Raw genomic sequence first — 57,247 nt, 5'->3', positions numbered from 1 at the left:
GCGGCCGACACGTCGCGGCCGGGGATCACGTCGCCGACGGGCACCTTCACGTCCGCACTCGCGTCCTCGCCTCCCGTCCACCGCCACTTGCGGAGGAAGAGCCGCTTCGGCTGCCACAGGTCCACGCCCGGCTCCTCAAGCTGCTCGGGGTGATAACTCGGGTCGGCCGCGAGGCCCATCGCGTCGTAGGCCGAGATGCCGACGGCCTGGTGCTGCCCGTGCTGCGTGTTGCCGACCGTGAGTGTGTCGTGGTTGGTAAAGATCACGTCCGGCTTCAGCTTCCGGATCACGTAGACGAGCCGCGCCGTCACGCTGTCGCGCCCGCCCCATTCCTCGAACGCCTCGGCGGCGAATTTCGAGTAGCCGAAGTCGTAGAAGTTGAGGAAGCGGACCTGCGTGCCGAGCCGCCGCCCGGCCGCCTCCGTCTCCGCCGTGCGGATCGCGCCGAGCTTCTCGTAGAGCTCCGGCCCGATCTCGTTCTGCCCGCCCTCGCCGCGCGTGTAGATCACCGAGTACGCGACGGCGTCTTCGGCCCAGCGGTAGTGCGCGAGCGTCAGCCCGTCCTCGTCGTCGGGGTGCGCCGCGAGGTTCATCACCACGAGCGGCGCGGGCGCGTCGACCTGCGCGGTGGCGGGCGCGGCGAGGGCGAGGAAGAGGGCGAACAGGGCGGCGGGTCGGACGTTCATAAGCGCGGATTCGTGGGCTGCGCCTTCCACAGCGCGCGCCCCGCCGGGTTCCTCCGCCGCCGCCGACGTAGGGGCGAACCCGTGTGTTCGCCCTGTTCCAGCATAGCATTCACCCGACTCCGGGCAGACACGTGGGTCTGCCTCTACGCTCTCAACTTCGACATGACCGACGCCGACCGCGACTTCCTCTTCGACCTCCTCTCCACCCCCAGCCCGACCGGCTTCGAGACGCCCGGCCAGAAGAAGTGGGCGGGCTACGTCGGCGGCTTCGCCGACCGCGTCGAGGCCGACCCGTACGGGAACGTCTGGGCCACGCTCGACGGCCCCGACAGCGGGCCGACGGTGATGCTCGAAGCGCACGCCGACGAGATCGGGTTCATGGTGAAGTACGTCACCGACGACGGGTTCATCCACGTCGACCGCATCGGCGGGAGCGATTGGGCGATCGCGCGCGGCAAGCGCGTCCGCATCCTCGGGGCGAAGGGCCCGGTCCTCGCCGTCGTCGGCAACACGGCGATCCACCTCCGCGACCGGAAGGACGACGAGAAGGCGCCGAAGCTCGAAGAGCTCTTCCTCGACATCGGCGCGTCGAGCAAGACCGAAGTCGCCGAGCGTGGCATCCGGGTCGGACATCCGGCCGTCTACGCCGAGTCCGTCGAGGCCCTGACCGATAAGCGGCTGATCGGGCGGGCGCTCGACAACCGGCTCGGCGGGTTCGTCGTGGCGCAGGCGCTGAAAGGGCTCGCGGCGTCGAAGGAGAAGCGGCAGCGGACGGTCGTCGGCGTCAACGCGGTGCAGGAGGAGATCGGCGGCAACGGCGCGAAGATGGTCGCCTACCGGCTCGATCCCGACCTCGCCCTCGTGCTCGACGTGACGCACGCCACCGACTCGCCCGGTATCCCGAAGGCGAAGCACGGCGAGGTCACGCTCGGCGGCGGGCCGAGCATCACGCACGGCACCGTCAACCACCCCAAAGTCGTCGAGCGGCTGATCGAAGTGGCCGAGCAGGAAAAGATTCCGCTCCAGCACGAGGCGTCGTCGCGCTACTCGGGGACCGACACCGACGTCATCTTCCACACCAAGTCCGGCATCCCGAGCGCGCTCATCTCGATCCCGATGCGCTACATGCACTCGACCGTCGAGACCGTCGACCTCGGCGACGTCGAGCACGCGATCCGGCTGATGACCGCCTTCGCCCGCTCCATCACCGCCGACGATGCCTTCCGCGCGGACATCCTCTGACTGTCATTGCGAGGAGCGAGACGACGTCGAGCGACGCGGCAAGCTCCTTCGGGTTGCCAAAATCAGGAGATGGGCTACGCCGAGCCCTGCGGGGTTGCCGCGCTCCTTTCAGTCGCTCACAATGACAAGCGGGGGTTTGTTAGGGGTTCTAAAGCTCGACCCCGTAGACCGCGCCGTACTTCTGGCGGACGTAGCGCAGCCACGGTTCGGCGCGGAGCGATTCGCCCGTCGCGTCGTGCAGCACTTTGGCAGCCGTGCGGGCGCGGCCCCAGCGGTGGACGTGCTCGCGCAGCCACCCGAGGAGCGGCCCGAACTCGCCCCGCTCGAAGTGCGCGCCGAGGTCGCCGAGGTCGCGCTCGGCCGCCTCGAACAGCTGGACCGACATCAGCGTGCCGAGGGTGTACGTCGGGAAGTAGCCAAGCGCGCCGAGCGACCAGTGGATGTCCTGCAGGCAGCCGTCGGCGTCGCTCGCCGGGGCGAAGCCGAGGAGGTCCTCCATCGCCGCGTTCCACGCCTCCGGCACGTCGTCCACGGCGAGGGTCCCGTCGATCAGCTTCGTCTCGAGTTCGAAGCGGAGCATGACGTGGAGGTTGTACGTCACCTCGTCAGCCTCGACGCGGATCGGCGACGGCTGCACGCGGTTGATGGCGCGGTAGAAGTCGGCCTCGTCCACGCTGCCGAGCACGTCGGGAAAGGTGGAGCGCAGGCGCGGGTACGCCCAGCGCCAGAACGGCCGGCTGCGCCCGACGAGGTTTTCCCACAGCCGTGACTGCGACTCGTGCATCCCGAGCGAAGTCCCGCTTTCGAGCGGCGTCCGCGCGAATGCCGGGTCGACGCCGAGCTCGTAGAGCGCGTGGCCGCACTCGTGGAGCGTCCCGAAGAAGCCCGTCGGGAAGAAGTCGGGCGTGAGCCGCGTGGTGATCCGGCAGTCGGTGAGCGCGGGCGACGTGGAGAAGGGGTGGGCCGAGCGGTCCTGCCGGCCGCGCTCGAAATCGTACCCGAAGGCGCGGATCGTGTCGAGACCGAAGGTCCACTGCCGGTCCTCGTCGTAGGGTCGGTGGAGGAACGCGTCATCGGGCGGCGCGGCCTCGGCGAGGGCCTGCACGATGGGGACGAGGTCGGCGCGGAGGGCGCGGAACGCGCGGTCGATGTCGGCCCACGTCGTGCCCGGCTCGTACTCGTCGAGGAGCGCGTCGTAACGCCGGTCTTCGTACCCGACGGTCTCGGCCTGTTCCACGCTGAGGTCGACGATCTCCTGCAGGTGCGGGGCGAAGTGGGCGAAGTCGTCGGCGGCGCGCGCGCGTTTCCACGCCTCCATCGCGTGCGCCTTCGCCGTCGCGAAGCGCGCGACGAAATCGGCCGAGAGCCGCTGGGCCCGGTCGAAGTCGCGGCGGGTGACGCGGACGAGCGCGCGGTCGATCTCGCCGTCGAGGTCGCCGTCGAGCGCATCGAGCAGGTGGCCGACGGCGTCATCGGTGAAGTACTCGTGGGACAGCGTCTTCAGCGTGGCGAGTTGCTGCGCGCGCGCCTCGGCCGCGCCCGGCGGCATGTACGTCTCCTGATCCCATTCGAGGAGCGTCGCCGCCGCGTTGAGGTCGGCGATGAGCCCGAGCTTGTCTTTGAGCGCGGCGAGTTGGTCGGGGGGGCTGGGCATAGGATTCGCAGGATAGAGGAGGGGCGGCAAAGCTACAGCTCGAAGCCCGAGCACCCGTAGAGACGCAACATGTTGCGCCTCTGCCGTCGGTCCGAATCAATGCGAGGCTGGGCCGAGGTGTGGCGGCATTCCTCAAGACGCAGCAGGCGGCGTTCCCACGCCGACGTCCGAAAGCGGCCCCAGCAGACACGGCCCCGGCAGACAGCTAGGCCGCCCGTTCCACTCGCAAGCCGCGCAGCACGACAACGCGTTCGGCGAGGTCGAACAGGCCCTGCGCGGCGAGGGCGAGGAGCGTCACGTCGTGGAGGGCTGTCGTGGCACCGAAGGACTTCGAGACGTGGCGGAGTTCGAACGTGCGTGGGAGGCTGCGCCGTAGATCGGGGCGGCCTTCATGGATTATCCCCGGGGGGGCGGGGGAGGGTGCGCTTGACCTCGGCGGGTGGGGAGCCGTAGTTTGGACGCCCCGACCGCCAATGTAGCTCAGTTGGTAGAGCAGCTCACTCGTAATGAGCAGGTCACCGGTTCAAGTCCGGTCATTGGCTCCACACGAACGCCCCGGTCCAGCCGCTGATGCTGGGCCGGGGCGTTCGTCGTTTCGCACACTCCCACGCGTAGCCATCTCCTCGCCGCGCAGCGCGTCACCGGACCATCGACATCTTCAGCGTCTTCGAAAACGAGGGCGTGGTCAGCCGATAGAAGTACGTCCCGCTCGGCAGTGCCGCCGCGTCGAACGTGACGGCGTGGACGCCGGCTTCCCGGATCTCGTCCGTCAGCACCGCGACGCGCTGCCCGACGTAGTTGAACACCTCGACCGTCACGTGCTCGGCACGAGGCAGGGCGTAGTCGAAGCGGGTCGTGGTGGCGAAGGGGTTCGGGTAGTTCGGCTTCAGGTCGAAGTGGTCCGGTACGCCCGCGTCGTCCTCCGCGCTCACGCCGGTAGCCTCGGTGACGGCGATGTAGTTGAGGCTGAAGAGCCAGCCGTTTGGGTCGGAGGGCGAGTCGAACTCGAACCGCATGATGTGGATGCCGGCTTCGAGCGGCACGGCCGGGATCTCGATGGGCTCCCAGAACTGCCAGCCGCCCGTGCCCGGCACGTCGCGCACCCCGCTCACGTCGACGTTGTCGATCAGCATCCGGAACTGACCGAAGCCCGGCACGCTGGCGACGTACGGGGCGAACGTGTACGCGCCCGCCTCGGCGACCTCGAACGTGTATTCCAGCCACTCGCCTGCCGTGATCCAGTAGACGTCGAAACCGTTCGTGGTCGATGCCTCGATGTCGACGCCTTCGCTCGGGCGGTAGGCGAGGCCGATGTTCTGCGGCTCCGCGTCGTGGTAGGCGACGCCTTCGCCGCCGAGGTCGTAGTCCTCGGCCTCGATCACCGCCGGAACGACGGGCGGCGCGCCGGGGAAGGGCATGCCGTTCGGGAGCACCCGGATCAGCACGCTGTCGCTCGCCACCAAGCCCTCGGGGTCCGAGACGGTGAGCCTCACCCAGCGGGGGCCCACACTCGTGAACGTGACCGTCGTATCGGCGACGGAGGCCGTGCTGTCGGCGCCGAACGTCCACGCGAAGGAGAGGGCGCCGCCGTCGGGGTCGAAGCTCTGGCTGCCCTCGAAGGCCACCCTCAGCGGCGACTTGCCGGAGGTCTTGTCGGCGACGAGGAGGACGCGGGGGGCGTTCGGGTTCCCGGCCGCGGTGCTCTCTGAGCGCAGTGACCGGGGTTCGACGAGCATGGAGAAGCCGTCGGAGAACGTCACCTGGCGCGCGTCCGCCCCGGCGTTGTAGGCGACGTACGTGAGGTCATCGTTGGCATCGCGGAAGACGGCGTAGGTCGGGACGTCGGCCGCGATGTCGGGCTCGACGTGGCCCATCGCCTTGAGGTTGTGGAGCCAGTGGAGGGTGTGGGCGCGGGACTCGCCGTCGAAGGGTTCGTACCCGGGGTCGGCGTTGTAGTAGGCCAGCGCCTGCGCCGGGTCGCTCAGGGCGAGGTACTGCCAGAGCACGTCCTTCCACACCACGGGCTGCCCGCCGCGCTCGGCGACGATCTCGGCGTAGTTCGCGCGGACGTAGTCGGGGTGGCGGCCGAGGTAGAGCGAGCCCGCCGTGACCGGGAGGATGTTGATGCCGTGGATGAACTCGGGGTCGGCGCCGAACCACGTGGAATGCACGCCCTTCCCGCCCCACACCATCCCAATCGCGACGCGCGGGTAGGCCTCGGGGAAGACCTCGTCGTCCACGTCGAACCAGTACTCGTCGACGGCGGAGGCCTCGGTAGCGTAGAGGTAGATCCCGAGGTCGCGGATCTCCGTCTGCCCCGTCGCCTCGCCCCACAGCACGACCGACGAGGCGAAGTGCATCGATTCCGAACTGGATTCCTGGTTGTTGCCCTCGGCGAAGTCGCCGTGGCCGGCGGCCCACGAGTGCCCGGCGTAGGCGTCGAAGGTGCGGAGGAAGGGGAAGCGCTCGTCGGCGCGGTCCCAGTTGTTGGCGTCTTTGATGAGGAGGTTGACCATCCCGCCCCAGTGCTCCTGCGCGGCCCACGCGGGGTCGTACTGCGCGATCGTGGCCGCGCTCATCACGGCGTAGCTGGCGTGGAAGTGGTGGTCGTTGATCTGGTTGTCCGCCCCGAAGCCGGAGGGGTAGCCGGTGAGGACGTCCCACGTGGCGTCGTACGAGTACTCCTGCGCGCCGCCCACCGTGAACCAGTCTTCGAGCCGGGTCTTGAGCTGGGCGAGGAAGTGGTCGCGCTCGGCCGTCGCGCCGATCTGGTCGGCGATGTGGACGAGGTGGGCGAAGCGGCCCATCGCCTTGCCGTTGTCGTACGTCGGCCCGGCGGGCAGCGTCTCCTGCGCTGCGTCCTGGACGAGGGCGAGCAGGGTCGCCGGGTTGTAGTCGCCGCGGTCGGGCAGGGCGGGGAGGACGCCGGTGAAGCCGTGCTCCATCGTGAACGCGTTGCCCTCGGAGAGCCGCATCTCGCCGCGCGGCGACCGGTAGGTGTGGCCCGTGAGGGTGGCCGTGCTGTGGAGCCACTGGTGGCGGTAGAGCGCGGTCAGCGTCGCGTTCACGTTCGATGGACCGCTCTCCTTGAGGACGGTGTCGTAGGCGTACGTCGACGTGACGCGCGCGGTCGCCTCATCGTAGGCCCACGCGACCCGACTGTCGGTGACGAAGGCGTAGGCGTGTCGCCGGAACAACTCCAGCGTGGCGGGCTGCGCGTCAGGCAGGACGGCCACCGAGAGGTAGCGCTCGCCGTCGAGGGTGGAGCGGAGCGTGCTCGTGCCCGTCCACGTGGCGGCCGACGGCGCGAACACGCCGTAGTGTTTCCCGCCGATCGTCAGGCCCAGCACACCGCCCTCGCGGTGCCAGATGGTCGGGCTCTGGGCGGGCGTGAGGACGGCCTGCCCGCCCACCACCTCGAAGAAGACGTACGGGAGGCCGTGGCCGAGCGTGGCCTCCATCGTGACGGCGCCGCCGTTCCACCGCGCCGTCGCGGTCCAGTCGCCGTAGTCGTGCGCCGTCGCACGGCTCGCCGAGAGCCCGTCCACCCCGACCGTCAGTTGGGCCGCGAACGGGTAGAGGTAGTCGGCGGCTACGAAGATGGGGTCGGTCGTGTATCCGATCTGGAGGCCCGCCGCGGTCGCCCTCGCGTTGATCGGGTGGGCGTACAGGATGTTGGAGTAGGGGTCGTTGAAGAAGGGGTAGATCAGACTGCTCCAGTAGTCGTTCGACTGGATCGGGAGTGCGAAGTCCGCCGAGACTTTGGGAGCGATCGGCTGGCCCTCGAAGTTCTGGGGCCCCACCGCACCGGAGGGGAGCGAGGTGCTGTAGCTCCCGAGCCCGACCTGCACGGCCTGGGCGAGCGCCGAGTCCCCTACGATCAGAAACTGAAGCGCCCAGAGCAGGCCAAAGAGAAGGGGCAGGCGGGAAGAGCGGGAGGCCGAGGGCGTCGTCATAGAACAGCAGGAAGCAGACACGGAGAGAGCAGGGGCGAACCCCGATTTTCCGTGGAGTCACCTGCCGTGAGGCCAAAGATAACCCGAACCTATCGCAGGGGTTGCGAGCCGCCGCACGCTCCGTGGCGGTGGGCTGCAGGGCTAATTGACGACGAACGATTGGGACACGGGGATCCCGTTCGCCACGAGCGGCGCGTCGACCGAGCCGGCGCCGACGAACTCGAACGCGCCGATCTCGCCGGTGTCGTCGTGGAGCGTGGCGAAGAGCGTGGCGCCCGGCTCCACCGCCACGTCGAGGGCTACGGGCACGCGGGCCGTCGTCCCGTGCATGACGAACGAGCGGCCGAGCATCGTCCCGACGTCGGGCCGGCCCCCGGCGTCGGGGTGGATCACGACCCACGCGTCGGACGCGACCTTCACCTCGTCGAGGATCACGACGTTGCCGCGGAGCGCGGGCTCGGCCACGGTGAGGCTCGGCGCGCCGGCCACATCTTCGGACCCGCCCTCCACGGGAGGGACCGAAGGCGGAAGGGGCTCGCCGCCCTCGTAGTCGGCGCCCTCGAGGTCGGCGATGAGCGCCTCCATCTCGGCGATCTCGGCCCGCTGCGCGAGGATGATGTCGTCGGCGAGGCGGCGGGCGCGGGGATCAGAGATCTCGGCCCGCTCGCTGGTGAGGATCGCGATGGAGTGGTGCGGGATCATCGCCTTCATCCACGCCACGTCGCCGACCGTCTCCTGACTGCGGGCGAAGAAGAGGGCGAGGGCGAAGACGACGGCGCTCCCGACGAAGATGGCGACGTTCTTCCGCTTGTCGTCGTACATCGAGAGCATGAAGCCGAGCATGATGACGGCCATCGCGGCACCCATGTAGAGCGCCATCCAGAACTTCGTCTGGCTCCACCAGACGTGATCGAGCACGTAGACCGTCGAATACATGAGGATGAACATCACCACGGTCGACGTGGCGATCATGGCGAAGAAGCGTGTGTACGACATCGGGGCACGGGGTGGGTGAGGAGGAAGGGCGCGGGCTCGATAGGGGTCTATGACGGCCGGGTGAGCACGACGCGGCGCGCTCACCCGGCTCGCTGGCAGGCGACGGGGTCAGGCGCTGGCCTTCGGAAGCGCGTCGAGGAGCCGCGTGCAGGACTGCTCGCAGCGGCGGCAGCATTCGGCGCAGATCCGGCAGTGCTCGTGCTCGTCGGCGTGCTGCTCGCACTCCTCGGCGCAGACGCGGCAGGCCGTGCGGCATGCCTCGACCTGGGCATGGATGAGCGCCCACGACGGAGCCGTCTGGCGGGAGAGGACGCGGCCGGTGGCGGCGCAGATGTCGGCGCAGTCGAGGTCGGTGCGGATGCAGCGGCGCATGGCCTTCTCGCCGGCGAGGCAGGCGTCGGCGCAGGCAGTGCAGCACTGCTCGCATTCGAAGCAGGCCTCGATGCAGGCGGCGAGCGCGTCGAGGGGGTCGGCGGGAGCGGGGTGGGCGGAGAGGATCTCGTGGGTAACCATGGAAGTGTAGAGAGGAGAGAAGGGAGAGATGACGTGCGGCCCTTTTACCCGACAGCGCGGAGAAAGAGCCGGGGACTCCCCTTAAATGTTACTAAGGGCGGACTGCTCTGTTGAGAAGCTCAGCACAGCGACCCTTCGTGTCATCCCGAGCGCAGCCGAGGGATCTCTGAGGAGCTGCGCGGTGCTCAGGAGAGGTCCTTCGACAAGCTCCGGACGACCAGAACGAGAGCTTCTCAACAGAGCAAGGGCGGATCTGATTCGACGATCTTGCGGGTTACGCGGCGTCGGGTGAGGCTTTCGGCTCGGCACACGCGAGGCAGGGCAGCCGAACCTCGAACGTCGCCCCGATCTCGTCGCACCTCGTCGCGCCCATCGAATGGCGCGTCCATCGACCGCGCCGGGGCGAGGGGGATTCCCGGTGGCGGTTCCCTGCGGCACCTCACGGCGAATTAAGGCGACCGCGGAGCACCTCGGCGCCGTTCGCTCGTATTACGGTTCTATTCTGCAACGCTCCGATCACTCCATCAACTATTCCACGGCCATGAACACCTATCACTACGCACGCACCGTCGATCTCCCGATGGCTGAAGCCGAGGCCCGCGTCCGCGGCACGCTCCAAGAAGAAGGCTTCGGCATCCTCACCGAGATCGACATTCAGGCCACGCTCAAGAAGAAGCTCGACGTCGACATGCGCCCCTACAAAATCCTCGGGGCCTGCAACCCGCCCGCCGCGCATCGCGCGCTCCAGGCCGAGCCGCTCATCGGGACCATGCTCCCGTGCAACGTGATCCTCCACGACATCGGCGACGGGCAGACCGAGATCGCCGCCGTCGACCCCGTCGCCTCGATGTCGGCCGTGGAGAACGACGCGCTCGGCGAGATCGCGGCCGAGATCCGCGACCGCTTGCGCACGGCCGTCGACAACGTGTGACAGGTGTTAGCGTCGGGCCGAGGCCTCTCGCCGCCGTCTTCCGCGCCGTCGCACGGATGTGGCGGATCGGTGGACGGGCTCCAACCTTAACGAGAACTATGGGGCGGGGGTAAACCAAAGGCTTTAGCTTAGGGTATCCCGCCCGCCCTATGCTGAACGGCTCCCGACCATACCGCCTCGCCGCCGCCGTGCTCGTCGCAGCGCTCGTCCTCCTGCTCGGAGCGGGCGGCCCGACGTTGCTGCACCTCTGCGGGGTGGGCCCGCTGCCCGCCACGGCGCAGGCGCCGAGCGAGATGCCGGCGATGCCGCCCTGCCACGGGGGGATGCCCGATGGGGGCGAGGAATCCAGCGATGAAGCGCCCGGCGGCCCGACGATGCAGACGTGCTGCCTCGCCGTCGCCGCCGTCCCGTCGGACCACACGACGGTGGCGGACCCCGCGCAGTCGCTCACGCCCCTCGTCGCCCTGCTCGCCCCGTTCGTCGCCGATGTCGTGGCTCCGACGCCGGCGCCTGCACCGCGCGACACCGGGCCGCCACCGCTGTCCGTCCGCTCCCATCTCGCGCTCTCGGTCCTGCTGATCTGATCCGTCCCGGCCCCCCGGCGACCGGCCCTGCCGCGTCGTCCCGCCGTGTCGTTCCCCCGGATCCATCAGCACCATGACTCTCCCTCGTGCAGCGCGTCGCGCGCTGCTGGCCTGCGCCCTCCCTCTCGGGCTCGCCGTTTCCGGCGGCGCTCGCGCTCAGGCTCCCGACTCCGCGCCGCTCGACCTCTCGGCCCTCCTCGCCGAGGTCGAAGCGGCGAACCCGACGCTCCGCGCCGCTCGGCTCGACGCCGCCGCGCTCGCCACCGTCGGCGGTCAGGTCGGCGTGCTGCCCGATCCGACCGTCGCGGTGACGGCGTTTCCGTATCCGCTCGTGACGGCGCTCGGCGCGCAGCGGACGCAGTGGCGCGTCGAGCAGACGATCCCGTGGCCGGGCACGCTCGCCCTCCGCGAGCGCGCGGCCGACCTCGGGGCCGAAGTCGCGGGCTATGAGGCGGACGTGCTCGCGCTCGACCTCGCGCTCCAGGTCAAACGCGCCTACTACACACTCTACCAGATCCAGCGCACCGAGGCGCTCGTCCGCTCGTTCCGCGCCCGGCTCGACGCGTTCACCGAGGCCGCCGCCGTCCGCTACGAAGTGGGCCGCGGACCGCAGGGCGCCGTGCTCCAGGTCGGGCTCGAAGAAGAGCGGCTCCGCGCCCGCCTCCTCGACCTCGACGCCCGGCGCCATGCCGCGCTCCACACCCTCGCCCACCTGACGAACCGCCCCAGCCTCGCGCTCGCCGACACCGTCGGCCTCACGCCGCCGCCGCTTCCGAGCGCCGACGCCGCGCTCGCCGAGGTCGCCCGCCGGCTCCGGCCCGAGGTGCAGGCGCTCGAAACCGACGCCGAGCGTGCTGAAGCCGAAGTCGCCCTCGCCCGAAAAGCGTTCTACCCCGAGATCGGCGTCGGCGTGACGTACTTCGACGTGACCGACCGCGCCACGCCGCCGACGGCCGATGGCACCGATGCGCTCGCCGTGATGCTCTCGGCCCGCGTCCCGCTCCAGCGCGGGCGGCTCAACGCCCGGCTCGAAGAGGCCCGGCTCCGACAGGCCGAGGTCGAGGCCCGGCAGGACGCGCTCGACACGGCGATCTCGACGGAAATCGCCCACCTCGTCCACATCGTCCATCGTGAGGCCGAGACGCTCGCCCTCTTCCGCGACCGCCTCGTCCCGCAGGCGCAGGCCACAGTCGAGTCCGTGCTCGCCGCCTACACCACGGGCGAGGCCGACTACGCCGCCTTCCTCGACGCCGAGCGCACTCGATTCCAGGTCCAACTCGGGCTCGAAGACGCCCTCGGCCGCTATCTCGACGCCACGGCCCGGCTCGAACGCGCCCTCGGCGGGGCCGCCCTCGCCGACCTCCAGCCCTCCGACTCTAGGCTCCGATGAATCCCACGACCCCGCACCCCGCGCCACCGGCGACGCCGCCCGAGCGCTCGCCCTACGCCGAGTCCGAACGGCCGCGCCCGAAGCGGCGCACGGCCCTGCTCGTCGTGGGCGCGCTCGTTCTCTTCCTCGTTGCCGTCGGGCTCGCGTGGACGTTTCTCCGTGGCGACGACGCTGACGACATAGCTGAGGTGACGCCTGCTGTTTCCGCGCAGTCGGCGGGCGGGCTCGCCACCCGAGACCTCGACGGCGACGGGATCGTCTACCAATCGGGGATGCACCCGTGGATCGTCGAGGACGAACCCGGCCAGTGCCCGGTCTGCGGGATGGACCTCCAGCCCGTGCCCGTCTCCGGCGCGCCCGCAGGGACCGTCGAGATCGACGCCGTGACGATGCAGAACATCGGGGTGCGGACGGCCCCGGTAATGGTGCGCACGCTCAGCCGCGATCTCCGCACGACGGGCGTGTTCGAGGCGAGCGACCGCGCCCGCGAGGTTGTCAGCCTCAAAGTCAGCGGGTGGGTCGAGCGGCTCTACGTCGACGCCGAGGGCGACCGCGTCCGCGCCGGACAGCCGCTCCTCGAACTCTACAGCCCGCAGCTCGTCTCGACGCAGGAGGAATACCTCCTCGCTCTCCGCAACCGCGAACTCCTCGGCGGGGGCGACGGCGACCGGCTCGTCAAAGCGGCCCGCCGCCGCCTCTCTCTCTTCGACATTAGCGCTGGGCAGGTCGAGCGGTTGGAGTCGACGGGCGAGGTGACGCGGACGCTCACGATCTACGCGCCCGCGAGCGGCACCGTCACCGAGAAGCGTGTCGTCGAGGGGATGCAGGCCACGGCGGGGATGACGCTGATGGAGATCGTCGACCTCAGCGGGCTCTGGCTGCAAGTTGACGTGCCAGAGCAAGACCTTGGGTGGGTCGACGCCGGCACGCGCGCCGTGGTCCGGCTGGAGAGCCAGCCCGGCACCGAGTTGACGGGCCGCGTGGAGTACGTCTACGACACGCTCGACCCGGCGACGCGCACGGGAACGGCCCGCGTCGCGGTGCCGAACCCCGGCCGCCGGATTAAGCCGGGGATGTTCGCGACGGCGACCCTCTTCGGCGCGCCGAGCGAGGCGCGCCCGACCGTCCCGAGCGAGGCCGTGATCCGCACGGGCGATGCCGCCGTCGTCGTGCTCGCGCTCGGCGACGGCCGTTTCCGCCCGCAGCCCGTCACGCTCGGTGAGGAAGGCGAGGGCGCGGTCCAGATCCTCGCCGGGCTCGACGGCGGCGAGACCGTCGTCACGAGCGCCCAATTCCTCATCGACTCCGAGGCCCGGCTCGCCGCCGCCGTCGGCGCGATGACGGGGGCCATGCCGGACGCCGCGCCCGACCCGATGGATGAAACCGATCACAGCCAGATGAACCACTGATGCCTCCTGGAACCCTATTGTCATTGCGAGCGACCGAAGGGAGCGCGGCAATCTCCCGACTCCAGCAGGCCTGAGGAGATTGCTTCGTCGCTCCGCTCCTCGCAATGACAAATGAGAAAGGCCTGCCACAGCCAGACGAATCCATGAACCCCAGCCTCATGCGCCTGACCCTCGCCCTCCTCCTGCTCCTCGCTGCGCCCGCCGCGCTCGCGCAGAAGCACGACCACGCCCAACACCGCCGCGCTGATTCGCTCATCGACCGCGCCGACTCGGCACACGTCCCGACCGGCCTCACGCCCGACGAGGTCGCCGGACTGCGCGAAGGCCGCGGGATGGGGCTCGCCAAAGCGGCCGAGTTCCACAGCTACCCCGGCCCGCTCCACGTTCTCGAACTCGCCGACGCCCTCGGCCTCACCGACGCGCAGCGCGCCGAGGCCGAACGACTCCGCATGGAGATGCTCGCCGAGGCCCGCCCGCTCGGCGCGTCGATCATTGAGCGCGAGGAGCACCTCGACCGACTCTTCGCCGATGGCGCGGCCACGCCGGAGATGGTGGACCGTATCACCGCACACATCGCCGAAGCGCAGGGGCAACTCCGTGCGGTGCATCTTCGCGCCCACGTCGCCTTGCGCGCCGCCCTCACCCCGGAGCAGATCGCCGAATACGACCGCCTCCGCGGCTACACCGACTGACGAGTGACCACGGACAACGGACAACGGACCACACCCATGCTCGAACGCCTCATCGACTGGAGCGCCCGCAACCGCCTGCTCGTCGGCATCGTCACCCTCGTGGTGGCGGCGCTCGGCGCGTGGGCGACGCTCAACACGCCGATCGACGCGATCCCCGACCTCTCCGACGTGCAGGTCATCGTGCGGACGGAGTACCCCGGGCAGGGGCCGCAGATCGTCGAGGAGCAGGTGACGTACCCGCTCACGTCGGCGCTGCTCTCGGTGCCGTTCGCCAAGACCGTCCGCGGTTACTCGATGTTCGGGACGAGCTTCGTCTACGTCATCTTCGAGGATGGGACCGACATGTACTGGGCGCGGAGCCGCGTGCTCGAATACCTCTCGCAGATCCAGGACCGGCTGCCCGAGGGCGCGAGCCCCGCGCTCGGGCCGGATGCGACGGGGGTCGGGTGGGTCTACCAGTATTCGCTCCGCGACACGACGGGCACCTACGACCTCGCCCAGCTCCGCAGCGTGCAGGACTTCTACCTCAAGTACGAACTGCAGGCCGTCGACGGCGTGAGCGAAGTCGCCACCGTCGGCGGGTTCCAGAAGCAGTACCAGGTCGTCGTGGACCCGCAGAAGCTCGCCGCGTACGGCGTCCCGATCGGGCGCGTCGGCGAGGCGCTGAAACGGTCGAACCGCGACGTTGGCGGGCGACTGCTTGAACTCGGCGAGCGCGAGTTCATCGTGCGCGGGAAGGGGTATTTGCAGGGCGTCGAGGACATCCGCGAGGTCGTCGTCAAGGCCGAGGGCGGGACGCCCGTCACCGTCGGCGACGTGGCGACGGTCCAGCTCGGGCCGGAGATCCGGCGGGGCATTGCGGACGTGAATGGCGAGGGCGAGGTCGTCGGCGGGATCGTGGTGATGCGCTACGGCGAGAACGCGCAGGCGACGATTGATCGGGTGAAGGCGCGGCTCGTGGAGTTGGAGTCCGGGCTGCCGCCGGGCGTCGAAGTCGTCGCCGAGTACGACCGGAGCGCGCTCATCGGCCGCGCCGTCGACACGCTCACGACGCGGATCTGGGAGGAGCTGCTCGTCGTCGCGCTCATCGTCTTCGTGTTCCTCCTCCACGTTCGCAGCGCGTTCGTCGCCGTCGTGACGGTGCCGGTCGGCATTCTGATCTCGCTCGGGGTGATGTACCTGCTTGGCATCAACGCCAACATCATGAGTCTCGGCGGGATCGCGATCGCGATCGGGGTGATGGTGGACGCGAGCCTCGTGATGGTCGAGAACGCGCACAAACACATCGAGCGGGCGCGCGCGGCGAAGGCGACGGGCGACGGGCCGCCGCCCGAACTCACCGAATCGGAGCGGCTGCACGCCGTGATTGAGGCGGCGAAGGAGGTCGGGCCGTCGCTCTTCTTCTCGCTCCTCATCGTCACCGTCAGCTTCCTGCCGGTCTTCACGCTCGAACAGGTCGAGGGCCGGATGTTCCGTCCGCTCGCGCTGACGAAGACGTTCGCGATGGCAGCGGCGGCCTTCCTCGCCGTGACGCTCGTGCCCGCGCTGATGGCCGTCTTCGTCAAGGGGAAGATCCGCAGCGAGCAGCAGAACCCGGTGGCCCGGTTCTTCCTCCGCGCCTACCGCCCGCTCATCCGGGGCACGCTCCGCCGGCCCGTCGCCGTGCTCGTCGTCGGGTTCAGCCTCCTGTTTCTAACCGTGCTCCCCGTGCAGCGCCTCGTGTTTGGTGACGTCCTCGTCCCGTTCCCGCAGATCGGCAGCGAGTTCATGCCGCCGCTGTGGGAGGGCGACCTCCTCTACATGCCGACGACGCTGCCCGGCATCTCGCCGCAGGGGGCTAAAGAGTTGCTCCAGCGCACCGACCGCATCATCGCGAGCTTCCCCGAGGTCGAGCGCGTCTTCGGCAAGATCGGCCGCGCCGAGACGGCCACCGACCCGGCCCCGCTCTCGATGATCGAGACCACCGTCATCCTCAAGCCCGAGAGCGAGTGGCGCGACGGCGTGACGCGGCAGTCGCTGACCGCAGAGATGGATCGGGCGATCAACTTCCCCGGCCTCACGAACGCATGGACGATGCCGATCAAGACGCGGATCGACATGCTCGCGACGGGGATCAAGACGCCGGTCGGGGTGAAGATCGCCGGGCCGGATCTGGCCGTGCTCGAACGGCTCGGACGCGAGGTCGAGGCGGCCGTCAAAGACCTCCCCGGCACGCGGAGCGCGTATGCCGAGCGCGTGATGGGCGGGAGCTTCCTCGACATCGACGTGGACCGCCGCGCCGCCGCCCGCTACGGCCTCACGAGCGGCGACGTGCAGGACGTGATCTCGGCCGCCGTCGGCGGGATGAACGTGACGACGACCGTCGAGGGGCTGGAGCGCTACCCCGTCAACGTCCGCTACCCCCGCGCTCTCCGCGACGACCTCCCCGCGCTCCGCCAAGTCCTCGTCCCGACGCCGAACGGCGCCAACGTCCCGCTCGGTCAGCTCGCCGACTTCTCGTACGTCGCCGGCCCGCCGATGGTGAAGAGCGAGAACGCCCGCCCGAACGCGTGGGTATTCATCGACCTCACCGACGAGGCCGACGTGGGGAGCTACGTGCAGCGTGCGCGCGAGGTCGTCGCCGAGTCTGTGACGCTTCCACCGGGCTATGCGCTGAAGTGGAGCGGGCAGTTCGAATACCTCGAGCGCGCCAACGAGCGGCTCGCCGTGCTCGTCCCCATCACGCTCGCGATCATCTTCCTCCTCCTCTTCCTCCACTTCCGCAGCGCGACCGAGGCCCTCCTGTTGATGATCCCGCTCCCGTTCGCCGTCGTGGGCGCGATCTGGCTGATGCTCGCGCTCGGGTACAACTTCTCGATCGCCGTCGGCGTCGGGCTGATCGCGGTCGCGGGGCTCGCGGCGGAGACGGGCGTGGTGATGCACGTCTACCTCGACGAAGCCGTGAAGCGCTACCGCCGCGACGGCCGGCTGACGTCGGTGCCGCGGCTGAAGGAAGCGCTCGAAGAGGGCGCCGTCGACCGCGTCCGCCCAAAGCTGATGACCGTCTTTACGACGATCATCGGCCTCGTCCCCATCATGATCGGGACGGGCACGGGGGCCGAGGTAATGCAGCGGATCGCCACGCCGATGGTGGGAGGGCTCGTCACGAGCACGGTCCACACGCTCATCATGATCCCCGCGCTCTACGTCGTCGTGCAGGGCCGCCGGCTCCGCCACGAACTCCGCACGACCCCGCCCGGCGACGGGCAGTCGGCCGACCTCGCATTCGAGCCCCTCGCCCCCGATGCCGCCGCGCACCCTTCGCGCTAACCCTGTACGGGCGACCGGCCGGTCGCTCCTACGCTGCCCCTGACCAACACCAACCCAACGCCACAGACCCATGACCACGCTCAAACTCTTCCCGCTCCTCGCCCTCCTCCTCGCCCTCGCCGCGTGCGGTGACGCCGACGACGGTGCGATGCAGGGCGCGCCGCCTACCGGCGAGAACGCGACGATGCACGATCACGAGATGGCCGACGACGACGGCCCTGCCGAACCCCAGATTGTCGACGGCGTGCAGGTCGTCGAGATCGAAGCCGGGCGGATGGGGTACGTCCCCCGCGAGATCGCTCTCGAAGCGGGCGTTCCCGCCCGGATCGTCTTCACGCGCACGGTCGAGTCCGAGTGCTCGTCGCAGGTGACGATCCCCGCTTTCGACGTGCCGACGACGGACCTCCCGCTCGACGAGCCCGTCGCCGTCGAGTTCACGCCGACCGAGAGCGGCGACTTCGAGTTCGTCTGCGGGATGGACATGCAGCGCGGCTCGCTCATGATCAAGTCCTAACCCGATGCTCCGCGGCTACGCATCGCCCCCGCTGAAGCGCATCGCGCTGTGGGGCTTCGTCCTCGACGGCGTGCTCATCGTGCTCGGTCACACCGTCGGCCTCTCGCTCGTTGTGCAGATGACGACGCTGCCCGTGCTGAGCGTGTGGGGAGCCACGCGGCGGGGGGCGTAGCCGGACTCCGCTCAGTCGAGGGAGCACCCACGCTGCTCTCGCTCAAGCCGGCAAAATCTAATCGGGCATGTCGTATTCGCATCTTTACGTCATGCGGAGCACGCGATCGACGCGGGGAGCAGGCGTGGCGTCGAGGGCCTCGGGGCGCGCTCCCGCGCCGGATTCCTCAGCCTCGCCGAGCGCCGGGCTCCTACGGAGCGCTGGTGCGGCGCGACGTGCGGCGCCACGTCCACAGGTCGCGCCCCATCGCGTAGAGCTTCGCGGGGCCGTAGGTCTCCCCGTTGAGGACGTGCCACTCGTTCGTGGCCGGCTCGTAGAGGTGGAAGGCGTCGTCGTCGGACTCGTAATAGGCTTGGGCAGGGGGCTCGTCCGGCATCCCCTCGAACTCGCACCAATCGGCGGCGATCACCTGAGCCACGTCGAAGGTGAAGAGCGGATGGACGGGGCCGTCGAAGCCCTGATCGCCGAGGGACTGCACGAAGCCGGGGTAGATGCCGAGGTGGTCCACGGAGAAGGAACCGGGGATGAGTTTGGCCATGAAGTCGGGGATGTCGTGGTGGGAGGGTGAGGAGAGGATAAGCTGTGAAGCGTCGGCATGCCAACGCGCAGTCAGGTCGGTGGGGGAAGGCGTTGGGAGGTCGAAAGTATTACCTTTGTGGCCGCCCACGCAGCTCCCCGACGACGAGCGGTCCTGCCTCCGCCCATGCACCCACGACTCCCCGGCCCCCCGGCGCATCGCCTCGCGTCCGATCCCTTGAGGTCCGCGAGGGCCGAACGGCCTCCCATGACTGACCCCCTCGACCTGCTCCTCGTGGACGACAGCAAAGCGGACCGTGCGCTCGTCCGGACCCTGCTGGCTCGGCACTACCACGTCCGGGAGGCGGCCACGGCGCGCGAGGCTCGCGCCCTGCTCGGCGCCGACGAGCCCGACCTCGTCCTCCTCGATTACCGGCTCCCCGACGCCGCCGGCGTCGACCTACTGCCCGCGTTCGTCGAGCGCCACGTGCCCGTCGTGATGCTGACGGGGATGGAGACGCCGGAGATCATCGTGGAGGCGATGCGGGGGGGCGCGCACGACTACCTCACGAAGGGGCGGCTGACGGAGGAGGGGCTGGAGCGCGCGATCGCGAACGCCGTCGAGAAAGCGGCACTCCGGCGGGCCCTCGATGCGCAGCAGCGGGCGCTCGCCGAGCACGCCGCCGCGCTCGAAGCGAAGAACCGCGAGGTCCGCGCCCTCGCCTCGGCCCTCACCCTCGCCGAGCAGGCCGAGCGCCGCCGCGTCGCCGACCTCCTCCACGACAACGTCCAGCAGATGCTCTTCGGCGTGAAGCTCGCGCTGCGGCTGCTGCACGCGCCCGCCGTCAGCCCCGAAGCCACGCACAAACGCCTCACCGACGCCGAGGACATCCTCGACCAGGCCATCGACGTCACGCGCCACCTCGCCGTCGAACTCACGCCGCCCGTGCTCGACCGGGAGGACATGGCCGTCGCGCTCCGCTGGCTCGCCGAGCACATGGGCGGGATGTACGGGATGACGATCGAGGTGACGGCCGCGTGCCCGTGCCGGATCCCGTCGCGGGAGCTGCGGATCCTCGTCGTGCAGATCATCCGCGAGCTCCTGTTCAACGTCGTGAAGCACGCCGGGGTGGACGCGGCGCGGCTCCGGCTGGAGTCGTGCGACGGCGGTGCGGTCTTCGTCGTGGAGGACGACGGCTGTGGGTTCGACCCCGCGGCGGCGGAGTCCAGCGAGGACGAAGGGCCAGCCGGCTTCGGGCTCTACAGCGTGCGGCAACGGCTCGAACTCGTCGGCGGCAGCCTCGCGATTGAGTCCGCGCCGGGCGACGGGTGCCGCATCACGCTCGCCGCACCGGAGGAGTGGATGAGCGACGGGGCGTGACGACGGGCGTGAGCCCTACTTGCCGGGGAGCAGACTGGCGAGGGCGTCCGCGATCCGCTCGCCCGTCGTCGCCGTGAGCGACCACGGGCTGGGCTGCCGGACGACGTGGAGCGGGCCCTCGACATGCTCGACGTGGTAGCTGCTCGATCCATCGTCCTTGCGGAAGAACCGGATCGTCGCTGTCGCCGGGCCGACGCGGAGGCCGCGCACGGTCAGCTCGGGCAGCCACTCCGGGAGGTGTGGGTCGACGACGAGGAGGTGGAGCGGGGCGTAAGGGTAGATCCCGAGGAGGGCTTGCACGAACGTGAACACGGCGCTCGCGCTCCACGCCTGTGGGCTGTTCGCCTGCGGGTAGAACGCGGGGAACGGCTGCGCGTCCGTCCGCGCGTGGCCGCTGAACACTTCCGGGAGGCGGACGTGGTCGAAGAGGGCGGCGGCCTCGAACTGCGCGCGGCAGAGCTGATGGAGCCGATCCCACAGCCCGTAGCGCATGAGCGCGAGCGCGAACGTCCCGTGCTCGACGGGCCACACGCTCCCGCGGTGGTAGCTGTACGGGTTGTACGCCGGGTTCTCCGTCGAGAGCGTGCGGATGCCCCAGCCGCTCCACAGGTCAGGCTGGAAGAGGCGCTCGGCCACGCGCTCGGCGCGCTCGGCGGGGACGATGCCGGTGGCGAGGCAGTGGCCGGGGTTCGACGTGATGGCGCGGATCGGGCGCTTGTCGGCGTCGAGCCCGATCGCGTAGGTCCCCTCGTCCTCCAGCCAGAACGCGTCGTTGAACCGCTCTTTGAGGTCTCGGGCTTCGCCGAAGAGCCGCTCGGCGTCGTCGCGCTTGCCGAGCTGCCAGAGGGTCTCGGCGTAGGCGAACTTGGCCTGGTAGACGAACGCCTGCTCCTCGCACGTCGCGATCGGCGGCTCGATGAGACGGCCGTCGGCGCCGACAATCGCGTCGGGCGAGTCCTTCCAGCCCTGGTGCTTCGTGCCCTGCTCGGAGCGCGTGAGGTACTCGTAGAACCCGTCGCCGTCGCGGTCGCCGTGGGCGTCGAGCCAGGCGAAGGCGTCGAGCGTGGGGCCGAGGTCGCGGAAGGCGAGGTCGCGGTCGCCGGTCCAGTGCCACAGCTCAGCGGCGGCGACGGGGTAGAACGCGCTCGTCGTCATCGAGCCGTAGTAGCGGCCGAAGGGGTTGAAGCGGAGCCGGGCGAGCGGGCCGGTGTGGGCCTCGTGCGGCATCCGGCCGGGCCGCTCGTCGCGCCACGGCACGTCCTCGGTGCCCTGGAAGTGGGCGAGGGCGGGGAGCGTGCCGGTGAGCATCTCGGGCCCGAGGAGGCCGCCCTGCCACGCGGCGGTGAGCGCGTCGCGCCCGAAGAGGGCGAGGTAGATCGGGAGGCCGGCGGCGAGCGTCCACGCCCGCTCGCCCCGGTCGAGGTCGTAGAGGCGGAGCGCGGCGAGGTCGCTCCGCGCTCGGTCGAGTGCGGCGGTGACGACGGGGGCGAGCGTCGCGCTCTCGGCCGTCTCGAACGTCGTCGCTTCGGCGAAGAAAAGCCCGTCGCGCCGGTCCCGCTCGGCGAGGGCCGCGTCGGGGTCGGTGAGGTCGTCGGCGGCGAGGTCCCACTCGGGCATCGCCTCGACGTAGGGGAGCCAGTCGAGCCGGGCGTGCCACGCGGCACCCGGCGCGAGCGTGACGTCGAACGTGAGGCAGCCGTCGGCGAAGACCGGCGGCGTGTCCGCTTCGCTGACGCGGACGACGAAGCGGCGGTGGATCGAGGCCGTGCCGGCGACGCCCTGGTGGTCGTAGGCGTGCTCGGCGCGGTAGTCGAACGTGAGCGCGCGCGCGGCGGCGTCCCACGTCCGCTCGCACGTCCCCTCCTGCTTCCGCTCGCCCGAGGTCTCTTGCAGGTCCGCGAAGTCGGCGTCGACCTCGACCGTGAGCCGGAAAGCGGTCGGCTGCTGGGTGTAGTTCGTGATCGTCGCCCGCTCGACGACACTCGCGCCGAGGCGGCGGTGGAGCTGGAGTTCGAGGGTGTACTCGCTCTCGGGGTCCATCATCCCGCTGCCGTGGTCGCCGCCGCCGCGCTCATTGCCGGGCGCCTCGCGGATGTAGTGGCCGAGCCACGTGTGCTGGTCCACATTCGAGAGCGCGACGGGCGTCAACGCCTCGCCGTCGACGCGGTAGCGGTAGCGCGAGAGCATCCGCGTCTCGTGGGCGAAGAACCCGTGCTCGCTCCCGTCGTCGATGAACCCGTCGCGGTCGGTGGCGAGGGAGAGGAAGCCGCGGCTGGTGTAGAGGGTGTCGGTCCGGGGGCGGAGGCGGACGAGGGATCGGCGCACGAAGGGGAGGGCGAGGGGGAGAGGGGCGGCGTTTCGCGAGAACGCTCGTTTACACGAGGATCTCGGGGCGAGGTTCGCTCGCTGCCCGCCCGATATCGCCCCGCAAACGCGGCAGCGAGCCTAGATCACCGTGCCGTCGGCGATCTCGGCGTTCTTCTCGATCACGACGATGCCGTCGCTGATGTAGAAGCCTGGCCCCTCGCCCTCGCTCGTCCCTTCGCGGTTCGCGATCGTGCAGTCATTCCCCACCGACGCGTTGCGGTCGATGATGGCGTTCTCGATGAACGTGTTCGTCCCGATGCCCGGCCGTTTTGGTCCCTGTACCGGCTCGCGGTTCAGCGTCTCCTGCCACGGGTAGTAGTCCGAGCCCATCACCACGGCCCGCCGGATGGTCGAACCGCGCCCGACGAACGAGCGGAGCCCGATGACGCAGTCGGTGATCTCGGCGCCGACGATCACGCTGCCCTCGCTGATGATCGCGTTCCGCACGGCGGAGTTCTCGACCTTCGCCGGGGCCAGCATCCGCGCGTTCGTGTAGAGCGGCATCACCGGGTCGTAGAGGTTGAAGTCGGGCTTTGGCTGGGCGAGCATGAGGTTGGCGTCGAAGAACGAGCGGATCGTGCCGATGTCGCTCCAGTACGCCTCGAACGGGTACGAGAGCACGCGGCGCTCCCGGATGGCGCGCGGGATGATCCCCTTGCCGAAGTCGTGGTCGTCGGGGTCCGCGTCGAGCATCTCCTTGAGGACGGACGAGTTGAAGATGTAGATGCCCATCGAGGCGAGGTAGACGCGGCCCGCCGCTTCCATCTCGTCGGAGACCGGGCTCTCCTTCCCGTCGAGCTGGTCGAGCGGCGGCTTCTCGTGGAACTCCGTGATGGCGTGGTGCTCGTCCGTCTTCAGGATTCCGAAGCCGGGAGCGTCGTTGGCGTGAACGGGTGTCGTCGCGATCGTGATGTCGGCCCCGTGCTCGCGGTGGTGGGCGAGCATGAGCCGGTAGTCCATGCTGTAGAGCTGGTCGCCCGAGAGGATGGCGACGTACTCGTGCGGGAAGCTATGGATGTGGGGGAGCGACTGGCGGACGGCGTCGGCCGTGCCCTGGTACCAGTGCTTCGACGAGAGCGTCTGCTCGGCGGCGAGCACGGTGACGAACCCGCTGCGGAACCGGTCGAACCGGTAGGCGCGGGCGATGTGGCCGTTGAGGCTGGCCGAGTTGAACTGGGTGAGGACGAAGATGCGGTCGAGCCCGGAGTTGAGGCAGTTCGAGATGGGGACGTCGACGAGGCGGTACTTCCCGGCGAGGGGGACGGCGGGCTTCGCGCGGTAGCTCGTGAGGGGGAACAGCCGCGTCCCGGCGCCACCGCCGAGGATGATGGCGAGCATCTGGTCCATGAGAGGAGGGGTGAAGTGGAGCGGGTGAAGGGGGACGGACCGCGCACGGTCCGGGCCTCAACGTACGAGTTACAACGTTCTACGTCACAGGAAAGTCACGATGGCTTCTCGCAAGAACGTCCTGCTCACGCGCCGCTCACGCCATCTCTGCGAGTTCGGCCCACCGCTCCACGTCGCGGTCGAGTTGCTTCACGAGCGCGTGCAGCTCGGTGGAGAGCGCGGTGACGGCATCGAAGTCACTCGCCGCCTCAGCCATGCGCTGCTCGATGTCTGCCTTCCGCTCCTCGGCCTCCTCGATCCGCACTTCAAGCGACTCCAGCTCGCGCTGCTCTTTGTACGACAGCTTGCGCGCCCCGGTCGATTTCGCTGCGGGCGCGGCGGCGACTGGTTCCGGCGGGGGAGCGGGGGCCGTTGCTCGCTTCGCCGCTGCGCGCTCCGCTTCAGCCTGCTCCGCCTCTTCGCGTTCGTGGATCTCCAAAAACGCGCTGTACGCCCCCGGATACTCCCGCAGCCTTCCCTCGCCCTCGAACCGGAAGAGGTGGTCGACGGTGCGGTCGAGGAAGTAGCGGTCGTGCGAGACGACGATGAGGCAGCCGGCGAACCCGTCGAGGTAGTCTTCGAGCGCGACGAGTGTGGGGATGTCGAGGTCGTTCGTCGGCTCGTCGAGGAGGAGCACGTTCGGCGCGCCCATCAGCACGCGGAGGAGGTAGAGCCTCCGCCGCTCGCCGCCGGAGAGGAGGCCGATCGGGGTGTACTGCATCGCGGGCGGGAAGAGGAACCGCTCCAGCATCTGGCTCGCCGTGATGAGCGCGCCGTCGGCCGTGCGGACGACCTCGGCCACCTCTTTGATGTAGTCGATGAGGCGGAGGTCGTCGTCGAGCGCGCGGCTTTCCTGGTCGTAGTAGCCGATCGTCACGGTCTTCCCAAGCGTGACGGTGCCGGCGTCGGGCGCGAGCCGCCCCGCGATCATCTCGAGGAGGGTCGTCTTGCCCGATCCGTTCGGCCCGATGATGCCGAGCCGGTCGCCGCGCAGCACGTTGTACGTGAAGTCGGCGACGAGCGTCTCGCCGTCGAACCCCTTCGAGACGTCGTCGAGCTCGACGACCTTCGTGCCGAGCCGGGTCGCGGGGGCCGAGAGCTCGATCTCCGCCGCGGCCCGCTCGGTGGGCTCAGAGAGGAGGGCTTCGGCTCGGTTTACGCGCGCCTTCTGCTTCGTCGTCCGCGCCTTCGCTCCGCGCCTCAGCCACGCGAGCTCGCGGCGGGCGAGGTTCTGCCGCTTCTGCTCCTCGGCCTCGTCGCGGAGCGCCTGCTCCTCCTTCTTCTCGAGGTAGTACGTGTAGTTGCCGTCGAAGCGCTGCGCCGTGCCGCCGTCGAGCTCCAACATCCGGTTCGTCACGCGGTCGAGGAAGTAGCGGTCGTGCGTGACGAGGAGGAGCGCGCCGGTGTAGCGGGCGAGGTAGCCTTCGAGCCACGAGATCGTCTCGGCGTCGAGGTGGTTCGTCGGCTCGTCGAGGATGAGGAGGTCGGGCCGGAGGACGAGCGCGCGGGCGAGGGCAACGCGCTTGCGCTGCCCGCCCGAGAGCGTCCCGACAATGGCGTCGGTGTCGACGATGCCGAGCCGATCGAGCACGGCTTTCGCATTCGCTTCGAGGTCCCACCCGCCCGACACGTCGAGTTGGTGTGAGAGGTCAGACAGCCGTTCGAGCAGGCGTTCATCCGACCCGCCGGTGGCGTCGAGCTTGTGCAACGCCGCTTCGTAGTCGTGGAGCAGTCGCGTCCGTTCGTTCCCCTGATCGAAGACGGCGTCGAGCACGGTCTGCGCGTCGTCGAACACGGGGTTCTGCGGGAGATACGCGACGTGGCTCCCGCTCGTCGCCGCCACGCGCCCCCCATCCGGCGGCTCGACGCCCGCAATGATGCGGAGGAGGGTCGTCTTCCCCGACCCGTTCGGTCCGATCACGCCCATCCGCTCGTCGGCCTCGAGGACGAACGTGACGTCTTCGAGGAGCGGCTTCACGCCGTAGTTTTTGCGGACAGCGTCGAGCGAAAGCAGGGGCATCGGAGGCGGGGAGCGTAGGAGGGAAGCGAGGCTGAAAGAGAACACCGCCCGCCGCCGCCGACCGTGGATTCAGGGTGCGTTCTGCTCGCGCTCCATTTGCTGACCGGTAGGGGCTGACGTCGATGCGCGCCGAACGCACGTCTCCCGCACCGATGGGCTTCCACCGGTGCAGGGACGTGCTAGGGCTGGAGCGGGCGGCTTACTTCTTCTTGCCGCGCAGTTCTGCTTCCGCCCGGTGCCAGTCGTCTTCGTGGCTACCGTGGGCACCGCCGCGCTGCTGGTGGAGCTCGTACGCCCGGCGAGCGATGTCCTCCTGCGTCGGCCCGCTGTTCTTCTTCGCGGTCGACTTCTTCGCAGCGGGCTTCTTGGCCGCCGCGTCGTCGGCCTTCGTGCTCTTTGCAGCGGCCTTCTTGGCGGCCGGCTTTTTCGCGGCAGGCTTCTTCGCCGCCGTCGATGTAGCCGCGGCCTTCTTGGCTGCCGGCTTCTTAGCTGCCGTCGACTTCGCGGCGGCGGCCTTCTTGGTCGTGTCCGCCGTCGAGGCGTCGGGCGTCTCGGGGGAGGCGTCTGTGTTTTTCGGGGCTGTAGTCTTAGCCATGGGTCTCGGGTGAGTGGGTGAAGGGTTGTTTTTTGTGGGTAGGTAGGGGGCGAGTGCCCTCAGTCCGTCGCGAACGCCATCGTCGTGAGGAGCGCGTTTCTCGCTTGCCGCGAGTCGAGCCGGGTGTGCTGGACGACGACGGGTACATCGCTCTCGATGAGGCTTGCGTTGTCCGTCCCGCGTGGGTTTGGCTCGGGGTAGGCCAAGTCGTTGAAGCGGACGTGCTTCGTTCGGCGCGCCGGGACGGTCACGCGGTACGGTCCAATGGGCTCGCAGTCGGCGAAGAACACTGTGACCTCGAGGTGCGCGTCTTTACTTCCCGCGTTGAGGACGCAGAACGTCTCGTGGCTGGCAAATTCCGGTTCGGGGCCAGTGCCCCACGCGGGGATGTATCCCTCTGCGATAGCCCAGCGACGTTTGCCGGTTGGGGTAGGCATGAGCGAAGAGGATGGGGAAACGATGGGAATTGGGTACAGCGTAACAGGCGGAGCGGTTTCAGAACGGGCCTCGAAGGAGGACGCCGTCGGCAGGCTGAGGGCGAGACGCATGCGGGTCCCTCCCACTCTGACCTGGGGGAATCCCTGTTTCTGCTTACCCTGCGATCGGAGTCACTGTATATAAAAACGTTGTATACGTGTATTTTTTGAATTATTAAGGCCTTCGCCGAGAATTGACTAGGGCGTGCCTGTCAGCTTGTCAGAAACAGATACGTTGGAGCGGTTGTTGAACGTTGTTAGAACGAATTCCGACACGATCGACCGTCGGGATGCTGACTGCCCTGCCGTTGCACCTACCTGAATCTGAGTGGATACTACCATCGAAACCCGCCGATACGTCAAAACCGCCCCGCACACGCGCGCCCGCCAAGCTCGCCGCGACACCCTCGAAGCTATGAACGACGAGGATCTGATGCGGCAGTTTCAGGCCGGCACGGTCGAGGCGTTTAATATCCTCGTAGACCGCTACTCCGAGCGGCTCTCCCACTACCTCTACCGCTTCAACAAAGACCGCCGCCGCGTCGAAGACCTCCTCCAGGAGACGTTTCTCCGCGTTTACCGCAACCGACACTCGTACCGTCCCGTCGCGAAGTTCTCGACGTGGCTCTACACGATCGCCGGCAACCTCGCGCGCAGCGAGTACCGCAAGCGCAAGCGCCGGCAGACCTACTCCATCCAGTCGCAGAGCCGCGACGGTGAGGAGTACGAGATGCCGCTGCCGGACGAGACGTTCCTCCCCGACAAGAGCGCCGAAGCTGCCATCCAGGATCGCCACATCCAGGACGCGCTCCGGCAGATTCCCGAGGAGTTCCGCGAAGTCGTCGTGCTCCGTGACGTGCAGAACCTCGCTTACGAGGAGATCGCCGAGATCACGGGGCTCCCGATGGGGACGGTGAAGAGCCGGATCAACCGCGGCCGCACCAAGCTCCAGAACCTGCTCGACGACGTGTACTCCGTGCAGGTCAACTGACGTACGCCGTCTGAATCAGTCTAGAGGGGGGACTCCAGTGATGGGGTCTCCCCTCACTACGTTTGACTAGTGCGCGCGTGATCCCTGAGCTCGCTGCCGCCTTGGAACGGGGACAGGTACGGTTAGTGAAAAAGGGGCGAGTCACCCTTCGCAATGCTACGCCACCGCGGAAGCGCTTCGCCGAGCGGACGTATATTCCGCCTTCTCTTTTCCCCGCCCTACACATCCCTATTACTCATGGCTAAAGTCGACGTCGTCATGCCCAAGATGGGCGAGAGCGTGATGGAAGGCACCGTGCTGACGTGGTCGAAGCAGGTCGGCGACGAGGTCGAGCTCGACGAGACCCTCCTCGAGATTTCCACCGACAAGGTCGACTCCGAGGTGCCGTCCCCGGCCGCGGGTCGGATCGCAGAAATCATCGTCCCCGAGGGCGAGACCGTGGAGGTGGGGGCGAAGATCGCCGTCATCGAGACGGACGTGGACGCGCCCGTCGGCGGCGATGGTTCGAGCGCCGGACCCGACGCAGCGGCGGCCGAGCCCGAGGTGTCGGAGGAAGCGAAGCCCGCCGCGCCGAACATCGAACCGGTGGCGGAGGAGGCTGCCGAAGCCACGGGCGCCGGAGCGCAGGCGAACGCCGAAGCCGCTCCGCCCGTCGCAAGCGGAGGGGGCGAGCGCACCGAAGTCGTCATGCCGAAGATGGGCGAGAGCGTGATGGAGGGCACCGTGCTGTCGTGGGCCAAGCAGGTCGGCGACGAGGTCGAGCTTGACGAGACGCTGCTGGAGATCTCCACCGACAAAGTCGATTCTGAGGTGCCGTCGCCGGCGAAGGGTATCCTCGTCGAGATCCTCGTGCAGGAAGGCGAGACGGTTGACGTCGGCGCGCCGATCGCGATCGTTGCGACGGGCGACGGAGCGGCTGCCGGCGCGTCGCCCGCTCCGTCGGCCCCGAAGCAGCAACCGGCAGCGGCCGAGGCGGGGGAGACCCCGTCGGCGCCCGAGAAGAGCTACGGGATGACGGGCCGCGCCCTCGCCGGCGACGGCTCGCCCCTCGCTGAGCCCGCCGAAGCGGAGGTCGCCGCGAGGGGCCCGCTGCAGCGACGTGGCGAGGACGGCCGGTTCTACTCGCCGCTCGTTCGCTCGATCGCGAGCGCCGAGGGCGTTTCCCAGCGAGAGCTGGAGTCGATCAAGGGCACGGGGACGGAAGGGCGTGTCACGAAGCAGGACATCCTCGGCTACGTCAAGCAGCGCACGTCGGCGCCGGCCCAGACGCAGGCAGCGCCGCAGCAACGCCAGGCACCCGCCGCGCAGCCTAAGCAGGGGGCGAAGCCGGCCGCGCCGCCCCCCTCGGGCGACTACGGCGACCGCGTCGAGATCATTGAGATGGACCGGATGCGGCAGCTCATCTCCGAGCACATGCGCCGGTCGAAGGACACGAGCGCGCACGTCACCTCGTTCAACGAGATCGACGTGACGAACCTCGTGAAGGCGCGGGAGAACAACAAGCGCGCGTTCCAGCAGCGTGAGGGCGTCAAGCTCACGTTCACCCCGTTCTTCGTTCGCGCCGCCGTCGAGGCGCTGCGCACGCACCCCACGCTCAACGCCTCCGTCGAGGGCAAGCGGATCATCGTCAAGAAGGACTACCACATCGGGATCGCCGTCGCGATCGGCACGAAAGGCCTGCTCGTCCCCGTCGTCCGCGACGCGGGGCAGAAGAACCTCACCGGGCTCACGCACGCGATTGCCGATCTCGCCGACCGGGCGCGGAACAAGCAGCTCATGCCCGACGAACTGCAGGGCGGCACGTTCACCGTGACGAACGTCGGCAGCCTCGGCTCGCTGATGGGCACGCCGATCATCAACCAGCCGCAGGTGGCGATCCTGTCGCCCGGCGCGATCAAGAAGCGCCCCGTCGTGGTCGAGCACCCCGAACTCGGCGACATCATCGCGATCCGGCAGATGATGTACGTCTCGCTGACCTACGACCACCGCATCATTGACGGCTCGATGGGCGCGAGCTACCTGCAAGCCTACAAAGACGCGCTGGAGAGCATCGACCCGAACGAGGCGATCTGAGGGACGTCGAGTCGTGACGCTTACAACGTACGGGGGCCCGAAGCAAAAATCTCGCTTCGGGCCCCCGTACGTTTTGCGTTTTGAGAGGGCGGAAGCCCGTAGATTGCGGCTTCCAATAGCCGTTATCTCCATGCCCGACGCCGCCGGCCCGCCCCTCGTCCTCTCCGCTGCCGAACTCGAATCGCGCCTCGAGGGGTTCGTGAGCGAGTACCTCAAGGGGAAGAGCAAAGAGACCGTCGGCACGTACCGGCGCTCGCTCAACGAGTTCGAGCGGTGGCACGCCGTCGAGCGGGGCCGTTCCCCCTCTGGAGGGTTCCGCTTCCGCACGGAAGACGTGGAGCGGTACAAGAAATATTTGATGGAGGAGCGTGAACTGAGCCAGGTCTCGGTCTCGACGTACCTCACGGCAATCCGTCGATTCTGCCAGTACCTCGTCGACATCGGGCTGCTGGAGGAGAACCCGGCGCGGCCGGTCAAGGGCAACCGCCGCCCGAGCGAGCACTCGCGCAAGGTGTTCACCGAAGAGGAGGTGGAGCAGCTCAAAGACGTGCTCCGCACCGCGAGCCCCATCGAGAAGCGCGACCGGGCGATCGTCTACCTCATGCTCTACGCCGGGCTGAGCGAGATCGAACTCGTCCGTGCCGATATGCAGGACCTCGACCAGACCCTCCTCGGGTGGTTCCTCCGCGTGCAGGGCAAGGGCCACACCGTCAAAGACCAGCAGGTCCCCATCGACCCGCCGGTGATGGACGCGATCCGGCTCTACCTCGACACGCGCGGGCGCGTCCGGCCCGAGGACCCGCTCTTCGTCTCGCACGGGCACCGCTCGGCGGGGGAGCGGCTCAACACGCGGAGCGTCCGCAGCCGGATCAACGGGCTGCTGAAGGCGGCCGGGCTCAAGCGTCCCGGCGTCTCGCCGCACTCGCTGACGCACACCGCCGCGCTCATCTGGCTCAACGACGGGATGGGCGTCGAGGAGGTCCGCCAACGGATGCGCCACGGCACGCTCGACACGACGATGATCTACTTCAAGAAGCAGGGCCTCCTCAAGCGCAGCATCGAAGACCGCGCGTGAGCGCAAGGCTCAATCCTCGCTACGCCCGAAGGTGAGGACTGCCGTCGGTGGCATCTTGCGTTCGGCTGCGAAGCCGGGGTAGGGCTGGAGGAGGTGGAGGAACACGGGATAGCCTTTCACCATCACGGGCCTCGCTTCTTCCAGATTGGAGACGGCGCGCTGGATGTTCTCGACAGCGTCACCGGGCAGGTGGCCTTCGATGGTGAGGAGGAAGGGCGTCACAGCGTCGGCTCCGCTAGGAGTAGCTCGGCGGAGAGTGAAGTGCGCTGCGGCCTCGCCACGGGAGGCGCACGACGTGTCCTCGGGACAGCGGGTATCCTGCGATATGCTGTCGAAGCGAACAACGGCGTCCGCATCGAGGAAATCCACGACATCGCCCTGTTCCAGAACGACCGTCTCGCCGAGCTGTGCTTGGATCGGCGCACGTGGTCCGGAGGACCTGCTTCCAGAGCACGACGCGAGAGAGCACGCGAGGACAAGCAGGGGCAGGCGCTTCGAAATGGAGCTAGGCGGTGCCGATGAAAGCTCAGCAATGAACGCGCGTGTCATCGCATCGTACGGCGGACTTCAAGCGTGGCGGTCGTCGGCATGTCCGCTTCCTCGGCGAGTTCGGGGTAGGGCTGGAGGAGATAGAGCGCGACCGAGAACCGGTCCACCTGCTGGAAGGTGACGCGCTCGGAGTCCGGCATCTCCATCACGAGGCCCGGCATCTCCAGCTTGAACGGCGTGGTCGAGCCGTCGGCTTCGAGGAGGGTGAAGTGAGCGTAGGCCTCGCCGGCGCGGACGCACGTCGCGTTCGCCGGGCACCGGCTGTCGCTCGTGATGCTGTCGAAGCGGACCTCCACGTCGTCGGCGGGGAAGCGGGCTTTCGCGCCGAGTTCGACGGCGAAGGGCTCGCTGAGCGTGATCCGTTGCGTCGGCTGATCGTCCGTGATCTCTTCCGTGCTCATGGTAGGAGCGTCGTCCCGCATCGACTCGCTCGTGGAGCAGGCGCCGGCGGTGAGGGTGAGGGCGAGGAGCAGGAGCGAGAGGCGCATGGCGGAGGGGATAGGGGGAAGGGAGACGCGGCCTAAACTAGCCCGAAGCGCCCATTCGTACCCGGCCAAATCCTGTGCGCTCAGATCCGGGTGCGGAGCGTGATGTGGTGGAGGCCGCCGAACGAGCTCCACGCGTTGTAGGCGTAGTCGAACCCGAAGCGGCGGAGGTTCAGCCCGAAGCCGAGGCCGAGCCCGGCGAGGTCGATCCGCGTCCCGGTCTTGAGCTCCTCGTGGAGCCGGTGGTTGTAGCCCGCGCGGAGGGCGAACGCCTCGCCGAATTGCAACTCGCCGCCGATCGAGAGGTGGCGGGCGATCTCGTTGAGCGCCGTCCCGTTCTCGCTCTCGAACGAGGTCAGGTCGTAGCCTGCGACAGTGATGAGGAGCGGGACATACTGCAGGCGCTTCGACACCGCGAAGCGGAGGTCCGTGGGGAGTTCGTCGCCCTCCGCCCCGAGGTCGCTCGTGACCACGCCGAGGTTGTGGAGCGAGGCGCTGAGCGCGAGGCCCTGCGCGGGGATCTGGTACGTCACGCCAAAATCGGCGGCGAGGGCGTTCGCGCTCGCGTCGTCGACGGAGGAGAACACGGCGTGGGCGCTGCCGCCGACGTGGAGGCGGTCGCCGGCAGGCCGGGCGTAGCTCAGCGTGACGATCGCGTCGGAGGCGCCGAACGTGTCGCCGGAGCGGGTGCCGTCGGCGTCGGCGCGCTCGAAGTCGCCGTAGGAGAGGAAGCGGACGGACCCGGCGACGGTGCCGCCGAGGCGCTCGACGTGGCGGGCGTAGACCACGAATCCGGCGCTGATGTCCGAGAGGTGGTTGAGGTAGCTCACCGCGAGCTGCCCGTGGTCGGCCTCGCCGAGAAGGGCGGGGTTGGCGAAGAGGGCGTTCACGTCTTCGCCCGAGCCGACGCCGTAGGCCCCAGCGAGGGCCGTCGCGCGGGCCGAGGGTTCGAGCCGGAGCAAGCCGAATCCGGTCAGTCGGCTCGGCTGAGCGCTCGCGAGCGTGGGCAGGACGACGAGGGCGGTGAGGAGCAGGGAGCGCAGCATGAAGACAAATCGGCAGGGAGGACGGGAGGCAGGGAAACCGCCGTAAAGAACGGGAGGAAACGCGTAGCGGGCGGGAACGCGCGTTGGCACCTCGCGTGAGAGCACGGCTGACGCATCGGCATCACGTTTGCGAGCACGCTGCGCGTAGTATCCAGAGCCGATAGGCGGTGTCCTCCGTTGTAGTTTGCTGCCGGATTGGCCGATAGCCCGAAAGTATAAGGTACGATGCCCGTGAGCGGGCCTCCCGTGCAAAAATCCCGCACCGTCGCCCGCGTACGGACCCGCCGGCGCCCGCGCTGTCCGCTTTCGAAGAATCGCGCGCGCCGCATGGCCCTGCCGCCCCACCACGTTGTATCGTCCGAACGCTCGGCCCCGCGCCCTGCCCCGCGGCCACGACTTTTGAAGTAGACCCCATTCCCTACGTCCCATGTTGAACGTCATCAAGAAACTCTTCGGCGAACGGAATAAGCGCGACATCTCGCAGTTCCAGCCGCTCGTCGACGAGATCAACGACTACGCCGACCGCTTCCAGCACCTCACGGAGGCCGAGCTCAAGGGTAAGACCGCCGAGTTCAAGGCCCGCATCAACGAGGCCGTCGCCGAGCTCGACCGCGAGCGGACCGAGATCCGCGCCCGCCTCCGCGCGGCGAACGAGGAGCCGGTCGGCGGGGACGGGCAGGCTCCCGATGCCGGCGAGACGCTCAGCCACGCCGAGCGGCAGACGCTCGTCGAGCAACTCGACGACCTCGAACAGGAGTGGCTCGACACCGTCGAGGACGTGCTCGAAGAGCTCCTGCCCGAAGCGTTCGCCGTCGTGAAGGAGGTCTGTCGCCGCCACCTCGGGAAGACGTGGGAAGCGGGCGGCAGCGAGATCACGTGGGAGATGGTGCCGTTCGACGTGCAACTCATCGGCGGCATCGTGCTCCACCGCGGGCGCGTGGCCGAGATGAAAACGGGCGAGGGTAAGACGCTCACGTCCGTCGCCCCGATGTACCTCAACGCGCTCGTCGGGCGCGGCGTCCACCTCGTCACGGTCAACCCGTACCTCGCCCAGCGCGACGCGCAGTGGATGGGGCCGATCTACGAATACCTCGGCCTGACCGTCGATTGCATCGACGGACACGAGCCGCACTCGGCCGGCCGCCGCCAGGCGTACCGCGCCGACATCACGTACGGCACCAACAACGAGTTCGGGTTCGACTACCTCCGCGACAACTCGTTCGTCGTCGACGCCAACCAACTCGTCCAGCGCCGCCACCACTACGCGATCGTGGACGAGGTGGACTCCGTGCTCATCGACGAGGCGCGAACGCCGCTCATCATCTCCGGCCCCGTGCCGGACGCCGAGGAGGACCGCTTCGAGGAACTGCGGCCCCCCGTGGACCGGCTCGTCTATGCCCAGCAGAAGCTCGTCGCCGGCCTCGTCGGCGATGCGGAGCGGCTGCTCAAGGAGCAGGCCGCGGCCGAAGCGGCGGGCGACAAGAAGGAGGCGCGCCGGCTCGAAGACGAGGCCGGCCTCGCCCTTCTCCGCGCCGAGCGCGGCTACCCGAAGAACAAGCGGCTCATCAAGCTCAAGGGAGAGCCCGGTGTCGACCAGCTCCTCCGCAAGACCGAGTTCTTCTACCTCCAGGACAACGCCAAGCGGATGCCCGAGGTGGACGAGGTGCTCCACTTCGCCCTCGACGAGAAGCAGCACTCGCTCGAGCTGACGGACCAGGGCCGCGAGTTCATCGCGAAAGCCGCAGGCTCGGACATCGAGTTCTTCATCATCCCCGACGTGGGCTACGAGATCGCTCGCATCGAGAAGGAGTTCGAGCAGAAGAAGGAGGACCTCCGCGCCGAACTCAAAGCCGACGCCTCGCTCTCCGACGAGAAGCGCCAGCACAAGCTCGACAACGACCTCCGCGTGCTCGCCAACGAGATGGAGGCCGCCAAGCGTGACCTCTACACCCGCTTCGCCGAGCGCTCCGAGCACATCCACGCCGTCAACCAACTCCTCAAGGCGTACACGCTCTACGAGAAGGACGTCGAGTACATCGTCCAGGACGAGAAGGTGCAGATCGTCGACCAGCACACGGGCCGTGTGCTGCCGGGCCGCCGCTACTCCGACGGGCTCCACCAGGCCATCGAAGCGAAGGAGCAGGTGCAGGTCCAGAAGGCGACGCAGACGTACGCGACGATCACGCTGCAGAACTACTTCCGCCTCTACCACAAGCTCTCCGGCATGACGGGCACGGCCGAGACCGAGGCCGAGGAGTTCGGGAAGATCTACGACATGGAAGTCTCGATCATCCCGACGAACCGCCCGATCGCCCGCGCCGACGAGGAAGACCTCGTCTACAAGACGAAGCGCGAGAAGTACAACGCCATCCTCGACAAAATCCGCGCGTACCACGAGGCCGGCCAGCCCGTACTCGTCGGCACCACGAGCGTCGACGTGTCGGAGACGCTCGCGCGGATGCTCAAGCGGCAGAACATCCCGCACAACGTGCTCAACGCGCGGAAGGACCGCGCCAAGAGCGAGGCCCAGATCGTCGCCGAGGCGGGCCGCGAAGGCGCCGTCACGATCGCGACGAACATGGCCGGGCGCGGGACCGACATCAAGATCAAGGACGCCGTCAAAGACAAGGGCGGCCTCGCGATCCTCGGCACCGAGCGCCACGAGTCGCGCCGGATCGACCTCCAGCTCCGCGGCCGGTCCGGCCGCCAGGGCGACCCCGGCGAGTCGGTGTTCTACGTCTCGCTCGAAGACGACCTGATGCGCCTCTTCGGCCACGACCGGACGGCGAAGATCATGGACAAGCTCGGGATGGAAGAGGGCGAGGTGATCACCCACAAGTGGATCACGAAGGGCATCGAGCGCGCGCAGAAGAAGGTCGAGCAGAACAACTTCGCCATCCGCAAGCGCCAGCTCGACTACGACGACGTGCTCAACGCGCAGCGCACCGTCATCTACGACCAGCGCCTCCACGCCCTCCTCGGCGACCGGCTGCACTCGGACATCCTCGACATGCTCTACCAGGTCGTCGAGCGCCTCGTCCACGCCCACTTCGGCGACGGCGACCTCGACGGGCTCCGCGAGGAGCTGATGCGGACGCTCGCGTTCGACTTCGAGATGGACCGGCAGAAGGCGTTCGGGCTCGGCGAGGACGGGATGATCGAGGCCGTCTACGACGCCGCGCTCGCCCACTACAACCGCAAGCGCGAGTCGCTCGCTCGCCCGTTCTTCAACTCGATCCAGGAGATCGTCAACCGCCCCGACGACGAGAAGAAGCCCGAGCGGCTGTTCGTCGACTTCACCGACGGTCGCAAGATGATGCGCGTCGTCGTCCGCCCCGAAGACGTGGTGGCGACGAACGGGCAGGAGGTGAACGACGGGCTCGAACGCGCCGCCGTGCTCTCGACGATCGACAGCCGGTGGACCGAGCACCTCCGCGACCTCGACGAGGTGAAGGAGGGCATCGGGCTCCGCGCCTACGGGCAGAAGGACCCGCTCATCGAGTACAAGATGGAGGCGTACAAGCTCTTCGCCGAGATGATGCAGGAGATCCAGCAGGAGGCCGTCTCCCTCGTCTTCAAAGCTGGCCCGCTCGTCGACGGCAAGCGCGTGCAGACCCAGACCGCCGCGCCGAAGTCCCGCCTCGACCGCAGCCGGGCGCAGGCGCAGAAGGAGGAGAAGCAGAGCTACGGTGTCAACACCGGCGGCAACGGCTCCTCCGCCGAGCGCGACCCAACGGTGGCCGCCGAGCCCGTCGTCGTCGAGAAAGAGCCCGGCCGCAACGACCGCGTGACGATCATGAACCCGTCCACCGGGGTCGAGGAGACGCTGAAGTACAAGCACGCCGTTTCGAAGATCAACAACGGCTGGATGCTCGTCCGCGTGGAGGACTGATTTCGGGGATGCCGGATAGAATGAGGGGCTACCCAGGCCAGTCTGAGGTAACAGGGAGGCGACTTCTGATCGCGTTGCTGCTAGTATCAGTGGCGTTCAATGTCTGGCTGAGTTGGAGCGCCATCGAGCGGTGGCTCGGCTTCCCCTCGATTTGTGAGGCGCACCGGACGGGGGTCTTGACTCGCGCGGTCGACATCGGCGTTTTCTCGGACACGGGAGGAGAAATGGAGACCGTGTTTACTCTCCCGAAGGGACTGGCAGTTGGGGATGTGATGTCACCCAATACTATCGGGGAGTTCGAGCCCTACCGCTTCGCAATTATTGTGACGGCAGGCAGAGAGGGTCTTGTGGACTACTCGGGGCCGGTTGACAGTCTCCACCGCTTCGGATACGTTTATTCAGCAGACTATCCGTAAGTCTACCCTGTGGTGATTCGGAAGGTGGGAGATCGCTAGCTTGCGGTCTCCCGCCTATCGTCCGAGTGTCCCGATGTCCTACGCCGACTTGCTGGTCTCCGTGGTTGCCTTCGCTGCGATCGGGAGCGGGCTGATGGGCGGGCTGTTCTTCGTGTTCTCGAACGCGGTGATGCCGGCCCTCGCGCGACTCGCCCCGGAACGCGCCGTCGCGTTCATGCAGGCCGTCAACGTCACGATCCTCAACCCGCTCTTCCTGTTCCTCTTCGTCGGGACGGCGGTGGCATGCGCGTTCCTCCTCCTCGGTGCGCTCATCGGCTGGCACCCGCCGACGCTGAACGTGCTCGCGGGAGCCGCGCTCTACCTCATCGGGGCCTTCGGGGTGACGGCCGCTGGAAACGTCCCGCTCAACAATGCGCTCGCCGAGCGAGAGGGGGCCGACGCCATCGCGTTCTGGCCCGACTACGCCGCGCGGTGGACGCGGTGGAACCATGTGCGGACCGTCGCTTCGATTGCCGCGGCGGGATTCCTTACACTCGGGCTCTACGACCTCGCGACCCTCACGCTCTAGCCCTCCTTCGACCTCATGCTCAGCCGACGACGACCCTCCGCGAAACGGCAGTTCACGTGGCGACAACTCGCCTTCGAAGTGTTCGTCGTCGTGCTCGGCGTGACACTCGCGCTCGGGGCGAACGAACTCCGACAGCACTTCGTGGACCAGCGCGAGGAGCGCGTGGCACTGCGTGGGATCGCGGGCGAGATGGCATACAACTGCGAGCGGCTGACACAGGCGCAGACCTACCACCAGCGTGTCCTCGCTGAACTCGACAGCGTGCGGGTAGCGAACGCCTCGGCCGTGCAAGGTGACGGGATGATCGCGATGCGGCAGATGCCGACGTGGCGTGGGTACAACCCCGCATTCGTCACGACGGCGGCGTACGAGACGGCGCAGGCAAAGGGCGCACTCGCGCTCTTCCCGTACGAGCAGGCGCTCGGCATCGGCCGCTACTACACCCTCGTCGAGATGTACCAGGGGCTCGTGCGGCAGGCGCTCGGCGTCGTCATGCAGACGGGGGAGCCGACGCTTGCACAGGTGGAGGTCGTCCTGCGGATCTCCGCCGAGTTGCAGCGCGAACTCGCGCCGCAGTCGTGCGAGGGCGCGCGGCAACTCGGCGGCGAACCCACCGAGTCTGCATCGGATTCGCCGGCCTCGGATTCGTAAACTCCGGCCCTCCGCTGTGCCATCCGTAGAGACGCAGCATGCTGCGTCTCTACCGCCGATTCCACGAACGCGCTATGCTCCGCAGCCTCCACATCCGCGACTACGCCCTCATCGAGGCGCTCGAGGTCGAGTTCGACAGCGGGCTCAACATCATCACCGGCGAGACGGGCGCGGGCAAGAGCATCCTCCTCGGCGCGCTCGGCCTCATCCTCGGCGAGCGAGCCTCGACCGAGGCCGTCCGCGCGGGTGCGAAAAAGGCCGTCATCGAGGGCCTCTTCGACGACGCGAACGAGGGGCGGCTGCCCGACCTCCTCCGCGCGAACGAGATCGAGCCGAACGAGAACGGCGTGCTCATCGTCCGCCGCGAGGTCTCGGGCACGCACAGCCGCGCCTTCGTCAACGACACGCCCGCCACGCTCGCCGTGCTCCGCGACGTGGCCGAGCAGCTCCTCGACCTCCACGGCCAGCACGAGCACCAGTCGCTCCTCCGCACCGAGACCCACCTCGCGCTCCTCGACGACTTCGGCGGCCTCGGCGGGCTCGTGACGACCTACGCCGACCACTACGCCGACGTCCTCCGGCTCGGGCGCGAGCGCGACACGCTCGTCCGCCGTGAGAAGCAACTCGAACAGCAGAAGTCGCTCATCGAGTTTCAGATCGGCGAGATCGACGCCGTCGCGCCCGAGGCCGACGAGGAGGACGCGCTCGAAGCCGAGCGGCGGATTCTGGAGAACGCCGAGACCCTCTTCGAGGCCACGTCCGGCCTCTACGAGATGCTCTACGAGAGCGAAGACGCCATCTACGACCGCCTCGTCGTCGTCCGCAACGAGCTGCGCGACCTCGCCCGGATCGACAGCGCGTTCGAGGCGACGCTCGCCGAGATGCAGTCGGCCGAGATCGCCGTCGAGGAGGCGACGAAGTTCTTGCAGGACTACAACGCCCGGATCGAGTTCAATCCCGAGCGGCTCGAAGGCATCCGCGAGCGGCTCGGCCAGCTCGAAACGCTCAAACGGAAGTACGGCGGTTCGCTCGACGCCGTGCTCGACCACCGCCGCGAGATCGGCGAGACGTACGCGCTCGCCGCCGACTTCGAGGGCGCGATCGCCCGGCTCGACGGGCAGATCGGCGAGGCGCAGACGCGGCTCTCCGAGGCCGCGTACCGCCTGAGCCAGAAGCGCCACGAGGTTGCCGAGCGGATCGAGAAGATGATCCGGCAGGAGCTCGCCGACCTCGGGATGCCGCACAGCCAGTTCGTCGTCGAGTTCGCGCACGAGGCCGACGCGGCGGGGTGGGTCGCGTTCCCGAACGGGCCCCGGACGGAGCGGCTCCGGGCCTTCCCGCACGGCGCCGACGTGGTCGAGTTCTACATCACGACGAACGTCGGCGAGGTCCCGCGCCCGCTTGCAAAGGTGGCCTCCGGCGGCGAGATCAGCCGGATCATGCTCGCGCTCAAGACCATCCTCGCCAAGAGCGAGCGGCTCCCGATCCTCGTCTTCGACGAGATCGACGTGGGGATCTCCGGCGAGATCGCGCGGCGCGTCGGCGAGAGCATGCAGCGGCTCGGGGCCTACCACCAGATCATCGCCATCACGCACCTCCCGCAGATCGCCGCGCTCGGCGACCACCACTTCCTCGTCGAGAAGTACGTCGAGGGGAAGCGGACGAAGACGCGGATCAAGCGGCTCGCCGACGACCAGCGGGCGCGCGAGGTGGCCGCGCTCGTCAGCGGCGAGGCCGTCAGCGAGGCCGCGCTCGCGAGCGCCCGCGAGCTGATCTCGGCGGGGAGACGGGAGTAGGCTTGGCGACCCGCATGAATTTTCTCGGTCCCGTTTGCGCAGCACGACCTGCAATTATCTTCGCCTCTTCGCGTTAGTAACCTGCCGCATGCATCGTCTCGTCCTACTCTTTCTTGCCGTTCTTCTCGCCGTGCCGTCGTCCGCGCAAGAGGGGACTTGGGACTACTATGTCCCCGGTTACCCGGGCAGTTGGGATGGTCCCAGCATCGCCCGCGATGGCGACAACACCTGGATCGCCGTGCAAGGGGGCGGCTCGGGCGGCGTTGAGGGCGCGCTCCTCCGCCACGACCGCCGGACGGGTCGCGTTACGACCTACACCCCGTTCAATTCCGGCCTGCCGAGCGCTCGTATCGCCGCGCTCGCCCTCGGTGCCGAGGGTGAGCTGTGGGTCGGGATCCCGTGGCTCGATGGAGGCGACGGGGCCATCGCGCGCTTCCGCGACGGGGCGTGGACGGTGTACGACGCCGCGAACACGCCGGAACTGCGCGGCGAAGTCACTACGCTGCACGTGGACGCCGCTGGCGCGCTGTGGGTCGGGACCTACGGTGGGATTCTCCGCTTCGACGGGACGGCCTGGACGGCGTACACGACGGCCAACTCGGATTTCCCGCTCTCCTACGTCCGGGCGATCCATAGCGACGAGAGCGGGGTGCTCTGGGCGGGCGGCTGGGGGCTCGCACGCTTCGACGGTATCGGTTGGACGGCGTGGACTCCCGATAACTCGGACCTCCCCAACGACGGGATGATCGCTCTCGCCGTGACGGGGCCGGACGAGGTGTGGGCCGGCACGCAGCAGGAGGGTCTCGTCCACCTCGACGCCGGCGAGGTCACCATCTACACCCGCGACGAATGGCCGATGGATACGATCCGGCCCGACAGGCTCGCCGTGGCACCGGACGGGAGTGTGTGGGGCACCGCCGGCAACCTCTTCCGCATCGTGGACGATGTCCTCCTTGAAGTAGAGACGGAGGGGTTTTCGGTGTCTCGCACGTTTGTGCTCGACGGTGACGAGCTGTGGTCGTGGCTGGCCGTGGCGCCTGAGTACGAAGGGCAGTTGGGCTACGTCGAGACGACGGGCGGGATGGTCTCGGCCCCGACGACGTTCTCGCTGGGTCCGAACGATACGTGGCTACCCGCCGTCGCCTGGGGGCCGGATGGTGCGCTCTATTTCGGTACGCAGAGCTACGGTGTCGGCCGCTTCGACGGGCGGGACTGGACGCACTGGCACCCCTACTGGACCGGCCTCCCAGACGGCCGCATCGACGATCTCGCTGTCGACCGCGACGGTGGCCTGTGGGCCGCCCCGGCTGGCGGCGGCCCAGCACGTTTCGACGGCGAGGTCTGGACGGAGTACACCGATGGCCTACCGGCCGACCTCAGCGGCACCCGCGCCCTCGCCGTCGTCCTGGAGCCCGGCGGGACGGAGACGATGTGGGCAGCGCTCGAACGCTGGGGCGATGCGGGCCAGGGCGCCGCACTCGCTCGATTCAACGGGACCTCGTGGGAGTGGCTCACGCCCTCCGGCGTCGACCTCTTCTCGACATACATCCACGCTGCGGCTGGAGACGCCGACGGTAACGTGTGGCTGGCGACGCGGGATCTCGGCGTGGTCCGGACTGACGGGGAAACGGCGATGTCCTACACCTCTGCCGACGGACTCCCGACGGACTACGTCACCGACATCGCCGTGGATGCTGGGGGTACGGTGTGGGCCACGTCTCCTTTCGGAGCGCTGGCGCGCTTCGATGGAGCGGCGTGGTCGGTGGTGCCCGCTAGCGCCACGGGCGTCACCGAGCCTGCTAGCGTCGCGGTCGACCCGCAAGGGGGCGTGTGGGTTGGCGGCGAGAGCGCGGCGGCGCAGTTCGACGGCGAGACCTGGAGGAGCTTCACCTCGCAGAACGCCCCGCTCCCCCCCGCCGACTCGCTGGGCGGCTTCCCGTTCGTCTCCATCGCGCCGGGGCCGGACGGCCGCGTGGCGTTTGGGACGGCTTTCCGCGGCCTCTTCGTCTATACCCCCGCTGGGATCGTGCCGGCGGAAGACGACGCTGCGGCGCCTGCGGCGCTGCTACTAGAGCAGAGCTTTCCGAACCCGACCGCTGACGCGGCGACGATCCGTTTCTACGTGCCGCCGGCGAACGGTGCCCCCGTTCGTCTGGACGTACTTGACGTGCTCGGTCGCCGTGTCGCGACGCTTGTCGAGGGGCCGCTCGCGCCGGGTCCCCACGAGGTCGGCTTCGATGCTTCGTCCCTTCCAACAGGAACGTACCTCTATCGTGTCTCAGTCGGACAGGTGGTAGTTACGCGTCGCCTGCTCGTCGTTCACTGAAGGGGGGGCGAGCTGATCTCCGCCGGCAAGCGCGGCGAGGGCTGAGCGATGACGGACCGCCGCCGGAGGGACTCCGCATGACGCTCTACGCGCTCGACCTCCTCGGCGTGGCCGTCTTCGCCATCAGTGGGGCTCTCGCCGCCGGCCGCAAAAGCCTCGACCTCCTCGGCGTCTTCGTGGTGGCCGTCGTGACGGCGATCGGGGGCGGGACGATCCGCGACGTGCTCCTCGACCGGAGTCCGATCTTCTGGATCGAGGACACGACCTACCTCCTCGTGATCGGCCTCGCCGCCGCGGCGACGATCCCCACGGCCCGCGCCGTTCCGTCGGTGAAGCGGGGGACGGCCCCGCGCCGCGCCCTCCTCATCGCCGACGCCTTCGGCCTCGCGCTCTTCACCGTCAGCGGCGCGCGGATCGCCCTCGAAGCCGACCTCCCCGGCGTGATCGCGGTCGTGATGGGGGCGGTCACGGGGACGGCGGGCGGGGCCATCCGCGACGTGCTCACGAGCGAGATCCCGCTCATCCTCCGGCGCGACCTCTACGCCACGGCCTCGCTCGCGGGGGGGCTCGTCTACGTCGGTCTCGTCGCGCTCGCCGGGCCGACGCTCGCGGCGGCGTTCGTCGGGGCGGGCGTGGTCGTCGCACTCCGCCTCGCGGCGATCGTCTGGGGCCTCGACCTCCCCGTCTTTCGTCTCCATCGCGGCGCGTCGGAGTCGTAGCACGCGCTCAGAATAGCCCGGTGATCATCCCCTCGTCGTTGACGTCCATCCCGAGCGCGGCGGGGCGCGCGCCGAGCCCCGGCATCAGCATCATGTTGCCGCAGACGACGACGAGGAAGCCCGCGCCGGCCGAGAGCTGCACGTCGGTGACGGTGAGCGTCCAGCCGCTCGGTGCGCCGCGCCGTTTCGAATCGTCGGAGAACGACGACTGCGTTTTGGCGATGCAGATCGGCAGGTCGCCGAAGCCGAGCGCGACGAGGCGGTCGAGTGCCTTCCGCGCGCCGCTCTCGAAGTAGATGTCGCTCGCGCCGTACATCCGCGTGGCGACGGCGTAGATCTTCTCCTCGACGGTGTCGTCGAGGTCGTAGAGGAAGCGCGGGGTCGGGTCGGGGTTGCCGTCGGCGAGGGCGACGACAGTCTCGGCGAGGGCTTCGGCCCCGGCCCCGCCGTGCGCGAACGCCTCGTGCGGGACGCACGGCACGCCCCACGCCTCGCACGCCTCCGCCATCATCGTCAGTTCCTCCTCCGAGTCGTCGGGGAAGCGGTTGACGGCGACGACGACGGGCGAGCCGAACTGCTGCATGTTGCGGACGTGACGTTCGAGGTTCGTCAGCCCGCGCCCGAACGCGGCGGCATCGGCGGGCACCGTCGGGTCGGCCTCGCCGTGGTAGCGGACGGCGCGGCATGTCGCCACGACGACGACGGCGGAGGGCCAGAGGTCGGCCTGCCGGTTGACGATGTGGAAGAACTTCTCGGCCCCGAGGTCGGCGCCGAAGCCGGCCTCGGTCACGACGTAGTCGGCGAGCTTGCGGGCGATGCGGTCGGAGAGGACGGAGGCCGTGCCGTGGGCGATGTTGGCGAACGGGCCGGCGTGGACGAGCGCGGGCGTGCCCTCCATCGTCTGCACGAGGTTCGGCATGATGGCCTCGTTGAGCACGACGGCGAGCGCGCCCTCAGCTTCGAGGTCGTGGGCGCGGAGCGGCTCCCCGTCGCGCGTGTAGCCGACGATGATCCGGCCGAGGCGGTCTTTGAGGTCGGCGCGGTCGCGGGCGAGCGCGAGGATCGCCATGATCTCGGAGGCGGCGGTGATGACGAAGCCATCCTCGCGCGGGACGCCGCCGAGCCGCCCGCCGAGGCCGACGACGACGTGGCGGAGCGCGCGGTCGTTCATGTCGAGCGCGCGGCCCCACAGCGGGCCGGTCACGTCGAAGCCGAGGTCGTTGCCGCGGAAGAGGTGGTTGTCGAGGAGCGCGGCGAGGAGGTTGTGCGCCGTCGTGAGCGCGTGGAGGTCGCCGTTGAAGTGGAGGTTGATCTTCTCCATCGGGAGGACCTGGGCGTAGCCGCCGCCGGCCGCGCCGCCCTTGATCCCGAACACCGGCCCGAGCGAGGGCTCGCGGAGCGTGATCATCCCGCGCTTGCCGAGCCGTCCGAGCGCCTGCCCGATCCCGATCGTCGTCAGCGTCTTGCCCTCGCCTTGCGGCGTCGGCGACATCGCGGTGACGAGGATGAGCTTGCCGTCGGGCCGGTCGGCGAAGCGGTCGAGCACGCTCAGCCGGATTTTGCCGGTGAACTTGCCGTAGAACTCGAACTCCTCTTCGGCGAGGTCCAGTTCGGCCATGAACTCGCGCATGTGGCGGAGGGGCGACTGCTGGGCGATCTCGATGCTGGTGAGCACGGGCGTAGGGCGTTGGTGAGGAGCCGGAGTGAAGAGGCGAGAGCCGGGACGAACGACGGCCGCGTGCTCCCGAACAACCGACCCGTCGGTTCCACGACCGCTCGGGTCATCGGGGCGCGCAGCCGCCGTTCCGGCTTCCCACCGTGCGACAACGTCGCGCTCCCGGCGTTGCCGCGCTGCGAGGCGCGGTAGCGGCATCGCGTGGGGGATTCCACGACGCGGAGCGCGCCGCCGATTTTCCATCGCCTTCACCTCCGCGCGGCGACGCCGGGCGATACAGCCGTTTAGATTCGACCCCCCGCTATCCGACCCCGTCCCGACCTCTTTTCATGCTGCCCCGTCCGCTCGCCCTCGTCCTATTCCCCGTGCTCCTCCTCCTCGGCTGCGACAGCGACGGGAGCAACGCGGGCGCCGACCTCACCGTGACCGGCTTCGTCGTCACGACGCCGGAGCGGCCCGAGGCCGATCCCTTCCGTGCGTGCGGGCGGCCGGCGCGCACGTCCGGCCTCATCACCGCCGTTCCGAACCCGTACCGCGGGACGAGCACGTACGAAAGCAGCGCCGACGACCGGCGGCTGCGCTTCATCAACCTGCCCGCCCGCGTCCGCATCGAGATCGTCGGTGCGTACTGGTTCGCGTCGGGGGCGCCGCGCGAAGACGCGCACGTGGCGGGCGGCGTCGTGCGGGTCTACTCGCCGGTGGGGCAGACGGTGCGCGTCCTCGAGAAAGACAGCCCGAGCCGGAGCTTCGACTGGGACCTCCGCGACGCGCGCGGCCGGCTCGTGCCGTCGGGTTTCTACCGGGCCTATTTCACCTCGCCCGACCTCCCCGGCCGCGTGTTCGACGACCTCTACGTCATCCAACCGGAGGACAGCGCAGACCTCATCTTCTTCGACGATGGCGAGGTCGAGATGCTCGGCGACGGCTCGTGGGTCGACCCGACGGGGTGCCTCTAGCGGGGTGCCCGCGTCAGCCGCACTGGCCGAGGAGCCAGAAGAGGACGATGAAGATGAGGACGGTGCTGAAGCAGCCGCCGCCGAGTTTTTTGGCGCCGTACCCGGCGATGAGCGTGCGGAAGATGTTGTTCATCGGAAGCATGAGCGGCGGAGAGGCTAGGGGAGAAGAGGGATGGGCTCTATTATAGGAAGCCCACCCGACACTCGGGACCCCACCGCACAGATTTCCGCCCGCATGTCTGCCCACCGCGCCACCGTCCGCTGGCAGCCCACCGACGCGCCGTTCACGTACGCTACGTATTCCCGCACCCACCGCTGGCACTTCGAGGGCGGAACGGAGGTCGACGCATCGGCCGCGCCGGCGTATCGGGGGGACCCGGCGCTCGTGGACCCCGAGGAGGCGTTCGTCGCCTCTCTGGCGAGCTGTCACCTGCTGACGTTCCTCGCGCTTGCCGCGCGCGACGGGCTCGTCGTGACGGGCTATGAGGACGAGGCGGAGGGCGTGCTGGCGAAGAACGCGGATGGACGGCTCGCCGTGACGCGCGTCGTGCTGCGGCCCCGCGTCACGTTCGGCGGGGCGGCGCCGTCGGCGGAGGTCATGGCGGAGATGCACGAGCGGGCGCACGCCGCGTGCTTCATCGCCAACTCCGTCCGCACCGAGGTCGTCGTGGAGCCCGTCGCCGTCCGGTGAGCGGAGGCGGGCGTACACGAAAGCGGCGGCTGCGGTCCTCGGATTGTTGACCCTCTGGGTCTCCGGTTCGCGCAACCGCCGCTCGGGCTTCCCACCGCACCCAACTTCGCGCATCCGTCGAGCTATCGGTGTAGGGGGGAGGCTGAGCGGGGAGCGGGGAATTGCAGGAGTCGGCCCCCTGGGCTATGCCTGGGATGTCATGCGCGCGTCGTTCTCCGCCCGCGGCAACCCCAAATCCGAGACGCGAGGCGTTCGCGGCGCGTACCTTTCGACTCCTGTTCCCCCGCTCATTAGCCTGTCTTGCGATGATGCTCCTCCCTCTTCGCCACGCCCTCCGATGGGGCGGGCGCCTCAGCCTGCTCGTGGCCCTGCTCGCCCCCGCCGCGTTCGCACAAACAGACGTACTCACGCCCTACGACATCGCCCGCATCGAGACGGTCGGGAGTGTGGCCGTGGCGCCCGACGGCGAGCGCGTGGCCTACACCGTCAGCGTCCCGCGCGACCCGTTCGATACGAACGCGTCGCCCTATTCCGAGCTCTACGTCTACGACGTGGACGACGACACGCACCGCGGCCTCCGTGGCGGCGCCGTCACGCACAGCCGCGTCGCCTGGACGCCCGACGGCCGCCTCTCCTTCCTCACGAAGGCCGCCGATGGCGACGCCCGCCCGGCCCTCTACGTCATGGACCCGGCGACGGGCGAGATGGAGCGGGCGCTGAGCTTCGCCACCTCGATCGGAGCCTATGCGTGGAGCCCCGACGGCAACCGCGTCGCCTTCATCGCCGAGGAGCCGGTGGACGCGGCCGATCCGGTCCTCCCCTACCAGCCCGAGATCTACGAAGAGGAGTCGGCCGATAGCAAGCTGTGGATCGCTACGCCATTCTCCGATGCCGCGCCGCGGATGATGGACCTCGCAGGCACGGTTTACGACCTCGCATGGCGCCCCGATGGCGAGCAGATCGCCGTCGCCGTCGCGCCGACGCCGTTCGTCGACGACTCGTACATGAGCCAGCGCATCCGCATCCTCGACGCCGCGACCGGCGCCGTCGTGGCGCGGATCGAGAACCCCGGCAAGCTCGGCTCCTTCGCGTGGAGCCCGGACGGCGCGCACCTCGCCTTCATCTCCGCCGCCGATATCAACGACCCCGCCGCCGGCCGCCTGATGGTCGCCGACACGCAGACGGGCTCGTTCGACGACGTCCTCCCCGGTTACGAAGGCCACGTCAACGCGATCGCGTGGGAGGATGACGACACGATCCGCTACGCGGCCGATCGCGGCGTCGAGTCCGTGATGCAGCGCGTCCGGCTCACGGGCGGCGGCGGCCTGCTCCTCTCCGGAGGCTTCGCCACGTTCGGCAGCTTCTCGATGTCCGACGACGGCGATGTCATCGCCTTCTCGGCGGACAGCCCGCAACATCCGTCCGAACTGTACGTGATGGCCGGAGGCGCCCCGAAGCGCGTGACCGACACGAACCCGTGGCTCACCGAGAAGCGCCTCGCGCCGCAGGAGGTCGTCGAGTTTCCGGCGCGCGACGGGCTGATGCTGCAAGGGATGTTGATCCGTCCGCTCGATTACGAGGAGGGCACGCGCGTGCCGCTCGTGATGGTCGTCCACGGCGGGCCGGAGAGCCACTACACCAACGGCTGGCTCACGGGCTACTCGCTCCTCGGGCAGATGGCGGCGGCGAAGGGCTACGCCGTGTTCTACCCCAACTACCGCGGCTCGACCGGGCGCGGCGTCGCCTTTTCGAAGACGAGCCAGGGCGAGCCCGCCGGCGCCGAGTTCGACGACCTCGTCGACGGCGTGGACTACCTCGTCAAGACCGGGCTCGTGGATGGCGACAAGGTCGGCGTGACGGGTGGCTCGTACGGCGGCTACGCGACGGGATGGCTCGCCACGCGCTACTCCGAGCGCTTCGCCGCCGGGGTGATGTTCGTCGGCATCTCGAATAACATCTCGAAGGTGGGCACGACGGACATCCCGAACGAGGAGTTCGAGGTCCACGCGCGTAAGCGGGTGTGGGACGACTGGCAGTTCTTCCTCGAACGGAGCCCGATCTACTACGCCGGCCAGTCGGTGACCCCGCTCCTCATCATGCATGGCGCCGAGGACCCGCGCGTCCACCCGAGCCAGTCGCTGGAGCTGTACCGTCACCTCAAGCTGCGCGGGCAGGCGCCGGTCCGGCTCGTCTACTACCCCGGCGAGGGCCACGGCAACCGCTCTGCCACGGCGCGCTTCGACTACACCCTCCGCGCCCTCCGCTGGTTCGACCACTACCTCATCGGCCCCGGTGGCGAGCCCCCGCCCGCCGACGTCTCCAACCTCGCCGAAGAGGCGCGGCCGATGATGAAGGACATGATGGACGGCGCCGGCTCCAACTAGCGCACGTAAACGTCCACAGCGGGGCCGGGCATCGTTGTGGTGTCCGGCCTCGCGTATCGACGCTTCTCCCGAATCCAAGTCTCCAATCGCATGACCCCCATCAAGTTCGGCACCGACGGTTGGCGCGCCGTCATCGCAGACGGCTACACCTTCGCCAACCTCGAACGCGTGGCCCGCGCCACGGCGCGGTGGCTCCACTCCATTGCGCAACAGGGTGCCGACGGCACGCCCTCCGCCGTGATCGGCTACGACACGCGGTTCCAGGGCGAGGCCTTCGCCGCCCACGTCGCCCGCGTGCTCGCCTCCGCCGGCATCCGCGTCCAACTCGCCGACTCGTTCGTCACCACGCCGAGCGTGAGCTGGGCCACGAAGGAGTACGGCCACGACGCCGGCATCGTCATCACGGCGAGCCACAACCCGCCGAAATACAGCGGATTCAAAATCAAAGCCAGCTTCGGCGGCCCCGCCTTCCCCGAACACATCGCGGCGGTCGAGGCCGAACTCGACAAGGCCGACACGTTCGAGCTGCACCCACTCGACGCGCTCCGTGCCGACGGCCTCATCGAGTCGATCAATCTCCGCGAGGCGTACCGCCACGTGCTCCGCGACCGGCTCGACATCGAGGGCATCCGACGCTCCGGGCTGAAGGTCGGCGTCGACCCCATGTGGGGCGCGGGGATGGGGACGGTCACGGATCTGCTCGGGCGCGACAACGTCGTCGAGGTCCACGACGAGCACAACCCCGGCATGCACGGGCAGCCGCCCGAGCCCATCGAGCGCAACCTGGAGTACCTCTCGCGCCTCGTCGTCGAAGAGGGCTGCGACGTCGGGCTCGCCTTCGACGGCGACGCCGACCGGATCGGGATGATGGACGAGGAGGGGCGGTTCGTCGACTCGCACAAGATCCTCGCGCTCCTCGTCAAGTACCTCCACGAGGAGAAAGGCCTCGGCGGCACCGTCGTCAAGACGTTCTCGACGAGTGACATGCTCGACCGGATGGGCGCGGCGCTCGGGCTCCCGGTCGAGGCGACGCCGGTCGGATTCAAGTACATCGCGCCGAAGATCGTCGAGGGCGACGTGCTGGTCGGCGGCGAGGAGTCGGGGGGGATCGCGGTGAAGGGCCACGTGCCGGAGCGCGACGGGATTTACATCGGGCTCACCGTCGTCGAGATGATGATGGCGCGCGGGCTGCGGCTCTCCGAACTCGTCGAGGAATTGCAGGACGCCTACGGCCCGCTGTTCTACGCCCGGCAGGACCTCCACACGACGCAGGCGAAAAAGGAGGCTTTCCTCGACCGTCTCGCCAACCGCCGCCCCGACGCGATTGGTGGCGACGCCGTGACCTCGGTCGAAGACCTCGACGGCGTCAAGTTCCGCTTCGCCGACGGCTGGCTGATGTTCCGCGCCTCCGGCACCGAGCCCGTCCTCCGCATCTACGCCGAAGCGTCGTCGCAGGACCGCGCCGACGGGCTCGTGCAGGCGGGCGTGGACCTCGTCGAAGGCTGAGGCGGAGAGGTAGAGACGCCCCGCCGGGGCGCCTCTACGACGGTCCCGAATGGCTCTCCGGGTGGGCGATGCGGTCGGCGTCGTCCACCCCGTCGAGCAGCCACGGGTCGAAGTCGTCGGCGTCGCCGTGGAGGACGGAGACGTCGCCGGTCGACTCGAAGACGACGGCGTGGACGCTGTCGAGCGAGAGCACGTTGGCCTCACGCAGCTTGGCGCGGAGGTCGGCCTCGGAGACGTTGACGCGGCGGAGGTTGTCGTGGAGGATGGTGCGCCCGGCCATCAGCAGCACGGGCTGGTTATCGACGACGTCGGCGACGGTCGACGAGCGCGCGCGCCACGCGGCGAGGCCGATCTGCAGGGCGTAGAGCGTGGCGAGCGCGACGAGCGCCTGCAGCAGCGGCGGGCTCGGCGTGAGCACGGTGCCCGCGAGGATCGACCCGATGGAGACCGTGACGGCGAAGTCGAAGCCCGACATCTTCGAGAAGCTGCGCAGCCCGAAGAGCCGCGTCAGCAGGATCAGCGCGGCGTACATCCCGACCGCCGAGACGATGACCATGAGGACGGCGGAGCCGGACGTCGTAATCCAGTTCATTGAGATGCAGAGATGGGTGGATAGAGCCGGGGAGACGAGAAATCGAGGAGCGCTAGGAGCGAGGGCTGGCTGCTTCCGCTCTTCGTCTCTTCCGCTCTTCTCAGCGTGCGCTGAGGTTGAGGGTGACGAACACCTCGTCCCCGGCTCCGACGGCGATCCCGACGCCGCCGTAGTCGAACGAGGTGGAGAGCATGTTGTCGCGGTGACCCGGGCTCTCCATCCACATCTGCACGACGAGGGCGGCGAGCGCGTCCGGCGTGTGCCAGAGCGTGGACGTCGTGGTGCGGTCGCCGATGCGAGAGCGGGTGACGGTGTCGTAGAGGCGTCCCCGGTAGAGATTCTCACCGAGGGCGCGGAAGGGGTAGCTCGCGCGGCGGGCTCGGTCGGCGGCGCGCCGGCCTTCGGGGTCGGCGTGGGCGAAGAAGCCGCGGCGCTGCATCGCGTCGCTGTGGGCGCGGCCGAGGGCGGCGAGGGCCGTGTCGGCGTCAAGCCGCGCGTGGCCGTGCCGGTCCCGGACCACGTTGACCTCGCGGAGCACGCGGCGCTCCAGGTCCGGGAGGTCGAAGTGCGGTCGGGCGGCGGGCGCGCTCGGCTGTGCGGCGGGGCGCGGGGTCGTACAGCCCGCCGCAAGCAGCAGGGCCAGCACGAGCAGCACGTGGGGGGACCTAGGCATAGAGGAAACAGAACGGGGCCGGGGAGCTTAGCCCCCGGCCCCGAACGGGTTCCGTGCAGGCGGTCGGCCTACATGTTGTCCGCCGGCGTCGTCTCCACGTCCACGTCGACGTCAGTCGGGATGCGGATGTTGCCGATGGCGTCGCCGAGGTTGTTGAAGCCCTCCACGATGCCCATCTTCATCTCCTGGAACTGCTCTTCCGTCGCGTCGCCGAGGGCGTCGAGATTGGCGACGAGTTCCTGGCGCTCCTGGGCGAGCTCGGCCATGGCCTCGTCGGCCTCGGCACCGGCCTCGTTCTGGAGCCGGTCCATCTCGGCGTCGATCTCTTCGAGCTGGCGGTCGGCCGCCATGCGGAGCTCCTCGGCGTTCTCGGCGAAGGCGAGCTGCGCTTGGTCGATGTCGCGGTCGAGCTCGTTGATCTCGTCGTCGATTTCCATCTTGGCCTCGTTCAGCTCCTCGGCCGTTTCGGCCTGGAGGGCGTCGAGGTCGTTGGCGATCTCCATGCGCTCCTCGCGGAGCTCGGCGATCTGCTCGTTGTACTCCTCGCGCATCTCTTCGCCGGCGTTCTGCGCCTTCGTTTCCAGTTCGGCGATGGCGGCGTCGAGGCGCTGGGTGCGGACGTCGACGTCGGCGCGGTAGGCCGCGATGTCGGCGTCCATCACGCCCGCTTCGGGCTCCATGGGCTCGGCGGGCTCGGTCTCACAGGCGGAGACGAGGAACGCGAGGGCACACAGAGCGATGAGGGGAAAGCGTGTCATGTACGTAGGGGGTTGGTCAGAGGGTAGGGAGCGACCGGCGGGCCGGTCGCGTCGTGCGTTGTTTCACGTCTTGCGTTGGATGAAGCCGACCACGAGGAGGAGTACGATGGCTCCGACCGTGGTCGTAACGAGGCTCCCGACGAGGCCGCGCGCGGCGAGGCCGAGCGGGCCGAACAGGAAGCCCCCGATGAAGGCACCGACGACCCCGATGATCAGGTTCGCCAGCAGCCCCATCGACGAGCCTGTCACCTTCTCCGCGAGGAACCCGGCCAGGAGGCCGGTGAGGAGAAAGAGCAGGATGTTCATGGCTCAGGAGGGTAAAGGCTGCACGCCCCGGCTAGCGGCGCACGAGCTTCACGATCCAGATCAGCGCGATCGCGCCGACGAGCGAGAGCAGGAGGGCGCTGATGCTGAAGTCGCCCGCCATGATGTTGCCGCCACCGACGAGCGGGTTCAGCAGGAAGCCAGCGAGGAGCGCACCGACGATGCCGACGACGATGTTCAGGAGGATGCCTTGCTGGGCATCCGTGCCCATGACTTTGCTGGCGATCCAGCCGATGAGACCGCCGACGATAAGGATGACGATGAGGTTCAGCATAGGAGTAAAGAGTTGGGTGAGGGGAGGGTGAAGCGCGCCGGGTGGACGGACGACGTCCTCTGAGCGGGCGGGCGCGGTCGTGCGTGGGGTGTAGCCGATGAAGAGGGAAGAGCAGGCGCTACCGGGGTGAACGGGTGGCGCGGACGAGCCGAGTGGAGTGCGGAGCCAGGGTTCACGGCAAAGCACCGGGGTGAGGAAGAGCTAGCATGTAACCCACCGTGTGATGCTTTGTTGCATAGCGGGTTAGCAAGATAGGGCACGCCGACGTGCCCTGCCGAAAGGAGGCCGAGGGCGCAACGGGAAAGCCGGCGCCATCAACGAAGCGGATGACGCTAGGATCCCGAGATATGGCTGGAGGCGCGGTAGCGCTGCTGAAGCGGCCCTACTCGCCCGTGGGGAAGTCGCTCCACACGTCGAAAGAGAACGTGTTTCCCTCGCGGGCGATATCGGTGATGGCGAGGCCGCGGTCGATCTCTTCCCGCTCGTAATAGCGGAAACGGAAGGGTGTGGCCGGGGGGTAGGTGTCACCGGGCGCGTAGGCGAAAGGAGGCGTGGGCCTCCATTGCGACCGGCGGGCGGGGAGCCCGGTGCGCTCCATGCTGGAGAAGCGGCGTCCGGTGCGGTCGCGCTTGTAGAGGTAGAGCCCCTCCTGCGGGAGGACGAAGTCCGCGCGGTCGCCATCGGCGTTGACGCCGTCGGCCTCGCGGTCCCACCAGTTCGTCCGCGTCCGCACCTCGACGATGAGGTCACCCTCGCCGGGCGTGCCTCGCATGACGTGGAGGACCTCGTTCGTTTGGTACGTGTCGCCGAGCCGGAGGCGCTGACGGTCAAAGGTGGCGAGGTCGATACGGCGCGGGGTGATCCAGCCGAGTTGGATCCGGTCGGGCGCGCTCATCACGGCCCAGTCGTGGCTCCACATCACGCTCATCCGGTCGGTCCCAGCGCCGGTGCCCTCGTCCTCCACGGCGTGGCGCAGGCCCTGCCGATGCCCGATCTCGTGCGTGATCACCGCAACCGCCGCCTGCACGTTGGGCCCGTTGCTCTGCACCCCGGACGTGCGGGCGATGCGCTTCCCGCCGAGCGACAGGCGGTCGTACTCCCGGTTCGTCCCCATCGGAGCGAACGCGGGCCCGAGGCGGTAGTGCACCACGAGCATGTCGATGACGCCGTCGCCGTCGGGCTCGCCGTCGCCGTCAGCGTCGGGAGTGAAGGCGCCCGTGCGGTTGTCGTAGCGGTCGAACGGGGCGAAGTCGATGCCGTGGGGGTTGGCGGCGATGTGAGCGATGGCCTCGCCCGCAATCGCGATCCAGTCCGAGAACGTGCGCGTCTTCGGGTTGCCGTCGCAGTCCTTGGCGATGCACGACGGGATGAACAACTCGGGGTAGACGAGCCCTTCGAACTGGAATTGCCCGTTCGACATCAGCCAGTAGTAGTGGCTGAGCGAGCCCTCGGTATAGTCGCTAGGGTCCGTGCCGGGCGGGTCGATGAGGCGGGAGGCGAACTGGGGCAGCGCGCGCACGGTGTCCCCATCGACGAGAGTGAAGGCGGGCCACTCCGTCTCCGGGTCGTCCGTCCACGACTCATAGCGCGGCCCGTCCACGCCGGGTGTTTTCCCACAGTACGTGTCGTAATCGACCTCCGGTGGCTTCGTGTCCACGGGCACCCCCGCGAGGTCGACGCAGTGGCGGAAGACGTCGTCCTTCCGCTGGACGAAGACGATGAGCGCGTTGACGCGGCCCTCCAGCGGGATCGTGGATCGGGCCGCCGCCGCGGGCGCTCCGGGGGCCTTCGCTGGCGTCAGCGAAATCGTCCCCCCTCGCTGCGCGAACCCCATCGAGCCCGCGTGCCACACGGTGATCAGCAGGATCGCGGCTTTGATCGCCGATAGGGGATGAGTCATCGCTTCTCCGTCGTGAGTGGGAGGCGCGTACGATTCCTGCGGCCTCGCGGGTCCTGCCATCACGGACGGCTACGCCGCATCGGTCTCCGGCTCCTGCCGTTCGAGCACGAGCACGCCGAGGGGCGGGAGCGTGAGCACGACCGAGACCGGCCGGCCGTGGTACGGCACCGGCGTCGTCTCGACCGAGCCGTAGTTCCCGACGCCGCTGCCGCCGTACCCCTCGCCGTCGGAGTTCAGCCGCTCGTTCCACACGCCGTCTTCGGGCACGCCGACGCGGTAGTTCCGCCGCACGACGGGCGTGGCGTTGACGACGAACACGAGCGCCCGCCCGTCCTTCCCCTTGCGGAGATAGCTCACGACGCTGTTGCCGCCGTCTCCGAAGTCGATCCACTCGAAGCCGGCGGGGGAGTCGTCGTGGAGCGCGGGGTGGTCGCGGTAGAGGCCGAAGACGTCGGCGGTCCACTGCGCGAGGCCGCCGTGGAGGCCCTCGTCGGCGAGGTGCCAGTCGAGGCCGTGGTCGTGGTTCCACTCGCCGCGCTGGCCGAACTCGTTCCCCATGAAGAGGAGCTTCTTGCCGGGGTGGCCGACCATGTGGCCGTAGAGGAGGCGGAGGTTGGCGGCCTTCTGCCAGGCGTCGCCCGGCATCTTCCCCCACAGCGAGCCCTTGCCGTGGACGACCTCGTCGTGGGAGAGCGGGAGCGTGAAGTGCTCGGAGAAAGCGTAGTGGAGCGGGAAGGTGAGTTCGTGGTGGTGGTACTTCCGGTTGATCGGGTCCTCGCCCATGAACTCGAGCGTGTCGTGCATCCAGCCCATGTTCCACTTGTAGAGGAAGCCGAGCCCGCCGCTGTAGGCGGGGCGCGTGACACCGGGCCACGCCGTGCTCTCCTCGGCCACCATGAGGACGTCGGGATGGTGGGCGTAGACCTCGGCGTTGAGGCGCTGGAGGAAGGCGATGGCTTCGAGGTTCTCGCGCCCGCCGTAGATGTTCGGCGTCCACTTCGTCCGGCTGTAGTCGCGGTAGAGCATGCTCGCCACGGCGTCGACGCGGATGCCGTCGAGGTGGTACTGCTCCAGCCAGAAGCGGGCGGACGAGAGGAGGAAGTTCTGCACGCCGGGCTTGCCGAGGTCGAAGACGTACGTCCCCCAGTCGGGGTGGCGCTGCATGATGGGGTCGTCGTACTCGAAGAGCGAGGTGCCGTCGAAGAAGGTGAGCCCCTGCGGGTCCGTCGCGAAGTGGGCGGGCACCCAGTCGAGGAGCACGCCGATGCCGCGCTGGTGGAGCGTGTCGATGAGGAACATGAGGTCCTGCGGCGAGCCGTGGCGGAACGTCGGCGCGAAGTAGCCGAGCGTCTGGTAGCCCCACGAGCCGTAGTACGGGTGCTCGGTCACGGGGAGGAGCTCGACGTGCGTGAACCCGAAGCGCTCGACGTGATCGGCGAGGGGCTCGGCGATCTCGCGGTAGCTGAGGCTCTCGCCGTGCTTCTTGTGGCGCCACGAGCCGAGGTGGACCTCGTAGATCGAGACGGGCTCGGAGAGCGACTCCGGCCCTTTCCGGCTCCCCATCCAATCCGCATCGCCCCAGTCATAGCTGAGGTCGGTGACGACGCTCGCGAGGCCGGCGCTCGTGCTCCCACCCTCGGCCGGGGACTCCATGCGGAAGGCGTACGGGTCCGTCTTGTCGAAGGCGCCGCCGCGGTGCGAGATCTTGTACTTGTACCCCTCGCCCGCGCCCACGCCCTCGACGAACCCGCTCCACAGCGGCCCGTGGCGCTCGAGCGGGTGCGCCTTCGGGTTCCACCCGTTGAAGCCCCCAACGACGGCAACGCCGTCGGCGTTCGGCGCCCAGACGGTGAAGCGGGTGCCGCCGTCTTCGAGGTGCGCGCCGAGGTGGGTGTAGCTGTCGGTGAACTGGCCGTCCTGCCAGCGCTGGACGGAGGCGGAATCGAGCTTGGGCATAGCGGGAGTAAGGCGGAGGAGAGGAGGAGGAGGCTTAGAGCGTGTTATGGACTCGCCCCCCTCGGAGGGGGGCAGCAAGCCCCGCTTGCGGGGCGAGCGGGGGGTCCGCAGCGTTCGAGGAGCCCGATGCGGTCGCGTCGAGCGAGGCGGACCCCCACCTGTCCTCCCCCTCCGAGGGGGAG

Annotated in this window: 47 protein-coding genes and 1 tRNA gene (1 of these 48 cut by a window edge); 25 read left to right on the top strand and 23 right to left on the bottom strand. The window is 68.8% G+C overall.

Annotation, left to right across the window (positions count from 1 at the left end):
* Positions 1-686, bottom strand: partial view of a PIG-L family deacetylase gene (locus tag ABJF88_06235; GenBank protein MEP0546510.1) — the 5' portion only. The gene continues 1,609 nt to the left of window position 1, outside the view; 686 of the gene's 2,295 nt are visible here — the first part of the coding sequence; the start codon lies at positions 684-686; its stop codon lies off the left edge, out of view.
* 162 nt (positions 687-848) lie between these two features.
* Between ABJF88_06235 and ABJF88_06230 the strand changes: the two genes are divergently transcribed.
* On the top strand, positions 849-1,928 hold the full coding sequence (locus ABJF88_06230; protein ID MEP0546509.1) for a M42 family metallopeptidase: 1,080 nt from the start codon (positions 849-851) through the stop codon (positions 1,926-1,928).
* A 148-nt stretch (positions 1,929-2,076) separates the two neighbouring features.
* Here ABJF88_06230 and ABJF88_06225 read toward each other — a convergent pair whose 3' ends face one another.
* Positions 2,077-3,582: a carboxypeptidase M32 gene (locus ABJF88_06225; protein ID MEP0546508.1), complete on the bottom strand. Its 1,506-nt coding sequence runs from the start codon at positions 3,580-3,582 to the stop codon at positions 2,077-2,079.
* A gap of 469 nt (positions 3,583-4,051) precedes the next feature.
* Between ABJF88_06225 and ABJF88_06220 the strand changes: the two genes are divergently transcribed.
* Positions 4,052-4,127: transfer RNA gene (locus ABJF88_06220), tRNA-Thr, on the top strand.
* A gap of 93 nt (positions 4,128-4,220) precedes the next feature.
* Here ABJF88_06220 and ABJF88_06215 read toward each other — a convergent pair.
* The 3 genes from ABJF88_06215 to ABJF88_06205 form a co-directional block, all read right to left on the bottom strand.
* Positions 4,221-7,538 carry a glycosyl hydrolase gene (locus tag ABJF88_06215; protein MEP0546507.1) on the bottom strand — a complete coding sequence of 1,106 codons (3,318 nt, stop codon included), beginning with the start codon at positions 7,536-7,538 and terminating at the stop codon, positions 4,221-4,223.
* A gap of 141 nt (positions 7,539-7,679) precedes the next feature.
* Positions 7,680-8,534, bottom strand: a complete 855-nt coding sequence (locus tag ABJF88_06210; GenBank protein ID MEP0546506.1) for a DUF305 domain-containing protein — start codon at positions 8,532-8,534, stop codon at positions 7,680-7,682.
* 108 nt (positions 8,535-8,642) lie between these two features.
* Complete coding sequence (locus ABJF88_06205) at positions 8,643-9,047, bottom strand: four-helix bundle copper-binding protein (GenBank protein ID MEP0546505.1); 405 nt, start codon at positions 9,045-9,047, stop codon at positions 8,643-8,645.
* A 541-nt stretch (positions 9,048-9,588) separates the two neighbouring features.
* Between ABJF88_06205 and ABJF88_06200 the strand changes: the two genes are divergently transcribed.
* From ABJF88_06200 to ABJF88_06165, 8 genes are all read left to right on the top strand, one after another.
* Positions 9,589-9,978 carry a DUF302 domain-containing protein gene (locus ABJF88_06200; protein MEP0546504.1) on the top strand — a complete coding sequence of 130 codons (390 nt, stop codon included), beginning with the start codon at positions 9,589-9,591 and terminating at the stop codon, positions 9,976-9,978.
* A 149-nt stretch (positions 9,979-10,127) separates the two neighbouring features.
* A complete protein-coding gene (locus ABJF88_06195) occupies positions 10,128-10,562 on the top strand; it encodes a hypothetical protein (protein ID MEP0546503.1) in 435 nt (144 codons plus the stop codon).
* A gap of 73 nt (positions 10,563-10,635) precedes the next feature.
* Complete coding sequence (locus ABJF88_06190) at positions 10,636-11,952, top strand: TolC family protein (GenBank protein MEP0546502.1); 1,317 nt, start codon at positions 10,636-10,638, stop codon at positions 11,950-11,952.
* The gene (locus ABJF88_06185; GenBank protein MEP0546501.1) at positions 11,949-13,361 is read left to right on the top strand and encodes an efflux RND transporter periplasmic adaptor subunit; all 1,413 of its coding nucleotides are present in this window, start codon (positions 11,949-11,951) and stop codon (positions 13,359-13,361) included. The genes ABJF88_06190 and ABJF88_06185 overlap by 4 nt, the downstream gene beginning before the upstream one ends.
* Before the next feature lie 158 nt (positions 13,362-13,519).
* Positions 13,520-14,053, top strand: a complete 534-nt coding sequence (locus ABJF88_06180; GenBank protein MEP0546500.1) for a Spy/CpxP family protein refolding chaperone — start codon at positions 13,520-13,522, stop codon at positions 14,051-14,053.
* A gap of 36 nt (positions 14,054-14,089) precedes the next feature.
* Positions 14,090-17,362 (top strand): CusA/CzcA family heavy metal efflux RND transporter, encoded by a 3,273-nt coding sequence (locus ABJF88_06175; GenBank protein ID MEP0546499.1) that lies wholly within the window; start codon positions 14,090-14,092, stop codon positions 17,360-17,362.
* Positions 17,363-17,432: 70 nt separating this feature from the next.
* On the top strand, positions 17,433-17,876 hold the full coding sequence (locus ABJF88_06170; GenBank protein MEP0546498.1) for a cupredoxin domain-containing protein: 444 nt from the start codon (positions 17,433-17,435) through the stop codon (positions 17,874-17,876).
* A 4-nt stretch (positions 17,877-17,880) separates the two neighbouring features.
* Positions 17,881-18,048, top strand: a complete 168-nt coding sequence (locus ABJF88_06165; GenBank protein ID MEP0546497.1) for a hypothetical protein — start codon at positions 17,881-17,883, stop codon at positions 18,046-18,048.
* A gap of 190 nt (positions 18,049-18,238) precedes the next feature.
* Here the strand turns inward: ABJF88_06165 and ABJF88_06160 are convergent, their stop codons facing one another.
* On the bottom strand, positions 18,239-18,586 hold the full coding sequence (locus ABJF88_06160) for a hypothetical protein (GenBank protein ID MEP0546496.1): 348 nt from the start codon (positions 18,584-18,586) through the stop codon (positions 18,239-18,241).
* A 246-nt stretch (positions 18,587-18,832) separates the two neighbouring features.
* Between ABJF88_06160 and ABJF88_06155 the strand changes: the two genes are divergently transcribed.
* The gene (locus tag ABJF88_06155) at positions 18,833-19,945 is read left to right on the top strand and encodes a response regulator (GenBank protein ID MEP0546495.1); all 1,113 of its coding nucleotides are present in this window, start codon (positions 18,833-18,835) and stop codon (positions 19,943-19,945) included.
* Between the two features lie 15 nt (positions 19,946-19,960).
* On the opposite strand, the gene ABJF88_06150 is transcribed toward ABJF88_06155, so the two are convergent.
* The 5 genes from ABJF88_06150 to ABJF88_06130 form a co-directional block, all read right to left on the bottom strand.
* The gene (locus ABJF88_06150; GenBank protein ID MEP0546494.1) at positions 19,961-22,270 is read right to left on the bottom strand and encodes a glycogen debranching N-terminal domain-containing protein; all 2,310 of its coding nucleotides are present in this window, start codon (positions 22,268-22,270) and stop codon (positions 19,961-19,963) included.
* A gap of 120 nt (positions 22,271-22,390) precedes the next feature.
* Positions 22,391-23,659, bottom strand: coding sequence for a glucose-1-phosphate adenylyltransferase (locus ABJF88_06145; protein ID MEP0546493.1), 1,269 nt, complete (start codon positions 23,657-23,659; stop codon positions 22,391-22,393).
* Between the two features lie 136 nt (positions 23,660-23,795).
* Entirely contained in the window at positions 23,796-25,718 is a 1,923-nt protein-coding gene (locus ABJF88_06140; GenBank protein ID MEP0546492.1) for an ABC-F family ATP-binding cassette domain-containing protein, read from the bottom strand.
* Positions 25,719-25,917: 199 nt separating this feature from the next.
* Positions 25,918-26,313: a DUF2934 domain-containing protein gene (locus ABJF88_06135; protein ID MEP0546491.1), complete on the bottom strand. Its 396-nt coding sequence runs from the start codon at positions 26,311-26,313 to the stop codon at positions 25,918-25,920.
* 59 nt (positions 26,314-26,372) lie between these two features.
* Positions 26,373-26,750 (bottom strand): sensory rhodopsin transducer, encoded by a 378-nt coding sequence (locus ABJF88_06130; protein MEP0546490.1) that lies wholly within the window; start codon positions 26,748-26,750, stop codon positions 26,373-26,375.
* A 454-nt stretch (positions 26,751-27,204) separates the two neighbouring features.
* On the opposite strand from ABJF88_06130, the gene ABJF88_06125 reads away from it, so the two are divergent.
* The 3 genes from ABJF88_06125 to ABJF88_06115 all read left to right on the top strand — a co-directional run bounded on the left by ABJF88_06125 (position 27,205) and on the right by ABJF88_06115 (position 30,928).
* Entirely contained in the window at positions 27,205-27,780 is a 576-nt protein-coding gene (locus tag ABJF88_06125; GenBank protein ID MEP0546489.1) for a sigma-70 family RNA polymerase sigma factor, read from the top strand.
* A gap of 237 nt (positions 27,781-28,017) precedes the next feature.
* Positions 28,018-29,853: a 2-oxoglutarate dehydrogenase, E2 component, dihydrolipoamide succinyltransferase gene (sucB, locus tag ABJF88_06120; GenBank protein ID MEP0546488.1), complete on the top strand. Its 1,836-nt coding sequence runs from the start codon at positions 28,018-28,020 to the stop codon at positions 29,851-29,853.
* Positions 29,854-29,983: 130 nt separating this feature from the next.
* On the top strand, positions 29,984-30,928 hold the full coding sequence (locus ABJF88_06115) for a tyrosine-type recombinase/integrase (GenBank protein MEP0546487.1): 945 nt from the start codon (positions 29,984-29,986) through the stop codon (positions 30,926-30,928).
* Positions 30,929-30,937: 9 nt separating this feature from the next.
* Here ABJF88_06115 and ABJF88_06110 read toward each other — a convergent pair whose 3' ends face one another.
* From ABJF88_06110 to porQ, 3 genes are all read right to left on the bottom strand, one after another.
* Entirely contained in the window at positions 30,938-31,150 is a 213-nt protein-coding gene (locus tag ABJF88_06110; protein MEP0546486.1) for a hypothetical protein, read from the bottom strand.
* A gap of 323 nt (positions 31,151-31,473) precedes the next feature.
* Positions 31,474-31,965 (bottom strand): hypothetical protein, encoded by a 492-nt coding sequence (locus ABJF88_06105; GenBank protein ID MEP0546485.1) that lies wholly within the window; start codon positions 31,963-31,965, stop codon positions 31,474-31,476.
* A gap of 80 nt (positions 31,966-32,045) precedes the next feature.
* Complete coding sequence (porQ, locus tag ABJF88_06100) at positions 32,046-33,008, bottom strand: type IX secretion system protein PorQ (GenBank protein ID MEP0546484.1); 963 nt, start codon at positions 33,006-33,008, stop codon at positions 32,046-32,048.
* A gap of 427 nt (positions 33,009-33,435) precedes the next feature.
* On the opposite strand from porQ, the gene secA reads away from it, so the two are divergent.
* The 7 genes from secA to ABJF88_06065 all read left to right on the top strand — a co-directional run bounded on the left by secA (position 33,436) and on the right by ABJF88_06065 (position 43,376).
* Positions 33,436-36,900 (top strand): preprotein translocase subunit SecA, encoded by a 3,465-nt coding sequence (gene secA, locus ABJF88_06095; protein MEP0546483.1) that lies wholly within the window; start codon positions 33,436-33,438, stop codon positions 36,898-36,900.
* Between the two features lie 8 nt (positions 36,901-36,908).
* Positions 36,909-37,316 (top strand): hypothetical protein, encoded by a 408-nt coding sequence (locus ABJF88_06090; protein ID MEP0546482.1) that lies wholly within the window; start codon positions 36,909-36,911, stop codon positions 37,314-37,316.
* A gap of 73 nt (positions 37,317-37,389) precedes the next feature.
* Complete coding sequence (locus tag ABJF88_06085; GenBank protein MEP0546481.1) at positions 37,390-37,884, top strand: anthrone oxygenase family protein; 495 nt, start codon at positions 37,390-37,392, stop codon at positions 37,882-37,884.
* A gap of 15 nt (positions 37,885-37,899) precedes the next feature.
* Positions 37,900-38,535 (top strand): hypothetical protein, encoded by a 636-nt coding sequence (locus tag ABJF88_06080; protein ID MEP0546480.1) that lies wholly within the window; start codon positions 37,900-37,902, stop codon positions 38,533-38,535.
* A 38-nt stretch (positions 38,536-38,573) separates the two neighbouring features.
* Positions 38,574-40,331 (top strand): DNA repair protein RecN, encoded by a 1,758-nt coding sequence (gene recN / locus ABJF88_06075; protein MEP0546479.1) that lies wholly within the window; start codon positions 38,574-38,576, stop codon positions 40,329-40,331.
* Positions 40,332-40,419: 88 nt separating this feature from the next.
* Positions 40,420-42,657 (top strand): T9SS type A sorting domain-containing protein, encoded by a 2,238-nt coding sequence (locus ABJF88_06070; protein ID MEP0546478.1) that lies wholly within the window; start codon positions 40,420-40,422, stop codon positions 42,655-42,657.
* A gap of 77 nt (positions 42,658-42,734) precedes the next feature.
* The gene (locus tag ABJF88_06065; GenBank protein ID MEP0546477.1) at positions 42,735-43,376 is read left to right on the top strand and encodes a trimeric intracellular cation channel family protein; all 642 of its coding nucleotides are present in this window, start codon (positions 42,735-42,737) and stop codon (positions 43,374-43,376) included.
* A 7-nt stretch (positions 43,377-43,383) separates the two neighbouring features.
* Here the strand turns inward: ABJF88_06065 and ABJF88_06060 are convergent, their stop codons facing one another.
* A complete protein-coding gene (locus ABJF88_06060) occupies positions 43,384-45,051 on the bottom strand; it encodes a formate--tetrahydrofolate ligase (protein MEP0546476.1) in 1,668 nt (555 codons plus the stop codon).
* A 329-nt stretch (positions 45,052-45,380) separates the two neighbouring features.
* Here ABJF88_06060 and ABJF88_06055 point away from each other — a divergent pair, with 329 nt between their 5' ends.
* On the top strand, positions 45,381-46,007 hold the full coding sequence (locus ABJF88_06055) for a hypothetical protein (protein ID MEP0546475.1): 627 nt from the start codon (positions 45,381-45,383) through the stop codon (positions 46,005-46,007).
* Positions 46,008-46,020: 13 nt separating this feature from the next.
* Here ABJF88_06055 and ABJF88_06050 read toward each other — a convergent pair whose 3' ends face one another.
* Positions 46,021-46,149 carry a hypothetical protein gene (locus ABJF88_06050; GenBank protein MEP0546474.1) on the bottom strand — a complete coding sequence of 43 codons (129 nt, stop codon included), beginning with the start codon at positions 46,147-46,149 and terminating at the stop codon, positions 46,021-46,023.
* A gap of 93 nt (positions 46,150-46,242) precedes the next feature.
* Here ABJF88_06050 and ABJF88_06045 point away from each other — a divergent pair, with 93 nt between their 5' ends.
* The 3 genes from ABJF88_06045 (at position 46,243) to ABJF88_06035 (ending at position 50,588) form a co-directional block, all read left to right on the top strand.
* Entirely contained in the window at positions 46,243-46,698 is a 456-nt protein-coding gene (locus tag ABJF88_06045) for an OsmC family protein (protein ID MEP0546473.1), read from the top strand.
* 305 nt (positions 46,699-47,003) lie between these two features.
* Complete coding sequence (locus tag ABJF88_06040; GenBank protein MEP0546472.1) at positions 47,004-49,082, top strand: S9 family peptidase; 2,079 nt, start codon at positions 47,004-47,006, stop codon at positions 49,080-49,082.
* Positions 49,083-49,172: 90 nt separating this feature from the next.
* Positions 49,173-50,588: a phosphoglucomutase/phosphomannomutase family protein gene (locus tag ABJF88_06035; GenBank protein MEP0546471.1), complete on the top strand. Its 1,416-nt coding sequence runs from the start codon at positions 49,173-49,175 to the stop codon at positions 50,586-50,588.
* 34 nt (positions 50,589-50,622) lie between these two features.
* Here the strand turns inward: ABJF88_06035 and ABJF88_06030 are convergent, their stop codons facing one another.
* From ABJF88_06030 to glgB, 7 genes are all read right to left on the bottom strand, one after another.
* Entirely contained in the window at positions 50,623-51,180 is a 558-nt protein-coding gene (locus ABJF88_06030; protein MEP0546470.1) for a YetF domain-containing protein, read from the bottom strand.
* A 100-nt stretch (positions 51,181-51,280) separates the two neighbouring features.
* The gene (locus ABJF88_06025; GenBank protein MEP0546469.1) at positions 51,281-51,853 is read right to left on the bottom strand and encodes a CAP domain-containing protein; all 573 of its coding nucleotides are present in this window, start codon (positions 51,851-51,853) and stop codon (positions 51,281-51,283) included.
* Positions 51,854-51,921: 68 nt separating this feature from the next.
* Entirely contained in the window at positions 51,922-52,611 is a 690-nt protein-coding gene (locus ABJF88_06020) for a hypothetical protein (GenBank protein ID MEP0546468.1), read from the bottom strand.
* A gap of 63 nt (positions 52,612-52,674) precedes the next feature.
* The gene (locus ABJF88_06015) at positions 52,675-52,917 is read right to left on the bottom strand and encodes a GlsB/YeaQ/YmgE family stress response membrane protein (protein MEP0546467.1); all 243 of its coding nucleotides are present in this window, start codon (positions 52,915-52,917) and stop codon (positions 52,675-52,677) included.
* Between the two features lie 31 nt (positions 52,918-52,948).
* Entirely contained in the window at positions 52,949-53,206 is a 258-nt protein-coding gene (locus tag ABJF88_06010) for a GlsB/YeaQ/YmgE family stress response membrane protein (protein ID MEP0546466.1), read from the bottom strand.
* A 385-nt stretch (positions 53,207-53,591) separates the two neighbouring features.
* Complete coding sequence (locus tag ABJF88_06005) at positions 53,592-55,109, bottom strand: hypothetical protein (GenBank protein ID MEP0546465.1); 1,518 nt, start codon at positions 55,107-55,109, stop codon at positions 53,592-53,594.
* A gap of 69 nt (positions 55,110-55,178) precedes the next feature.
* Positions 55,179-57,065 carry a 1,4-alpha-glucan branching protein GlgB gene (gene glgB, locus ABJF88_06000; GenBank protein ID MEP0546464.1) on the bottom strand — a complete coding sequence of 629 codons (1,887 nt, stop codon included), beginning with the start codon at positions 57,063-57,065 and terminating at the stop codon, positions 55,179-55,181.
* Positions 57,066-57,247 lie beyond the last annotated feature (182 nt).

It is taken from the genome of Rhodothermales bacterium (genome assembly GCA_039944855.1).
Classification (GTDB): Bacteria; Bacteroidota; Rhodothermia; order Rhodothermales; family JANQRZ01; genus JBBSMX01.
The sequence above is the reverse complement of the archived record's forward strand: the minus strand, read 5'-3'. Positions and strand labels throughout refer to the sequence as shown.

What these genes read in the sequence shown, in the direction of transcription:
- ABJF88_06215 (MEP0546507.1), bottom strand. Translation starts at nt 7,538, where the DNA reads ATGACGACGCCCTCGGCCTCCCGCTCTTCCCGCCTGCCCCTTCTCTTT.
- sucB (MEP0546488.1), top strand. Translation starts at nt 28,018, where the DNA reads ATGGCTAAAGTCGACGTCGTCATGCCCAAGATGGGCGAGAGCGTGATG.
- ABJF88_06105 (MEP0546485.1), bottom strand. Translation starts at nt 31,965, where the DNA reads ATGCGCCTCTCGCTCCTGCTCCTCGCCCTCACCCTCACCGCCGGCGCC.
- recN (MEP0546479.1), top strand. Translation starts at nt 38,574, where the DNA reads ATGCTGCGTCTCTACCGCCGATTCCACGAACGCGCTATGCTCCGCAGC.
- ABJF88_06155 (MEP0546495.1), top strand. Translation starts at nt 18,833, where the DNA reads ATGACTGACCCCCTCGACCTGCTCCTCGTGGACGACAGCAAAGCGGAC.
- ABJF88_06185 (MEP0546501.1), top strand. Translation starts at nt 11,949, where the DNA reads ATGAATCCCACGACCCCGCACCCCGCGCCACCGGCGACGCCGCCCGAG.
- ABJF88_06090 (MEP0546482.1), top strand. Translation starts at nt 36,909, where the DNA reads ATGCCGGATAGAATGAGGGGCTACCCAGGCCAGTCTGAGGTAACAGGG.
- ABJF88_06015 (MEP0546467.1), bottom strand. Translation starts at nt 52,917, where the DNA reads ATGAACATCCTGCTCTTTCTCCTCACCGGCCTCCTGGCCGGGTTCCTC.
- ABJF88_06065 (MEP0546477.1), top strand. Translation starts at nt 42,735, where the DNA reads ATGACGCTCTACGCGCTCGACCTCCTCGGCGTGGCCGTCTTCGCCATC.
- ABJF88_06080 (MEP0546480.1), top strand. Translation starts at nt 37,900, where the DNA reads ATGCTCAGCCGACGACGACCCTCCGCGAAACGGCAGTTCACGTGGCGA.
- ABJF88_06170 (MEP0546498.1), top strand. Translation starts at nt 17,433, where the DNA reads ATGACCACGCTCAAACTCTTCCCGCTCCTCGCCCTCCTCCTCGCCCTC.
- ABJF88_06195 (MEP0546503.1), top strand. Translation starts at nt 10,128, where the DNA reads ATGCTGAACGGCTCCCGACCATACCGCCTCGCCGCCGCCGTGCTCGTC.
- ABJF88_06125 (MEP0546489.1), top strand. Translation starts at nt 27,205, where the DNA reads ATGAACGACGAGGATCTGATGCGGCAGTTTCAGGCCGGCACGGTCGAG.
- ABJF88_06050 (MEP0546474.1), bottom strand. Translation starts at nt 46,149, where the DNA reads ATGCTTCCGATGAACAACATCTTCCGCACGCTCATCGCCGGGTACGGC.
- ABJF88_06135 (MEP0546491.1), bottom strand. Translation starts at nt 26,313, where the DNA reads ATGGCTAAGACTACAGCCCCGAAAAACACAGACGCCTCCCCCGAGACG.
- ABJF88_06025 (MEP0546469.1), bottom strand. Translation starts at nt 51,853, where the DNA reads ATGCCTAGGTCCCCCCACGTGCTGCTCGTGCTGGCCCTGCTGCTTGCG.
- secA (MEP0546483.1), top strand. Translation starts at nt 33,436, where the DNA reads ATGTTGAACGTCATCAAGAAACTCTTCGGCGAACGGAATAAGCGCGAC.
- ABJF88_06070 (MEP0546478.1), top strand. Translation starts at nt 40,420, where the DNA reads ATGCATCGTCTCGTCCTACTCTTTCTTGCCGTTCTTCTCGCCGTGCCG.
- glgB (MEP0546464.1), bottom strand. Translation starts at nt 57,065, where the DNA reads ATGCCCAAGCTCGATTCCGCCTCCGTCCAGCGCTGGCAGGACGGCCAG.
- ABJF88_06005 (MEP0546465.1), bottom strand. Translation starts at nt 55,109, where the DNA reads ATGACTCATCCCCTATCGGCGATCAAAGCCGCGATCCTGCTGATCACC.
- ABJF88_06160 (MEP0546496.1), bottom strand. Translation starts at nt 18,586, where the DNA reads ATGGCCAAACTCATCCCCGGTTCCTTCTCCGTGGACCACCTCGGCATC.
- ABJF88_06035 (MEP0546471.1), top strand. Translation starts at nt 49,173, where the DNA reads ATGACCCCCATCAAGTTCGGCACCGACGGTTGGCGCGCCGTCATCGCA.
- ABJF88_06175 (MEP0546499.1), top strand. Translation starts at nt 14,090, where the DNA reads ATGCTCGAACGCCTCATCGACTGGAGCGCCCGCAACCGCCTGCTCGTC.
- ABJF88_06045 (MEP0546473.1), top strand. Translation starts at nt 46,243, where the DNA reads ATGTCTGCCCACCGCGCCACCGTCCGCTGGCAGCCCACCGACGCGCCG.
- ABJF88_06200 (MEP0546504.1), top strand. Translation starts at nt 9,589, where the DNA reads ATGAACACCTATCACTACGCACGCACCGTCGATCTCCCGATGGCTGAA.
- ABJF88_06020 (MEP0546468.1), bottom strand. Translation starts at nt 52,611, where the DNA reads ATGACACGCTTTCCCCTCATCGCTCTGTGTGCCCTCGCGTTCCTCGTC.
- ABJF88_06115 (MEP0546487.1), top strand. Translation starts at nt 29,984, where the DNA reads ATGCCCGACGCCGCCGGCCCGCCCCTCGTCCTCTCCGCTGCCGAACTC.
- ABJF88_06165 (MEP0546497.1), top strand. Translation starts at nt 17,881, where the DNA reads ATGCTCCGCGGCTACGCATCGCCCCCGCTGAAGCGCATCGCGCTGTGG.
- ABJF88_06055 (MEP0546475.1), top strand. Translation starts at nt 45,381, where the DNA reads ATGCTGCCCCGTCCGCTCGCCCTCGTCCTATTCCCCGTGCTCCTCCTC.
- ABJF88_06145 (MEP0546493.1), bottom strand. Translation starts at nt 23,659, where the DNA reads ATGGACCAGATGCTCGCCATCATCCTCGGCGGTGGCGCCGGGACGCGG.
- ABJF88_06230 (MEP0546509.1), top strand. Translation starts at nt 849, where the DNA reads ATGACCGACGCCGACCGCGACTTCCTCTTCGACCTCCTCTCCACCCCC.
- ABJF88_06030 (MEP0546470.1), bottom strand. Translation starts at nt 51,180, where the DNA reads ATGAACTGGATTACGACGTCCGGCTCCGCCGTCCTCATGGTCATCGTC.
- porQ (MEP0546484.1), bottom strand. Translation starts at nt 33,008, where the DNA reads ATGCTGCGCTCCCTGCTCCTCACCGCCCTCGTCGTCCTGCCCACGCTC.
- ABJF88_06190 (MEP0546502.1), top strand. Translation starts at nt 10,636, where the DNA reads ATGACTCTCCCTCGTGCAGCGCGTCGCGCGCTGCTGGCCTGCGCCCTC.
- ABJF88_06210 (MEP0546506.1), bottom strand. Translation starts at nt 8,534, where the DNA reads ATGTCGTACACACGCTTCTTCGCCATGATCGCCACGTCGACCGTGGTG.
- ABJF88_06180 (MEP0546500.1), top strand. Translation starts at nt 13,520, where the DNA reads ATGCGCCTGACCCTCGCCCTCCTCCTGCTCCTCGCTGCGCCCGCCGCG.
- ABJF88_06205 (MEP0546505.1), bottom strand. Translation starts at nt 9,047, where the DNA reads ATGGTTACCCACGAGATCCTCTCCGCCCACCCCGCTCCCGCCGACCCC.
- ABJF88_06040 (MEP0546472.1), top strand. Translation starts at nt 47,004, where the DNA reads ATGATGCTCCTCCCTCTTCGCCACGCCCTCCGATGGGGCGGGCGCCTC.
- ABJF88_06130 (MEP0546490.1), bottom strand. Translation starts at nt 26,750, where the DNA reads ATGCCTACCCCAACCGGCAAACGTCGCTGGGCTATCGCAGAGGGATAC.
- ABJF88_06140 (MEP0546492.1), bottom strand. Translation starts at nt 25,718, where the DNA reads ATGCCCCTGCTTTCGCTCGACGCTGTCCGCAAAAACTACGGCGTGAAG.
- ABJF88_06085 (MEP0546481.1), top strand. Translation starts at nt 37,390, where the DNA reads ATGTCCTACGCCGACTTGCTGGTCTCCGTGGTTGCCTTCGCTGCGATC.
- ABJF88_06225 (MEP0546508.1), bottom strand. Translation starts at nt 3,582, where the DNA reads ATGCCCAGCCCCCCCGACCAACTCGCCGCGCTCAAAGACAAGCTCGGG.